We start from the raw sequence: 57,671 nt of genomic DNA on the forward strand, positions 1-57,671 counted from the left end.
CTTTCCGGAACCCCCAGCCTAGCTGGGGGTTTTCTGTGCACAACCAAAACCGGCTCTGTCTGGAGCCGGTTTTTACTGGATAACATATTTATTACCCGAGAATTTTGCTGGCTTCGCGCGCTACATTATCCATCTCGTCCAACAGTTCCAGCAGCTCCGGCTCCAAATCTTCTTCTTTAGTACCGCTACGTAGCTGTTGTTCGATCAGTTGGCAGAGATTCTTCATACGCGGCACACCGCTATAGCCGCAACTGCCATGCAGTTTATGAATCAAATCAACCAGGCCTTCCGGGTTTTCTCCAACCAGCTGTTCCTCAACTTTGTTGCGAACTTCAGGCAGGAAATCGAGTAACATTTGCAGCATATCGCGCGCTAAATCGGTTTTTCCTGCTGCCTGGCGTAGTGCCAGTTGCCAGTCGAGGGTCGCATTCGGGTTCACCACAATTTCATTGACTTCGGGGGTCACGACGCGAGAGGAAATACCGCTGCCAGGCTTGTAGCGCAACAGCAAATTATGCAATCGTTCTTCTTCAATCGGTTTCGCCAGATAATCGCTCATCCCTGCGCCAAGCAGCTTCTCTTTTTGCCCGGCCATTGCATGCGCCGTTACCGCGATAACTGGCGTTTGTTGCTGATGGGGGAGCTGGTGGATGAGTTCGCAGGCCCGAATACCGTCCATGTCCGGCATTTGAATATCCATTAAGATCAAATCGAACGGCATCTGTTTCGCCCGTTCAACCGCCTGATGCCCGCTATCGCAAAGTTCCACATGTTGCACCATATCTTCCAGCAATGCGCCGATAAGTTTCAGGTTAGCGGGGTTGTCATCAACCGCCATGACTGTCATTGCCAGCTTACTTTCATCGGTTACAGGCAAAAGCGTGTTTTGTTTGTGATGACAAAATTCCGTCAGGGCAGGGAACAGGCGCGTAGGTGTTAATGGTTTCAGCAGACACGCGCCGATACCATCTTGCTTAAGTTTTTCAGCATTGACTTGTGCATGGCAAGGTAGTGCCAGCATCAGAAAATCGGTCATCGATACCGCTTTCGCTAATCGCTCATGTTGCATTGTTAGCGGCTCGCGGAAGGTCACCGCAATGCCTAATAACATCATGTCGTAATGCGCGGGAGGCAGCGCGGAGAACGTTGGGCTATAAACCACTTCCAGCGGCGTTTCACTTAAAATATCCAGCGTGCATTGCGCTGCTGCGGAGTTTGGTTCGACATAGGCCAGGCGCTTGCCGGCGAGGCACTGGGTGGATGGCCCTTCGATAATAATGTTCGGATTCAGATCGAGATTAATGTGGAACCAGAAAGTTGAACCGCGATTCGGCTGGCTATGGAACGAAATATCGCCGCCCATTTCATTAACCAGTTTTTGTGTAATCACCAGCCCCAGCCCGGTGCCACCATGACGGCGGGAAATACTGGCATCAGCCTGTCGGAAGGCCTGGAATAAGCGCGATTGATCGCGTTCCGGAATACCAATGCCGGTATCCCGAATCTGCACTTCAATCTGCACTTTGGTATTACTCAGCGCACGTTTTTCTACCAGAATATCAATGTTGCCATTCTCGGTGAATTTAATTGCATTCCCCACCAGGTTAGTGATGATTTGCTGTAATCGCAGTGGGTCGCCAATTACGTTATCGGGCACGTCGCTCTTAATATTGAGCGTCAGTTCCAGCCCTTTATCGTGAGAAGAATGTGCCAGCAGGGTAACGACTTCATCCAGCGTGCTGCGTAGTGGGAATGGAATACTTTCCAGAATCAGCTTACCTGCTTCCAGTTTCGAAAAGTCGAGAACATCATTAATAATTGCCAGCAAATTATTTGCCGAACGTTCAATCGTATTCAGGTGATCGCGCTGCGTTGGTGTTAATTCTGTTTTCAGCGTCAGGCGGGTAAAGCCAATAACACCATTCAGTGGTGTACGCAGCTCGTGTGACATATTTGCCAGAAACTCGGATTTAATCCGCGCCGCTTCCTGGGCGCGCTTTTTCGCCAGATCCAACTCAACGTTCTGAATTTCCATCTGCTCCAGCGTTTCACGCAGATCGGACGTCGCCTGGTCGATATTGTGCTGCATCTCTTCGTGATAAGCTGCCAGCGACATTGCCATCGAGTTGATACCGTTTTTCAGCATATCCAGCTCGCCGAGCATAAATCCTTCCACCCGGCTGTCGAGTTGCCCGCGACGGATGCGGTCGACGGTATTCACCATGTTGCGAATCGGACCGGTTACATCGCGCATTAAGCGCCAGCCAAAAATAAGCGCAATACCGATACAAAACAGCATCATCACGCTGGAAATAAAGATCTCTTTATATTGCTGCAAGCGAACCGATTTAAGATCCAGCTCAAGCGCAATATATCCCAACATATTTTGACTATTTTTGGCATCGCTACTGGGCGATTCGTCGGGGGAGTAACTCTCAGAAATAATCGGCGTGCGGAGGATCATAATATCGCCGTCACGAGTGACAGTGAGCTGGCGAGGAAACGGCACGTTGCTGCCGAGCTGCATTGATGAGGGATCAAGATGAAAATTGGAGGTGACAAAGAGTCGGTTATTTTCATCATAAACCGAAATCGCGCGAACAATATCGGAATGGCGACGATGCAGTACGCTTATTAACTGACCGATAGATTCGCGATTTTGCAGACTCATGCCATATTCAGTAGAAACTGCAAGCGGCTCAATAATGCTGGCACCGGCATCTTCCAGTTGACGCTGCAAGTCGTTATAGCGATGCACGACGAAAAAGATACTCAGCAATAAACCAATAAGGACGGTCGGTGCCAGGATCAGAATCATCATGCGTGCGCGCAGGCTGTAGTTGGTCATGGAGTTCCGTTATGGGACAATTAAGGTCACACTGTTAAATTGAGAAAGTCTCGCCAATGGCGCAATTCTACTCTGCAAAACGACGCACGACGACGCGTCAGATCATAACTGTTTCAGTCAACGACCTCGACTCTTTTGGTCAGGGCGTGGCACGACATAACGGCAAAGCGTTATTTATTCCTGGATTATTGCCACAGGAAAACGCGGAAGTTACTGTTACTGAAGATAAAAAACAGTACGCCCGCGCTAAAGTCGTGCGCCGGTTAAGCGATAGCCCGGAACGCGAAACGCCACGCTGCCCTCATTTTGGCGTATGCGGTGGCTGTCAGCAACAACACGCCAGCGAGGATTTACAGCAGCGAAGCAAAAGTGCGGCACTCGCCCGATTAATGAAACACGAAGTCTCTGAAGTGATCGCCGATGTTCCCTGGGGCTATCGCCGTCGCGCGCGTTTAAGTTTGAACTACTTACCGAAAACACAGCAACTTCAGATGGGGTTTCGCAAAGCGGGTTCCAGTGACATTGTCGACGTTAAACAATGCCCCATTTTAGTGCCCCAACTTGAAGCATTGCTGCCCAAAGTCAGGGCATGCCTGGGCAGCTTACAAGCTATGCGCCATCTTGGTCATGTTGAACTGGTACAGGCAACCAGCGGCACGCTGATGATTTTGCGCCATACCGCACCGCTAAGTTCGGCAGATCGCGAAAAACTGGAACGCTTTTCGCATTCTGAAGGCCTGGATCTGTATCTCGCCCCCGATAGTGAGATACTCGAAACCGTCTCTGGTGAGATGCCCTGGTATGACTCAAACGGGTTGCGCTTAACTTTTAGCCCGCGCGATTTTATTCAGGTCAATGCGGGTGTGAACCAAAAAATGGTAGCGCGTGCGTTGGAATGGCTGGATGTACAACCTGAAGATCGCGTACTGGATCTGTTCTGCGGTATGGGCAACTTTACACTGCCATTGGCGACACAAGCTGCCAGTGTGGTGGGTGTAGAAGGCGTTCCGGCGCTGGTTGAAAAAGGCCAGCAGAATGCGCGTCTTAATGGCTTACACAATGTGACGTTTTATCACGAAAATCTTGAAGAAGATGTCACAAAGCAGCCGTGGGCGAAAAACGGCTTCGATAAAGTGTTGCTGGACCCGGCGCGAGCAGGTGCCGCAGGTGTTATGCAGCAAATTATAAAACTGGAACCTATTCGTATAGTTTATGTATCCTGTAATCCTGCAACGCTGGCTCGGGATAGCGAAGCGTTATTAAAAGCAGGATATACCATTGCGCGACTGGCGATGCTGGATATGTTCCCACACACGGGACATCTGGAATCGATGGTACTTTTCTCGCGCGTTAAATAGTTACGATTTGCCGATTTCGGCAGGTCTGGTCCCTAAAGGAGAGGACGATGGTTGCGGTAAGAAGTGCACATATCAATAAGGCTGGTGAATTTGATCCGGAAAAATGGATCGCAAGTCTGGGTATTACCAGCCAGAAGTCGTGTGAGTGCTTAGCCGAAACCTGGGCGTATTGTCTGCAACAGACGCAGGGGCATCCGGATGCCAGTCTGTTATTGTGGCGTGGTGTTGAGATGGTGGAGATCCTCTCGACATTAAGTATGGACATTGACACGCTGCGGGCGGCGCTGCTGTTCCCTCTGGCGGATGCCAACGTAGTTAGCGAAGATGTGCTGCGTGAGAGCGTCGGTAAGTCGGTCGTTAACCTTATTCACGGCGTGCGTGATATGGCGGCGATCCGCCAGCTGAAAGCGACGCATACTGATTCTGTTTCCTCCGAACAGGTCGATAACGTTCGCCGGATGTTATTGGCGATGGTCGATGATTTCCGCTGCGTGGTCATCAAACTGGCAGAGCGTATTGCTCATCTGCGCGAAGTAAAAGACGCGCCGGAAGATGAGCGCGTACTGGCGGCAAAAGAGTGCACCAATATCTACGCGCCGTTGGCGAACCGTCTTGGGATTGGACAACTGAAATGGGAGCTGGAAGATTACTGCTTCCGTTATCTCCACCCGACCGAATACAAACGCATCGCAAAACTGCTGCATGAACGCCGTCTCGACCGCGAACACTATATCGAAGAGTTTGTCGGTCATCTGCGCGCTGAGATGAAAGCTGAAGGCGTTAAAGCTGAAGTGTATGGTCGTCCGAAACACATCTACAGTATCTGGCGCAAAATGCAGAAAAAGAACCTCGCCTTCGATGAGCTGTTTGATGTGCGTGCGGTACGTATTGTCGCCGAGCGTTTACAGGATTGTTATGCCGCACTGGGGATAGTGCACACTCACTATCGCCACCTGCCGGATGAGTTTGACGATTACGTTGCTAACCCGAAACCAAACGGTTATCAGTCTATTCATACCGTGGTTCTGGGGCCGGGTGGCAAAACCGTTGAGATCCAAATCCGCACCAAACAGATGCATGAAGATGCAGAGTTGGGTGTTGCTGCGCACTGGAAATATAAAGAAGGCGCGGCAGCTGGCGGCGCACGTTCGGGACATGAAGACCGAATTGCCTGGCTGCGTAAACTGATTGCGTGGCAGGAAGAGATGGCTGATTCCGGCGAAATGCTCGACGAAGTACGCAGCCAGGTCTTTGACGACCGGGTGTATGTCTTTACGCCGAAAGGTGATGTCGTTGATTTGCCTGCGGGATCAACGCCGCTGGACTTCGCTTACCACATCCACAGTGATGTCGGACACCGCTGCATCGGGGCAAAAATAGGCGGGCGCATTGTGCCGTTCACCTACCAGTTGCAGATGGGCGACCAGATTGAAATTATCACCCAGAAACAGCCGAACCCCAGCCGTGACTGGTTAAACCCAAACCTCGGTTACGTCACAACCAGCCGTGGGCGTTCGAAAATTCACGCTTGGTTCCGTAAACAGGACCGTGACAAAAACATTCTGGCAGGGCGGCAAATCCTTGACGACGAGCTGGAACATCTGGGGATCAGCCTGAAAGAAGCAGAAAAACATCTGCTGCCGCGTTACAACTTCAATGATGTCGACGAGTTGTTGGCAGCGATTGGTGGCGGGGATATCCGTCTCAATCAGATGGTGAACTTCCTGCAATCGCAATTTAATAAGCCGAGTGCCGAAGAGCAGGATGCCGCCGCGCTGAAGCAACTTCAGCAAAAAAGCTATACGCCGCAAAACCGCAGTAAAGATAACGGTCGTGTGGTGGTAGAAGGTGTCGGCAACCTGATGCACCACATCGCGCGTTGCTGCCAGCCGATTCCTGGAGATGAGATTGTCGGCTTCATTACCCAGGGGCGCGGTATTTCAGTACACCGCGCCGATTGCGAACAACTGGCGGAACTGCGCTCCCATGCGCCGGAACGCATTGTTGACGCGGTATGGGGTGAGAGCTACTCCGCCGGATATTCGCTGGTGGTCCGCGTGGTGGCTAATGATCGTAGTGGGTTGTTACGTGATATCACGACCATTCTCGCCAACGAGAAAGTGAACGTGCTTGGCGTTGCCAGCCGTAGCGACACCAAACAGCAACTGGCAACCATCGACATGACTATTGAGATTTACAACCTGCAAGTGCTGGGCCGCGTGCTGGGTAAACTCAACCAGGTGCCGGATGTTATCGACGCACGTCGGTTGCATGGGAATTAATCTGCATAGCTGGATATGGCATCAGCTGTATCCAGCGGTATCTTTTACTCGAAGGTATTACACCTGACAGACCCGCAATTTTCAGGACATTCTAATGAATCAAATCGACCGTTTGCTCACTATTATGCAGCGTCTTCGCGACCCGGAAAACGGCTGCCCGTGGGATAAAGAGCAGACATTTGCCACCATTGCACCTTACACCCTTGAAGAAACCTACGAGGTGCTGGACGCCATTGCCCGTGAAGATTTTGACGATCTGCGCGGTGAACTCGGCGATCTGCTGTTCCAGGTGGTGTTTTACGCACAAATGGCCCAGGAAGAAGGGCGCTTTGACTTTAATGATATTTGCGCTGCGATTAGCGATAAATTAGAGCGTCGCCATCCGCATGTTTTTGCTGACAGTTCTGCCGAAAACAGTAGTGAAGTGCTTGCCCGTTGGGAGCAAATCAAAACCGAAGAGCGCGCGCAGAAAGCGCAGCATTCGGCGCTGGACGATATTCCTCGTAGTTTACCGGCTTTAATGCGTGCGCAAAAAATCCAGAAACGTTGCGCCAACGTTGGCTTCGATTGGACGACGCTTGGTCCGGTAGTCGATAAAGTCTACGAAGAGATCGACGAGGTGATGTACGAGGCGCGGCAGGCTGTTGTCGACCAGGCTAAACTGGAGGAGGAAATGGGTGACCTGCTGTTTGCCACGGTCAATCTGGCTCGTCATTTAGGGACAAAAGCGGAAATCGCATTGCAAAAAGCGAACGAAAAATTCGAGCGTCGTTTTCGCGAAGTGGAGCGTATTGTTGCCGCGCGTGGACTGGAAATGACAGGTGTTGACCTCGAAACAATGGAAGAAGTCTGGCAACAGGTAAAACGGCAGGAAATTGATCTCTAAGGGAATTACGTGGTCAAGCGCGATTTGTGTCATTTTTTAAATGACAAGCGCTTGATTTGCGTCAAAAACATTTACCCCAAAGGGGCTATTTTCTCACTCCTGATTTCAATGGTGCGCTGGCGAAGAGGAGGGATAATGAAAGTTTGTGGCACAGGTCATGTTCGGGTATACTGCTTTCCCGTCCTGGTTATTCCATCGTCTTTTCAACCTAACTTCTCAGGTTCAGCATGACAACGAACTATATTTTTGTGACCGGCGGGGTCGTATCCTCTCTGGGTAAAGGCATTGCCGCAGCCTCCCTCGCAGCCATTCTTGAAGCCCGTGGCCTCAATGTGACCATCATGAAACTGGATCCGTACATCAACGTCGATCCAGGTACTATGAGCCCAATCCAACACGGGGAAGTGTTCGTTACTGAAGACGGCGCTGAAACCGACCTGGACCTGGGGCACTACGAGCGTTTCATTCGTACCAAAATGAGCCGCCGCAACAACTTCACCACGGGTCGTATCTACTCTGACGTTCTGCGCAAAGAACGCCGCGGCGACTACCTCGGCGCAACCGTACAGGTTATTCCGCACATCACTAACGCTATCAAAGAGCGCGTGCTGGAAGGCGGCGAAGGTCATGACGTGGTACTGGTAGAAATCGGCGGTACTGTAGGTGATATCGAATCCCTGCCGTTCCTTGAAGCGATTCGCCAGATGGCTGTTGAAATTGGCCGTGAGCACACCCTGTTTATGCACCTGACGCTGGTGCCGTACATGGCGGCGTCTGGTGAAGTCAAAACCAAACCGACTCAGCACTCTGTAAAAGAACTGCTCTCCATCGGTATCCAGCCTGACATCCTGATTTGTCGTTCAGATCGCGCTGTTCCGGCGAACGAACGTGCGAAGATTGCATTGTTCTGTAATGTTCCGGAAAAAGCGGTTATTTCTCTGAAAGACGTCGATTCCATCTATAAAATTCCGGGCCTGTTGAAATCGCAGGGGCTGGACGATTATATTTGTAAACGATTCAGCTTAAACTGCCCGGAAGCGAATCTGTCCGAATGGGAACAGGTTATCTTCGAAGAAGCGAATCCGGTAAGTGAAGTCACCATTGGTATGGTCGGCAAGTACATTGAACTGCCGGACGCTTACAAATCCGTGATCGAAGCACTGAAACACGGTGGGCTGAAGAATCGTGTCAGCGTCAACATCAAACTGATCGATTCACAAGATGTTGAAACGCGCGGCGTTGAAATCCTTAAAGGTCTGGACGCAATCCTCGTACCTGGCGGTTTCGGCTATCGTGGCGTAGAAGGCATGATTACGACCGCGCGTTTTGCGCGTGAGAACAATATTCCTTATCTGGGCATTTGCCTGGGTATGCAGGTGGCGTTAATTGATTACGCTCGCCATGTTGCCAACATGGATAACGCCAACTCTACGGAATTTGTGCCAGACTGTAAGTACCCGGTTGTGGCGCTGATTACCGAGTGGCGCGATGAAAACGGCAACGTTGAAGTTCGTAGCGAGAAGAGCGATCTCGGCGGCACCATGCGTCTCGGCGCACAACAGTGCCAGTTGGTTGACGATAGCCTGGTTCGCCAGCTGTACAATGCGCCGACAATTGTTGAGCGTCATCGTCACCGTTACGAAGTCAACAACATGCTGTTGAAACAGATTGAAGATGCAGGTCTGCGCGTTGCGGGCCGTTCCGGGGATGATCAGTTGGTCGAGATCATCGAAGTTCCGAATCACCCGTGGTTCGTGGCTTGTCAGTTCCATCCGGAGTTTACTTCTACTCCACGTGATGGCCACCCGCTGTTTGCAGGCTTTGTGAAAGCCGCCAGTGAGTTCCAGAAACGTCAGGCGAAGTAAGTAAAAAAGTTAGAACGGCAACGCGTACCCAGGGTACGCGTTGTTTGTCTGGAGTTTCAGTTTAACTAGTGACTTGAGGAAAACCTAATGTCCAAAATCGTAAAAATCATCGGTCGTGAAATCATCGACTCCCGTGGTAACCCGACTGTTGAAGCCGAAGTACATCTGGAGGGTGGTTTCGTCGGTATGGCAGCTGCTCCGTCAGGTGCTTCTACTGGTTCCCGTGAAGCTCTGGAACTGCGCGATGGTGACAAATCCCGTTTCCTGGGCAAAGGCGTAACTAAAGCTGTTGCTGCAGTTAATGGCCCGATCGCTCAGGCGCTGATTGGCAAAGATGCCAAAGATCAGGCTGGCATTGACAAGATCATGATCGACCTGGACGGCACCGAAAACAAATCCAAATTTGGCGCTAACGCAATCCTGGCTGTATCTCTGGCTAACGCCAAAGCTGCTGCTGCCGCTAAAGGCATGCCGCTGTACGAGCACATCGCTGAACTGAACGGTACTCCGGGCAAATACTCCATGCCGGTTCCGATGATGAACATCATCAACGGTGGTGAGCACGCTGACAACAACGTTGATATCCAGGAATTCATGATTCAGCCGGTTGGCGCGAAAACTGTGAAAGAAGCCATCCGCATGGGTTCTGAAGTTTTCCATCACCTGGCAAAAGTTCTGAAAGCGAAAGGCATGAACACTGCTGTTGGTGACGAAGGTGGCTACGCGCCGAACCTGGGTTCCAACGCTGAAGCTCTGGCTGTTATCGCTGAAGCTGTTAAAGCTGCTGGTTATGAACTGGGCAAAGACATCACTCTGGCGATGGACTGCGCAGCTTCTGAATTCTACAAAGACGGTAAATACGTTCTGGCTGGCGAAGGCAACAAAGCGTTCACCTCTCAAGAATTTACTCACTTCCTGGAAGAACTGACCAAACAGTACCCGATCGTTTCTATCGAAGACGGTCTGGACGAATCTGACTGGGACGGTTTCGCATACCAGACCAAAGTTCTGGGCGACAAAATCCAGCTGGTTGGTGACGACCTGTTCGTAACCAACACCAAGATCCTGAAAGAAGGTATCGAAAAAGGCATCGCTAACTCCATCCTGATCAAATTCAACCAGATCGGTTCTCTGACCGAAACTCTGGCTGCAATCAAGATGGCGAAAGACGCTGGCTACACTGCTGTAATCTCTCACCGTTCTGGCGAAACTGAAGACGCTACCATCGCTGACCTGGCTGTTGGTACTGCTGCAGGCCAGATCAAAACGGGTTCTATGAGCCGTTCTGACCGTGTTGCTAAATACAACCAGCTGATTCGTATCGAAGAAGCTCTGGGCGAAAAAGCACCGTACAACGGTCGTAAAGAGATCAAAGGCCAGGCATAAGCCTGACTTTATTTGATTTAAAAATGCCAGCCTTCGGGCTGGCATTTTTTATGGTTGAGTTACCAGCGGCCAGACGCACCGCCACCGCCAGAAGAACCGCCGCCACCGCTGAAATTATCATTGTCAAAAGAGGATGAAGAGGAAGATGACGACGATGATGAAGAACGCCTGGAGGCCGAGTTACTTCTTTCGTAATGTGACGGTCGGTTGGCACTGCGCATCGAATCCCGAACCTTTTTGCCGAAGGGGGTAAAAGCGATGGCGACAGCCAGGAACGGTGTGGCGAAGCAGAGTAATGTTGCGAGTACTCCCCAGCTTCCGCTGAAACCTGCTATAGGTAAAACAAAGGCCAGTACAATAGCTGTGAAGCAAATTAGTCCCAGCGTTTTGAAATATCCTCTGGCGGAAATAAAGGTCAGTACTATTGCCCAGACTAACAAAGCCCACCAACCGCTAAAGGGCAAAGGGTGATCGGTCGGTGTTATCGTTGCTAAATTATTCCCCGTCAGACGATTATCAATATCGCTTATTCCCTTTTGCAAGCCGCCAGCAAGGTCGCCATTTTTAAATGCCGGAATAATACTGTTGCGAATAATTTTCCCGGACTGCGCATCCGTAATAACGCCTTCCAGTCCGTAACCGATTTCAATACGCACGGTATGATCCTGCCAGGCGACTAACAGTAGAACGCCATCATCGCGGTCTTTATCACCTGGTTTCCAGCTATCGAATACCCGCGTAGCGTACTGCTCGATGGTTTCATCGCCCGTTGTTTCAACCACTAACACGACCAGTTGTGCGTGGCTTTTTTGCGTCAGCTCTTTAATCTGATTGGTCAAAGTATTTACTTCATCGTTCGTCAATTTACCGGTTAAGTCATTCACATACCTGGGTGATTCAGGCACTGGAATTTGTATGGCAAACACAGATGAACAGAAGAAAGCCATAAGGAAGATAAAAATTCGCACAGGACTTCCCCGCTTAATGAGCATTAGTATTCTGGCTAAAATCTATTGTCGGGGCTTTACTCACAGCGGCGACATCATCCGGCAAATAATTTTTCTTTGGTGTGTAATCCATGACCTTTGCGGTTAACACTGCGGGGAATTTGCGGATAGTGACATTATATTGTTCAATAGCTTTAATATATCTTCCTCGCGCAACGGCAATTCTATTTTCACTTCCTTCGAGCTGTACCATCAAATTTTGATAGAGTTCCTGGGCCTTTAGCTCAGGGTAACGTTCACTAATTATCGTTAACTGACCGAGAGTGCGAGACACCTGCGCCTGAGCTTGTTGCCAGGTTTGTAATTTTTGTTCATCTCCCGGAGTTTGCTGAAGAGCGCTACTGCCGCGATTAGCCTGACTACGTGCCAATGTTACGGCTTCCAGTACCTCTTGTTCATGGCTGGAATAACCTTTAATACTGGCGACAAGATTAGGAATAAGATCGGCGCGACGTTGATATTGATTTAATACCTCAGACCAGGAAGCGTTAACCTGCTCATCATAGGTTTGAATATCGTTATATCCACAGCCTGATAAATTGAAAATAAATATAATTACGATGAATATTCTGAGCATGGTTAAATCCCTTTTAATTAATTCCTTAAAACATAATACGCCACTTCATTTTATTCTTTATGATCTAATCCATTTTTTGCCTTAAACCTGCCTGTAACAGAATGTTAATAAGACATGATTGTTGTGGCAGGATCTGCAATAATTAACAATTATCCACTTCACAGAGAATGCTATGCAGTACCCGATTAACGAGATGTTCCAGACCCTGCAAGGTGAGGGTTACTTTACCGGCGTCCCCGCCATTTTTATTCGTTTACAGGGATGCCCGGTCGGCTGTGCCTGGTGCGACACCAAACACACCTGGGAAAAGCTTGAGGATCGGGAAGTCTCCCTTTTCAGCATTCTGGCGAAGACCAAAGAGAGTGATAAGTGGGGGGCGGCGAGCAGTGAAGATTTGCTGGCTGTCATTGGTCGTCAGGGATACACCGCGCGGCATGTGGTGATTACGGGTGGTGAGCCTTGCATTCATGATTTGCTGCCACTGACTGACCTGCTCGAAAAGAACGGTTTTAGCTGCCAGATCGAAACCAGCGGTACTCATGAAGTACGCTGCACGCCGAATACCTGGGTTACCGTATCGCCAAAGCTGAACATGCGCGGCGGCTATGAAGTGTTGTCACAGGCACTGGAACGAGCCAACGAAATCAAGCATCCAGTGGGACGCGTACGTGATATTGAAGCACTGGATGAACTACTGGCAACGCTGACCGATGATAAACCACGAGTCATTGCACTGCAGCCAATTAGCCAGAAGGACGATGCCACACGTTTGTGCATTGAAACCTGTATTGCGCGTAACTGGCGTTTATCGATGCAAACACATAAATATTTAAATATTGCCTGATTAAACATTTATAAGCGTTATAAATGGGTGGAACCTGTAAAGACTTCCACTCATTTATATTCTTTGTCGCCTCTGAAAAACCTCCATTTTGCTCATCCTGGACTAATCATTATCATTCTCTACAAATTCTCTGGCGTTAATTTTTCGCTGGAGTGAAAATTATTGCGGTAAAGTTTGGTGGATTTTAGTCGGTATAGGATTACTTTAAATATTTAGCTTTTCAATCAATGAATTAAGTGCTCTTTAACATAATGGGTGTGTTGTTTGTGTGATCCTGTAAAGTTGGTAGATTGTGACTGGCTTAAAAAATCATTAATTAATAATAGGTTATGTTTAGAGAGTTCCCCACGTCAGCGGGGATAAACCGAATGTCTAAATGCACGTTATAGGTCGCTGTTAGAGTTCCCCACGTCAGCGGGGATAAACCGATAATTGCCCCGCCTGCGTTGTTGATCAGGCAGAGTTCCCCACGTCAGCGGGGATAAACCGGGAACACTAACAATCACTGATGATGTCGCCGTGAGTTCCCCACGTCAGCGGGGATAAACCGAAAGTAAGAAAGGTTGTAGGTTGTAAGTAGCTGAGTTCCCCACGTCAGCGGGGATAAACCGCTCACCGACTTCCTGAAATTGGTCAGTAATACGAGTTCCCCACGTCAGCGGGGATAAACCGTTGATTGCGTCGTGGAGGCGCGGTGTCCATGCGAGTTCCCCACGTCAGCGGGGATAAACCGCAGGGCTATTCACATCGGCCTGGTTTCAAATAGAGTTCCCCACGTCAGCGGGGATAAACCGTCCAGTAATAACAAGAAGTTATCTCTTGTCATGAGTTCCCCGCGCCAGCGGGGATAAACCGTAAGATGATCTCACGGAATTGAACGAACTACGGAGTTCCCCGCGCCAGCGGGGATAAACCGGACACAGAGCGCCGCTATAGCGCCTATGCCAAGAGTTCCCCGCACCAGCGGGAATAAACCACCATATAACCCGTTATCTCTTTCTCAAGTTTTTATATTAGCAGTACTCGTATTAAGCAACATATCCACGTAACACCTCATGTTCAAAATAGCTCTCCATATATGAGAAGTTCACAATTATCGATACAAAAAATCAAATTTAATTAAAGTGTTAGTTGTATGATACTTAAATCATTAAGAAATAATCATATATTATTTTTTTAATATTGAATTGATGTTTGTTAATTTTTTCTTTAGGATAACGGTTTGTTTTTTAAGCTTATTATTCATTGATTAAGTAATAAATCTCGAAATTTGTCTTTGTTTTGAGGCTAATGAGTGATTTTACATAATCGCCTCTATACGCTGTTGATGAATAGTTCTTATGAATAAAGATATCCAGTTCATACTTTAAGTGAAAATTGATAAAGTACGATTCGCGTAGTCTTTTATTCTAAGGACATCGATTGTAGTTAATATTCCTTGTAAAAACAGGGATAAACCGGACTTGTTATAATTCTTGATGTTGTCGAACTTATGTTCCCCGCGCCAGCGGGGATAACCATTCAGGTATGTTCAGGCCGGGCAGTTTCCCGCCCGGTCTTCCTCACTTACGCATTCGACCAGCTCTGGATCGAATCTGCATTCCCCAACTCACCATGCATCACTTCATACGATTTTTTCAGGATCACATCAGTGTGTTTGGTTAGGTCTTTGAAAATGCCTTTATTCATCGCGTCGTAGCGTTTGGCATTGCTCTCAATCGGCATAAAGATATCTTTCACGCGAACCATTTTGTCGACAGCCGTTGCGTAATCCGGGTATAGCCCCAGACCTACCGCTGTATTAATCGCGGCCCCCAGACTTGCGCAACCATTAATGGCGTTACGGCGTGCCGGAAGGTTGAACACGTCGGCAAAAATCTGCATAAACAGATCGCTGTTCGAACCACCGCCAGTAATGATCACATGTTTCGCAAAGTGATTCATTTCATGACACATATTGTCGTAATTGTTCTTCAGCGTCAGCGCCACGCTTTCCAGTATCGAACGATAAATCCATGCGTAATCCATGCTGGAATCAAAGCCGATCATAATCCCGCGTTTGTAGGGTTCCCACGGGTTGGTCAGCCAGTCCAGCACCGTCATCAGACCATTACAGCCAGGCGGCACACAACAAGCTTTTTTGTTGAGCAAATCTTCCGGTGAAAGATCCTGCGCCCTGGCATCCTGAATTAACGATTCGCCTAGCATGTCGCGCAGCCAGCTCACCGTCCACATACCTTTTCGAATACCGTAACCTTCATACAGCAAGGTTTGCGGAATAGAAGACATAATCGGCCAGTACGCTACCGGATCTTTCGGCAGTGCTTTGCCGTTCATCATCAGCGCGATGTAGGTACCAAGAGAAATTACCGCCGTTTCATCATCCAGTAACCCTGCTCCCAGTGCTTCTACCGGTTTATCACTGGTGGTACAAACAACGGGCAGTCCAACCGGGAAATGTGTCGCCAGCGCGGCTTGTGGTGTGATATGCCCAAGAACAGTGCCCGGCATTTGCACATCAAAAAGCATCTGTCGGGGAATATTAAACTTCTCCATTACCGCGGTATCTTCGCTCCATGCCCAGGTCTTATAATCCACCGGCCACTGACCAAAATAGTTGGCGATATTGTCTTTAAACTCGCCGGTTAAACGGTGTGTCAGATAACCTGAAAAAGAGGTGACATATGCCACATCAGGATTGGTGTGCTCGTAGGGACGTGTTACGCGTGCATCCTGCCAGCTAATCAACGGCGCAGCTGGCGTGCCATCGGCTTTCAATAACGCACGGCAGCAACGGATAGATCCCAGACCAATACCGACAATATCTTCTTTATTGCCGGCAAACTGACTCATCAAATCGTGACCAGCAAAACATAATGATGCCCATAAATCATCGTCAGGATGTTCTGCGGTATCGGCATCTGGCGTGCGCATCGGTTGTAATAAGCCTTTGCCTTCGCAAACCACGTTACCTTCCAGATCGTACATCACCACTTTTGTGCTCTGACTTCCGCCATCAATCCCTATGATGTATTTTTTCGACATGATTTTTCTCCTGTAATTTTCCTGGCTTACTTGCTGCTAGCCATTGCGGGGGCGCTATCAGCAGTACGAATTTTTTGGAACAGCAAAAAGGTAAAGACGATCACCATGGCAAGCGCCGCCATGCCCATCAGCCACATATTGCGGTAGGCTTCTGCCGCGGGCAGGGTGTCTTGCCAGTGGCCGATAATTGGGTAAACGAAGACATCCGGCAGAAATCCAATCACCGAACAAATACCTACCGTGGTGCCCATAATGTAAGACGGTGTTCTCGCTTCGCCGGGGCAGGCCCAGTACAGCCCGCGGGAGGCGTAGCAGGTGAATCCCAGTAGTAAAATCAGGCCAATCCCCATCGCGACCGATTGCGGGTTAGAGTTCGTGACGAGCAGGGCAGTTAACGCCAGCAAGCCGAGTACGGAAAGGATTTGGATCACGCGGGTAGGGGATTTCACTTTGCTGTAGGTGGTGATAATGCCACCAAGTGGGCCGCACAGCGCGCGGAAGATTTTGTTGATCACAATCCCCATGTAGCTCGCCGCCACCAGCGACATGCCGTACATTTCGGTCAGATAGTTGGTGGAGTAACTCAGAATGGCGTAGATGGTGAAGACACCAAAAATCACCATGCTGCAATACCAGGTGGTGCTGATGCGCAAAACGGCCACGATGTCGCTAAGCTGGAATGACTGTTTTTCTTCGTTATTGGTATTGCGCAGGTTGTTGTTATCGCTAACAAAAAACCAACACAAAATGCCCAGCAGAATGTAAACCACACTATAGATAATAATGACCGTTTTCAGGCTGGCGCTGTCATCCGGTGCAAAGCGAGAAAAGACCCACATAGTAAACACTGCCAGCGACATTACACCGACACCGCGCAACCCTTCCATCCAGCCCATAATTTTCCCCTGCTCGCTATGATCGCCAAGCAACGAGGCGGCTTTAATCGACACCGACCACAGCATTAAAATCGTCGTTATTGCAAACGCGACCTGAATACAGAGCATTACCCACAGCGGTGGATAAGTTGCCATTAACAGACCCAGCAATCCGGTAATGACCATTGCAGAAGTAATCATTTTGCGGTGTGAAAATTTATCGGCAATAACGCCGCTGGGGGCATAAAGAATAATAGCCGCAATACCAAAGGTACTCATTATTAAACCTATCTCGGTATTGCTGAATCCCATAAATTTCGCCATGGGAATTTGATAAATATAACGTAAATAAGCCAGGTCAAAACTAACGCCGCCGCTAAAACTAATTATCGCGAGGGTTATCCAACGGCGATATGAGTTGTGTTGCATATCGTATTCCCATTTGTAATAGACAAAAAAAAGAGAAAAGTAAGCCGCACTTTCAGGTGGATTACTTTTCTCAGGTCTCTAGTAATTGCAATAAGAAATAACATGGAAAGCAGGGGTGTTGTGTGAGAGTAGTCACGCTTCTGCTTTTTAAAATTATTTGATAATACGAATATCACACTGTGATTACGATCACATTAGCGCTTATGCCCTTATGCTAAAAATTATCTCCAGTTACCAGAGATAATGAGAAAGGTAACTTCCCTCTCGCGGGGGAAGTTACCTTTCTTTTTTTTTGCCTTACGGAAATTGGAGCTAACTATGTCAATCGAATCTCTCAATGCGTTCTCAATGGATTTTTTCTCCCTGAAAGGTAAAACCGCAATTGTTACCGGTGGGAATAGCGGTTTAGGCCAGGCATTTGCCATGGCACTGGCCAAAGCAGGCGCAAATATCTTTATTCCTAGTTTCGTTAAAGATAATGGAGAAACAAAGGAAATGATTGAAAAACAGGGGGTTGAGGTGGGCTTCATGCAGGTGGATATCACCGCAGAAGGCGCGCCGCAGAAGATAATTGCCGCCTGTTGTGAACGTTTCGGCACCGTCGATATTCTGGTTAACAATGCCGGTATATGTAAGCTGAATAAGGTGCTGGATTTCGGTCGTGCCGACTGGGACCCGATGATTGACGTGAACCTGACCGCCGCATTCGAGTTAAGCTACGAAGCGGCAAAAATTATGATCCCGCAGAAAAGCGGTAAAATCATTAATATCTGTTCACTGTTTTCCTACTTAGGTGGTCAATGGTCTCCTGCTTATTCTGCCACTAAACACGCCCTTGCCGGATTTACCAAAGCCTATTGTGATGAATTAGGTCAATATAATATTCAGGTAAATGGTATTGCCCCAGGATATTACGCTACCGATATCACCCTGGCGACACGCAGTAATCCAGAAACCAATCAGCGCGTTCTTGATCATATTCCAGCAAACCGTTGGGGCGATACTCAGGATTTAATGGGCGCAGCCATATTTCTCGCAAGTCCGGCATCGAATTATGTCAACGGGCATTTATTAGTGGTTGATGGCGGTTATTTAGTGCGCTAATCCATAACGGTGGTTTCTGATTTCTTTTATTAATGACTATTCCATTTTTATTATCAGGAAGGAATTACTATGGCTTTATCTCGCGCAGCGATTGTCGACCAGCTAAAGGAAATTGTTGGTGCAGATCGCGTAATTACCGATGAAACGGTATTGAAGAAAAACAGTATTGATCGTTTTCGTAAATTTCCGGATATTCATGGTATTTATACTTTGCCTATTCCGGCAGCGGTCGTAAAACTCGGTTCCACAGAGCAAGTGTCCCGTGTGCTGAATTTTATGAATGCACACAAAATTAACGGTGTGCCGCGTACCGGGGCTTCCGCTACCGAAGGTGGACTGGAAACCGTTGTGGAAAACTCGGTAGTGCTTGATGGCTCTGCAATGAATCAAATCATTAATATTGATATAGAGAATATGCAGGCGACGGCGCAATGTGGCGTTCCGCTGGAAGTGCTGGAAAACGCGTTGCGTGAAAAAGGTTACACCACGGGGCACTCTCCGCAGTCAAAACCGTTGGCGCAGATGGGTGGACTGGTGGCGACCCGTAGTATCGGGCAGTTCTCCACACTCTACGGCGCAATCGAGGATATGGTCGTTGGCCTGGAAGCAGTACTGGCAGATGGCACCGTGACACGCATTAAAAACGTGCCACGTCGTGCGGCGGGCCCGGACATTCGTCACATCATCATCGGCAACGAAGGTGCATTGTGCTATATCACAGAAATAACAGTGAAAATCTTTAAATTCACTCCCGAAAACAACCTCTTTTATGGCTATATCCTGGAAGACATGAAGACCGGCTTCAACATCCTGCGTGAAATCATGGTGGAAGGATATCGTCCGTCGATCGCTCGTTTGTATGACGCTGAAGATGGCACCCAACACTTCACCCATTTTGCCGACGGAAAATGCGTGCTGATCTTTATGGCTGAAGGTAACCCTCGCATTGCGAAGGCGACGGGCGAAGGGATTGCTGAAATCGTGGCACGTTACCCGCAATGCCAGCGCGTGGACAGCAAGCTGATCGAAACCTGGTTTAACAACCTGAACTGGGGACCGGATAAAGTGGCTGCCGAACGTGTACAGATCCTCAAAACCGGCAACATGGGCTTTACCACCGAAGTGTCCGGCTGCTGGAGTTGCATACACGAAATCTACGAAAGCGTTATTAACCGTATTCGTACCGAGTTCGCGCACGCCGACGACATCACCATGCTGGGCGGTCACTCCTCTCATAGCTATCAGAACGGCACCAACATGTACTTCGTCTACGACTACAACGTCGTTGACTGTAAGCCGGAAGAGGAAATCGACAAATACCACAATCCGCTCAACAAAATCATCTGCGAAGAAACCATTCGCCTCGGCGGTTCGATGGTACACCATCACGGTATCGGTAAACATCGTGTTCACTGGAGCAAACTGGAACACGGCAGCGCGTGGGCGTTGCTGGAAGGGCTGAAAAAGCAGTTCGATCCTAACGGCATTATGAATACGGGTACTATCTATCCGATTGAAAAATAATGTGTCAGGCAGCGTTTCGCGATGACGGGGCGTTGTCTTTTCGGCTTCTCAACCGGGAAGCCGTTCTTATTACCGGACAATGAAGGGGTAAAGATGAACACTTCACCGGTGCGAATGGATGATTTACCGCTTAACCGTTTTCACTGTCGAATTGCTGCGCTGACTTTCGGCGCACACCTGACCGACGGTTATGTTCTCGGCGTCATTGGTTACGCCATAATTCAGCTTACTCCAGCCATGCAACTGACGCCGTTTATGGCGGGAATGATTGGCGGCTCGGCGCTACTTGGCCTGTTTATCGGCAGCCTGGTTTTGGGGTGGATCTCCGACCATATCGGGCGGCAAAAAATCTTCACCTTCAGCTTTATGCTGATTACGCTCGCCTCGTTCCTGCAATTTTTTGCCACCACGCCAGAGCATCTTATTGGACTGCGCATTTTGATCGGCATTGGTCTGGGAGGCGACTATTCAGTAGGTCACACCTTGCTGGCTGAATTTTCCCCGCGCCGCCATCGCGGTATTTTGCTGGGCGCTTTCAGCGTGGTGTGGACCGTAGGCTATGTGTTGGCAAGCCTTGCCGGACATCTCTTTATTAGCGAAAGCCCCGAAGCCTGGCGATGGTTACTTGCATCGGCGGCATTTCCTGCCCTGTTGATTACGTTGTTACGTTGGGGAACGCCAGAATCGCCACGCTGGCTACTGCGCCAGGGGCGTTTTGCAGAAGCTCACGCTATCGTGCATCGCTATTTTGGTCCCCATGTTTTACTGGGCGATGAAGTGGCAACGGCGACCCATAAACACATCAAAACCTTGTTCTCTTCGCGCTACTGGCGGCGCACGGCGTTTAACAGCGTCTTCTTTGTCTGCCTCGTAATCCCATGGTTTGTGATTTATACCTGGCTGCCAACTATCGCCCAGACTATTGGACTGGAAGATGCGCTGACTGCCAGCCTGATGCTTAATGCGTTGTTAATTGTGGGCGCGCTGCTGGGATTATTTCTGACGCACCTGCTGGCACATCGCAAATTTTTACTTGGAAGTTTTTTGCTGCTGGCGGCAACGCTGGTAGTGATGGCCTGTTTGCCTTCTGGCAGTTCATTAACGCTGCTGCTTTTTGTTCTCTTCAGCACCACCATTTCGGCAGTCAGTAATCTGGTGGGCATTTTGCCTGCGGAAAGTTTTCCTACTGACATTCGCTCGCTGGGCGTCGGTTTTGCCACCGCCATGAGTCGGTTGGGCGCGGCGGTAAGTACTGGCCTGCTGCCGTGGGTCCTGGCACAGTGGGGAATGCAAGTCACCTTATTGCTCCTGGCGACGGTGTTGTTGGTTGGTTTTGTTGTGACCTGGCTATGGGCGCCAGAAACCAAAGCACTCCCGCTGGTGGCGGCGGGAAATGTAGGAGGTGCGAATGAACATTCTGTTAGCGTTTAAAGCCGAACCGGATGCCGGAATGCTGGCGGAAAAAGAGTGGCAGGTGGCGGCTCAGGGTAATTGCGGACCGGATGTTTCGCTGCTGCGAAGTTTACTCGGTGCTGATGAACAGGCCGCTGCCGCGCTTCTGTTAGCGCAGAGAAAAAACGGTACGCCGATGTCTTTAATCGCGTTGAGCATGGGGGATGAACGGGCGTTGCACTGGCTGCGCTATCTCATGGCTCTTGGGTTTGAGGAAGCTGTATTGCTGGAGACGGCGGCAGATCTGCGCTTTGCGCCGGAATTTGTCGCTCGCCATATTGCCGAATGGCAGCGCCAGAATCCGCTGGATCTGATCATTACCGGCTGCCAGAGCAGCGAAGGGCAGAACGGGCAAACGCCATTTTTGCTGGCGGAAATGCTGACCTGGCCCTGTTTTACCCAGGTGGAGCGTTTTACTCTCGACGCACCGTTTATCTCGCTCGAACAGCGTACTGAACATGGATTACGCTGTTGTCGGGTTCGCTTGCCTGCGGTGATTGCCGTGCGCCAGTGTGGCGAGGTGGCCTTGCCAGTACCGGGAATGCGCCAGCGAATGGCTGCGGGGAAAGCTGAAATTATCCGCAAAACTGTTACTGCTGAATCGTCAGCGATGCAGTGCCGGCAACTGGAAAGGCCAGAGCAACGACGCGGTGCAACGCTTCTTGATGGGCAAACGGTAGCAGAAAAAGCGCAAAAGCTATGGCAGGACTATTTACGCCAAAGGATGCAGCCATGAATATCGCCATTGTGACAATAAATCAGGAGAATGCCGCAATAGCGGGCTGGCTGGCGGAGCAGGATTTCAGCGGCAGCACATTAACGCACTGGCAAATCGAGCCGCAGCCGATGGTCGCGGAACAGGTGCTGGATGCGCTGGTAGAACAGTGGCAGCGAACGCCTGTGGACGTTGTTCTCTTTCCGCCGGGAACGTTTGGTGATGAACTGTCGACACGGCTGGCCTGGCGTTTACATGGTGCAAGCATTTGCCAGGTGACTTCATTAGATATTCCAACCGTAAACGTACGCAAATCCCACTGGGGAAATGCGCTAACGGCGACGCTGCAAACAGAAAAACGCCCGCTATGCCTCTCCCTGGCGCGTCAGGCGGGAGCAGATAAAAACGCCTCGTTGCCCTCTGGTAAGCAGCAACTGAACATTGTCCCAGATGCGCCTCCCGACTGGCTGGTTAGCATAGAAAACCTGAAAAATGCTACCCGCGACCCATTAGCTGAGGCCAGACGGGTGCTGGTGGTGGGGCAGGGCGGAGAGGCAGATAACCAGGAAATCGCTATGCTGGCAGAAAAGCTGGGAGCCGAAGTGGGCTACAGTCGGGCACGAGTGATGAACGGTGGCGTTGATGCTGAAAAAGTGATTGGTATTTCAGGACATCTGCTGGCACCTGAGGTGTGTATTGTTGTTGGTGCTTCCGGCGCAGCAGCGTTAATGGCGGGCGTCCGCAATAGCAAGTTTGTGGTGGCGATTAATCATGACGCCAGCGCGGCGGTATTTTCACAGGCAGATGTTGGCGTGGTTGATGACTGGAAAGCGGTGCTGGAGGCACTGGTGACAACCATTCACGCAGATTGCCAATAACGTGCTGCCGGATGATCCTGTCTACGGTTCTGGGCTGGTGACTTGTAGGCCTGATAAGACGCGTCAAGCATCGTATCAGGCGCTGAATGCCGGATTTGGCATGTGGCCTACAAATCACACAAATTCAATTCGTTACGATTATCTCGTCAAAGCAATTTTTTCGCTAACGTCCAGACCCCGGTATTCGTGGTAGAAAGCGCCACTACACCGGCGTTAATCGCATTACGCGCATCTTCTTCATCGCACACCAGCCCGCCAGCAATCAGCGGCTGGTGGATTTTCTCCGTTACCCAGCCCAGCACTTTAGGCATACAGCCTGGCAGAATTTCAATACAATCAGGATTCGATTGCGCAACCTGCTTATCAATGTTGTGAAAAGAAATCGAGTCGACAATAAACAAGCGATGAATACAGAAAAAGCCTTCCGCTCTCGCCGCTTTTAGCATTGACGCTTTGGTACTGATAATGCCGTCCGCCTCGGTCACCAGTTTCAGAAACTGAATTACTACTTCTTTATTTGACGCGCCTTCCAGCAAATCGACATGAATAAAGGCATATTTCCCGGCACTTTTAATCTTTTTGACGATATGACTGATGGTGCAGATATTGCCGTACAACACGGAAATAAACCGGCATTCAGAGTCGATTGCCAGTTGCAGGCTGGCATTGTCTTTAACGGCAGCAATCACCGGATTCTGGCGGAGCAGGTGTAAGAGGGGCATAAATTATCCTTATTATTTATCCAAAGCGGTAGGTGATGCCGAATCCGGAAGGCGGATAGCGCCACTGTTGTAGCGTTTTTTCATCGCACAGCAAACGGCAGGTGCCGCACTCCAGACAATTACGATAATCAACGTGCAAATCACCTTCCGGTGTGAGCAAAAAAAGACCAGCCGGACAAGCGTTAATCAACCGTTCTGCCGTCTGGCGCTCAACGGAGTCAGCCGGAACAATATGTGGCGCATCAGCAGCGCGCCAGAGATTACGGGCTACAGACATCGAATACTCCTGACAACATCGCCCGCCAGATGCCACAGGCCATGACGACGTAAATGACGCCAGAGCAACTGGCGCAGCGGCGGAACAGGTTTATCACCTTGATCCCATAAATCACGGGAAATATCCTGCATTAACGCAGGCCACGCCCGATACCAGCCAGGGCGTTGCAAAAGCGCCGGAACATGCTGATAACGCTGTAGAACATCCCACAACAGGCTGCGCTCTACATTGTGATGATAAAGCGGAAACAGATTTTGCGGCTCGCGGTGCTGGCAGGCGGTTATCAGCGTTTGTGCCGCCGCCTGTGCGCCAGCCAGCGCCATATCCATGCCGCGCACGGAAATTCCGGTATTGACGCAACTGCGCAACGTATCGCCCACCAGCAGCCAGCCGTTACCGGCGTATTGCACCGGCATACTGTGCAAGCCACCTTCTGGCACCAGATGCGCACCATACTCCAGTGATTCCGTGTTTTTGATAAGCGGGCGCACTGCCGGATGCGTTTTAAAGCGAGCCAGCAGCTCGCTTGCCGGAACACGACTTTGCGTAAGTGAAGAGAGCGGGCAAACAATCCCTAACGAGAGCGTTTGTTGATTAGTATAAAGAAATGCGCCGCCGGGTAAGTCATCACAGATTCCGCCGCTGAATAACAACGCTGCGCCTTCGTTATTCTCCAGATGAAAACGTTCTTCAATAGCGGATGTTTCCAGTGACAGAACTTCTTTAATCCCCAACGCCATCACTTCGCCAGCAGGACGAGTCACTAACCCGTGACGCTCAGACAAGACGCTGTTGGCACCTTCTGCCAGCACCACATAACGGGCGCGGAGAATATCGTCACCACAAATAACGCCGCAAACTCTGCCTTTTTCTTCATACAGTGCATCCACCGTCGTACCGGGGATGCATTCGACACCTTCTTTTTCGGCTTCGGCAACCAGCCACGGATCGAATCGCGCACGTAATACACTCCAGGATTCACCGCCGGGCTGTAAGCTGGAAAACGTCGTTGCGCCATCTGGCGTTAACAGAGAAAGACTTTCGTGAGTGATGCGTCGTTCAAGAGGCGCGGTCAGGTGAAACTGAGGGAGGAGTTCCGCGAGCGCATGGGTGTATAAACGCCCGCCGGAAAGGTTTTTACTGCCGGGAATTTCAGCGCGTTCCAGTAACAGAACGGATAAACCTGCCCGCGCGCAGCGTAAAGCACAAGCGGTGCCTGCTATACCCGCACCAATAATAATAATGTCGCAGTCGTCTTCCATGTCATGCCCCAGATATCCAGAGCGCAACACCCTAACATAGCGTTACTTAAGGGAAATTGACCGCCGACACACTCTTATCATTCGCCGCGATAGATGCAACCTGCGGTGCAGGTTTCTTTCACCATAACCGCACTTAACAGCGGAACAACCGGTTTAACCTGATCCCAAATCCATTTTGCTAAAACCTCGCTGGTCGGGTTTTCCAGACCTGGAATATCATTGAGATAATGGTGATCGAGGCGCTCATAAGTTGGCTTAAACGCTGCTTTCAGTTCAGCGAAATCGATAATCCAGCCCGTATGCGGATCGACTTCCCCGGTAATTTCCAGTCGCACCATAAAGGAATGCCCGTGCAGGCGACCACATTTATGTCCTTCCGGGACGTGTGGTAAGCGGTGAGCGGCTTCGAAGGTGAAATCTTTAAATAACGTGGTGGACATCATAATTTCTCTACAGGACGATAAAACCGCCGTAGAGTACCGGAAAGGCTGTTTTTTCGCATTATCTAAAACGACTTTGTTGCGCAAAATCGCTGATTTATCTTAATGATTGGCTAAATTCATTTGTTTTTCATTGGGTTGATTAATCTATTTTGTTGTTAAAGACTATTGCTAAAACAGGTTAGTCGATTTGGTTATTAGTTATCGCTATCCCGTCTTTAATCCACACCGTTCACCCCGTTAACCTTACCTTCTCTTCTGTTTTATGGGCGCTGACAGGGCGCAGAAACAGCTTTGCTTACTGGAACATAACGACGCATGACGACACAGGTCCCACCTTCCGCGTTGCTTCCGTTGAACCCGGAGCAACTGGCACGCCTTCAGGCGGCCACGACCGATTTAACTCCCACCCAGCTTGCCTGGGTTTCTGGCTATTTCTGGGGCGTGCTCAATCAGCAGCCTGCTGCGCTTGCAGCGACGCCAGCGCCCGCCGCAGAAATGCCGGGTATAACTATTATCTCCGCTTCGCAAACCGGCAATGCGCGCCGGGTTGCTGAAGCATTACGCGATGATTTATTAGCGGCAAAACTGAACGTTAAGCTGATGAACGCGGGCGACTATAAATTCAAACAAATCGCCAGCGAAAAACTGCTCATCGTGGTGACGTCAACGCAAGGTGAAGGGGAACCGCCGGAAGAGGCCGTCGCGCTGCATAAGTTCCTGTTCTCCAAAAAAGCGCCGAAGCTGGAAAACACCGCGTTTGCCGTGTTTAGTCTCGGCGATAGCTCTTATGAATTTTTCTGCCAGTCCGGGAAAGATTTTGACAGCAAGCTGGCGGAACTGGGCGGTGAACGCCTGCTCGACCGTGTCGATGCCGACGTTGAATACCAGGCTGCTGCCATCGAGTGGCGCGCCCGCGTGGTTGATGTTCTGAAGTCCCGTACGCCTGTCGCGGCACCTTCGCAATCCGTCGCTACTGGCGCGGTAAATGAAATCCACACCAGCCCGTACAGCAAAGACGCGCCGCTGGTGGCGAGCCTCTCTGTTAACCAGAAAATTACCGGGCGTAACTCTGAAAAAGACGTTCGCCATATCGAAATTGACTTAGGTGACTCGGGCCTGCGTTACCAGCCGGGTGACGCGCTGGGCGTCTGGTATCAGAACGATCCGGCACTGGTGAAAGAACTTGTCGAACTGCTGTGGCTGAAAGGCGATGAACCTGTCACCGTCGAGGGCAAAACGTTACCTCTGAACGAGGCCCTACAGTGGCACTTCGAACTGACCGTCAACACCGCCAACATCGTTGAGAACTACGCCACGCTTACCCGCAGTGAAACGCTGCTGCCGCTGGTGGGCGATAAAGCGAAGTTACAGCATTACGCCGCGACGACGCCGATTGTCGATATGGTGCGTTTCTCTCCGGCACAGCTTGACGCTGAAGCCCTCATTAACTTGCTGCGCCCGCTGACGCCGCGCCTGTATTCCATCGCCTCCTCGCAGGCGGAAGTCGAGAACGAAGTACACGTCACCGTTGGTGTCGTTCGTTATGACATTGAAGGCCGCGCCCGTGCCGGTGGTGCCTCTAGTTTCCTCGCGGATCGTGTGGAAGAAGAGGGCGAAGTCCGCGTCTTTATCGAACATAACGACAACTTCCGTCTGCCAGCCAACCCGGAAACGCCGGTGATTATGATTGGTCCAGGCACCGGCATCGCGCCGTTCCGCGCCTTTATGCAGCAACGTGCTGCTGACGAAGCGCCGGGTAAAAACTGGCTGTTCTTTGGCAACCCACACTTTACGGAAGATTTCCTCTACCAGGTGGAGTGGCAGCGCTACGTCAAAGAGGGCGTGCTGACACGTATTGATCTTGCCTGGTCGCGCGATCAAAAAGAAAAAGTTTACGTACAAGACAAACTGCGCGAACAGGGCGCAGAGCTGTGGCGCTGGATCAATGACGGTGCCCACATTTATGTCTGCGGCGACGCTAATCGCATGGCGAAAGACGTTGAACAGGCACTTCTGGAAGTGATTGCCGAATTTGGTGGCATGGACACCGAAGCGGCGGATGAATTTTTAAGTGAGCTGCGCGTAGAGCGCCGTTATCAGCGAGATGTCTACTAATGAACGAAAAACATCCAGGGCCTTTAGTGGTCGAAGGAAAACTGACAGACGCGGAGCGCATGAAGCTTGAGAGCAACTACCTGCGCGGGACCATTGCGGAAGATTTAAACGACGGTCTGACCGGCGGCTTTAAGGGCGACAACTTCCTGCTGATCCGTTTCCACGGTATGTATCAGCAGGATGACCGCGATATCCGCGCGGAACGTGCTGAACAGAAGCTGGAACCGCGTCATGCGATGCTGCTGCGCTGCCGTCTGCCGGGTGGGGTGATCACCACTAAACAGTGGCAGGCGATCGATAAATTTGCCGGTGAAAACACCATTTATGGCAGCATTCGCCTGACCAACCGCCAGACGTTCCAGTTCCACGGCATTCTGAAAAAGAACGTCAAACCGGTGCACCAGATGCTGCATTCGGTCGGTCTTGATGCGCTGGCGACCGCCAACGACATGAACCGTAATGTACTCTGCACCTCGAACCCATTTGAATCTCAGTTGCACGCGGAAGCGTATGAGTGGGCGAAGAAAATCTCTGAACATCTGCTGCCGCGTACCCGCGCCTACGCGGAGATCTGGCTCGATCAGGAGAAAGTCGCCACCACCGATGAAGAACCGATCCTCGGTCAGACCTACCTGCCGCGTAAATTCAAAACCACGGTAGTGATCCCACCGCAGAACGATATCGATCTGCACGCCAACGACATGAACTTTGTGGCGATCGCGGAAAACGGCAAGCTGGTGGGCTTCAACCTGCTGGTGGGCGGTGGGCTTTCTATCGAACACGGCAACAAGAAAACCTACGCCCGCACGGCGAGCGAGTTTGGCTATCTGCCACTGGAGCATACGCTGGCGGTGGCGGAAGCGGTCATTACCACTCAGCGTGACTGGGGTAATCGTACTGACCGTAAAAACGCCAAAACCAAATACACGCTGGAGCGCGTGGGGGTCGAGACGTTTAAAGCAGAAGTGGAACGTCGCGCGGGGATCAAGTTCGAACCGATCCGTCCGTATGAATTTACCGGGCGCGGCGATCGTATCGGCTGGGTAAAAGGGATCGACGACAAATGGCACTTGACGCTGTTTATCGAAAATGGCCGAATTCTTGATTATCCGGGACGTCCGCTGAAAACCGGCCTGCTGGAGATCGCAAAGATCCACAAAGGTGATTTCCGCATTACGGCGAACCAGAATCTGATCATCGCCGGTGTACCGGAAAGCGAGAAAGCGAAGATTGAGAAGATCGCCAAAGAGAGCGGATTGATGAATGCCGTCACGCCGCAGCGCGAAAACTCAATGGCCTGCGTGTCATTCCCGACTTGCCCGCTGGCGATGGCGGAAGCGGAGCGTTTCCTGCCGTCGTTTATCGATAACATCGATAATTTAATGGCGAAACATGGTGTCAGCGATGAGCACATCGTGATGCGTGTAACAGGCTGCCCGAACGGTTGTGGTCGCGCGATGCTGGCGGAAGTTGGCCTGGTGGGTAAAGCGCCGGGTCGCTACAACCTGCATCTTGGTGGCAACCGCATTGGGACACGTATCCCACGGATGCATAAAGAAAACATCACCGAGCCGGAAATCCTGGCGACGCTTGATGAACTGATAGGGCGCTGGGCGAAAGAACGTGAAGCGGGTGAAGGCTTCGGCGACTTTACGGTGCGTGCGGGCATAATTCGCCCGGTGCTCGATCCGGCGCGTGATTTGTGGGATTAACCATCAGTCCAGTCTTGTAGGCCTGATAAGACGCGTAAGCGTCGCATTAGGCAAGGCAAACAGTGAGGAATCTATGTCCAAACTCGATCTAAATGCCCTGAACGAACTGCCGAAGGTAGATCGCATTCTGGCGCTGGCGGAAACTAACGCCGAGCTTGAAAAACTGGATGCTGAAGGCCGCGTTGCCTGGGCGCTGGATAATCTGCCCGGTGAATATGTGCTTTCTTCCAGCTTCGGTATCCAGGCGGCGGTTAGCCTGCATCTGGTGAATCAGATTCGCCCGGATATTCCGGTGATCCTCACCGATACCGGTTATCTGTTTCCGGAAACCTACCGCTTTATTGACGAGTTAACGGACAAACTCAAGCTCAACCTGAAAGTGTACCGCGCTACCGAAAGCGCCGCCTGGCAGGAAGCACGCTACGGCAAACTGTGGGAACAGGGCGTTGAAGGCATTGAAAAGTACAACGATATCAACAAAGTCGAACCGATGAACCGGGCGCTGAAAGAACTAAACGCGCAAACGTGGTTTGCTGGCCTGCGCCGTGAACAATCCGGCAGCCGCGCTAATTTACCGGTGTTGGCAATTCAGCGTGGCGTATTTAAAGTGCTGCCGATTATCGACTGGGATAACCGAACTATTTATCAGTACCTGCAAAAACATGGCCTGAAATATCACCCATTATGGGACGAAGGATATTTATCGGTTGGTGATACCCATACAACTCGAAAATGGGAACCCGGTATGGCGGAAGAAGAAACGCGTTTCTTTGGCTTAAAAAGGGAATGTGGGCTGCACGAAGGGTAAATATTGCCGGATAAAATAAACGCCTCTGTCAGAAATGATGGGGGCGTTTTTATTTTGCGAGCAGCATTCCGGCATTTAAACTTGAATATAGCAAGGGAAATCAACAGTTATAGAATGGCGTCGGGTGCTTGAGGCTGTCTGGCGTTGAGCATTCGCGAGGTTCCAGATGGACAAAAGCCCCAGGCGATATTTCTATCAACCTGAGGCTCGCGTTCGAACGTAGCAATTCGGATGTTAGTCTCTTCTTTGCAGGGAGGCAAGACATGCTGACAAAATATGCCCTTGTGGCAATCATCGTACTGTGTTGTACAGTACTGGGATTCACGCTGATGGTAGGCGACTCGTTGTGTGAGTTGAGTATCAGAGAACGTGGTATGGAGTTTAAGGCAGTTCTCGCTTACGAACCGAAGAAGTAGCCACCACGCGGGGGTAAAACCCCGCGTATTGAATTGTGATGGTTTGGTCTCCTGCACCCTTTTTCATTTATATTGTTTTTGTGAATATTATGCCTGTGTTTATTATTTATATATATCACAGATGAAAATCATTGAATTATTCATAATGTAAATACTTTATTGAACGATATATATCACAGATAATTTTTAATATATGCGTAAATATCCTTTAAGTTTTACTGAAGGATAAAAACATTGTGACTTTCTTTGATTTCTGGGGAAAAACCCGACGTGGCGAGAAAGAGGGTGGCGACGATTATCACCTTCTTTGCTGGCATTCGCTGGATGTAGCCGCGATAGGCTATTTAATGGTCAAAAACAACTGTTTCGGGCTGGCTGACTATTTTCGTCAATTAGGTTTCGCTGACACGGATCAGGCAGCACAATTTTTCGCCTGGTTGTTGTGCTGGCACGATACTGGAAAATTTGCCCGCTCATTTCAGCAACTTTACCTGCACCCACAACTCAAGGTTCCGGAAGGCGCAAGAAAGAATTACGAAAAGATCTCTCATTCAACGCTGGGTTACTGGTTGTGGAATCATTATTTAATTGAATGTGAAGAGTTGCTTCCCTCATCTTCACTCTCTCCCCGCAAACTTAAACGGGTAATAGAGATGTGGATGCCCATGACAACCGGGCATCATGGTCGGCCTCCTGATCGTATCGATGAACTGGACAACTTTCAGCCTGAAGACAAAGCTGCCGCACGAGATTTTCTCCTTGAAATCAAGGTACTGTTTCCGCTCATCGAGATCCCTACATTCTGGGATGATGACGAGGGCGTTGAACTTATAAAACATCTTTCCTGGTATATCTCTGCAACCGTCGTACTCGCAGACTGGACGGGATCGTCAACGCGATTTTTTCCACGTGTCGCACACGTAATGGATATTAAAGATTACTGGCAGAAGGCTTTAGTTCAGGCTCAAAACGCATTAACCGTCTTTCCCCCAAAAGCAGAAAGCGCGCCTTTCACTGGAATTAATACGCTGTTTCCTTTTATTGAGAACCCAACACCGTTACAGCAAAAGGTGTTGGATCTGGATATCAGCCAGCCAGGACCACAGTTGTTTATTCTGGAAGATGTGACTGGCGCAGGTAAAACAGAAGCGGCGCTTATCCTGGCGCACAGGTTGATGTCTGCGGGGAAAGCACAGGGTTTGTTTTTTGGTTTGCCAACAATGGCAACGGCCAATGCCATGTACGATAGGCTGGTAAAAACCTGGCTTGCTTTCTATTCGCCACAATCCCGCCCCAGCCTGGTGCTGGCACACAGCGCTCGTTCGCTAATGGATCGCTTTAACGCATCGCTGTGGTCTGGTGATTTTGTGGGGTCAGAAGAACCGGATGAACAAGCGTTCAGTCAGGGATGTGCGGCCTGGTTTGCTGACAGTAACAAGAAGGCGTTGCTGGCTGAAATTGGCGTCGGCACGCTGGATCAGGCGATGATGGCGGTGATGCCGTTCAAACATAATAATCTGCGGCTTCTGGGGCTGAGTAACAAAATCCTGCTAGCCGATGAGATCCACGCCTGTGACGCTTATATGTCGTGCATTCTTGAAGGGCTGATCGAGCGGCAGGCGCGTGGCGGAAACAGCGTTATTTTGCTTTCTGCTACGTTGTCTCAACAGCAGCGTGACAAACTCGTCGCCGCCTTTGCGCGTGGTGCAGAGGGCCAGCAAGAAGCTCCGTTGCTGGAAAAAGATGATTATCCCTGGCTGACGCATGTCACGAAATCCGATGTGCATTCGCACCGGGTAGCGACGCGCAAAGACGTTGAGCGCAGCGTGAGTGTGGGTTGGCTTCATAGCGAACAAGAGTGTATTGCGCGTATCGAATCGGCGGTAAGTCAGGGGAAATGCATCGCCTGGATTCGGAATTCTGTCGATGACGCCATCCAGGTTCATCGTCAGCTGCTTGCCCGCGGCGTCATTCCTGCTTCCAGCCTTTCACTTTTTCATAGCCGCTTTGCTTTCAGCGATCGCCAGCGAATTGAAACGGAGACGCTGGCACGCTTTGGTAAAGAAGACTGTTCACAGCGTGCCGGAAAAGTCCTCATTTGTACTCAGGTCCTGGAGCAGAGCGTCGACTGCGACCTGGACGAAATGATTTCCGACCTTGCCCCTGTTGATTTGCTGATCCAGCGAGCAGGGCGATTACAGCGACATATCCGCGATATTAATGGTCAGTTAAAGCGTGACGGTAAAGACGAGCGTCACCCTCCTGTATTGCTGATTCTGGCCCCCGTCTGGGACGACTCTCCGGGTGAAGAATGGTTTGCCAGTGCCATGCGTAACAGTGCATTTGTCTATCCCGATCATGGGCGAATCTGGTTGACGCAGCGTGTGCTGCGTGAACAAGGCGCGATTCAGATGCCACACTCAGCCCGGCTTCTGATTGAATCAGTCTACGGTGAGGACGTGGTAATGCCGGAAGGGTTTGCCCGCAGCGAGCAGGAGCAAGTGGGCAAATACTACTGCGATCGTTCAATGGCTAATAAGTTTGTGCTGAACTTCAGGCCCGGCTATGCCGCCAATATCAACGATTACCTCCCGGAAAAACTGTCGACACGTCTGGCTGAAGAGTCTGTTTCCCTGTGGCTGGCTAGCTGTATTGACGGTGTAGTGAAGCCTTATGCCACCGGTGCACACGCATGGGAAATGAGCGTTGTCAGAGTGCGCCGAAGCTGGTGGAAAAAACATCGGGATGAGTTTTCTTTACTGGAAGGGGATGCGTTCAGGCAGTGGTGCGTTGAACAGCGGCAAGATCCGGAGATGGCAAACGTGATTTTAGTCACCGATGACGAAAGTTGTGGATATTCGGCTACGGAGGGATTGATTGGCAAGGTTGGTTGAGATGCCTGCGACAGGATTCTCTGAATAGTTGATACACAAAAAAGGATGGAAGGATGGATAACCGACCAGGGATGGTCTTTTTTACGAGAGGATGCGTATGAACTCGTTTTCACTTCTGACAACCCCGTGGTTGCCCGTTCGTTATAAAGACGGAACGACAGGCAAACTGGCGCCAGTCGATCTGGCGGATGAAAATGTTGTCGATATCGCTGCGCCGCGGGCAGATCTCCAGGGGGCGGCATGGCAGTTTTTGCTGGGACTACTACAAACCAGCTTCGCGCCCAAAAATCACGGTCGTTGGGATGATATCTGGGAAGACGGGCTGGAGGTTGAAAAGCTACGGGAAGCATTGCTGTCTTTAGAACACGCTTTCCAGTTTGGCCCAGATTCCCCTTCATTTATGCAGGATTTCGAGGCGCTTACGGGAGATAAAGTTCCGGTAGCTTCATTACTGCCTGAAATTCCCGGCTCTCAAACGACGAAGTTTAATAAAGACCACTTTATCAAGCGTGGTGTAACGGAACACCTGTGCCCCCATTGCTTAGCATTGGCCTTGTTCTCTTTACAGTTGAATGCACCAGCGGGCGGCAAAGGCTATCGCACCGGTTTGCGCGGCGGTGGGCCGATGACGACGCTGATTGAATTACAGGAATATCAGGGCAATCAACAAACACCCTTGTGGCGCAAACTGTGGCTCAACGTGATGCCGCAGGATGAATCTGACTTACCGCTACCCAAAAAATTTGACGATCTGGTTTTCCCCTGGCTTGGCCCGACGCATACCAGTGAACTGGCCGGTGCGGTGGTAACTGATGATCAGGTCAACAAACTCCAGGCGTACTGGGGAATGCCTCGGCGCATACGTGTTGATTTTAATACCACGACAGTCGGCAACTGCGATATTTGCGGTGAGCAGAGCGACGCGCTCCTGAGCCTGATGACGACCAAAAATTACGGTGCGAATTATGCCATGTGGCAGCATCCCTTAACGCCCTACCGTGTACCACTTAAAGAGGGCGGCGAGCTTTACTCGGTCAAGCCACAACCGGGCGGTTTAATCTGGCGCGACTGGTTAGGTCTTATCGAAACGGGTAAGTCAGAAAACAATACGGAATTTCCCGCGCTGGTGGTGAAACTCTTTAATGCCAGCAGTCTGAAACAGGCAAAAGTGGGCCTGTGGGGATTTGGCTATGATTTCGACAACATGAAAGCGCGCTGTTGGTACGAACACCATTTCCCGCTACTGCTCAATAAAAAAGAAGGCCAGATACCAAAGCTGCGGCTGGCTGCGCAAACGGCTTCACGGATTCTAAGTCTGTTACGGAGTGCATTGAAAGAAGCATGGTTCTCCGATCCAAAAGGTGCACGGGGTGATTTCAGTTTTGTGGATATCGACTTCTGGAACAAAACTCAGCATCGCTTCCTGAGGTTAGTGCGTCAAATTGAAGAAGGTCAGGAGCCGGATGAATTACTCAGCAAATGGCAAAAGGAAATGTGGTTATTCGCGCGTCAGGATTTTGACGAGCGGGTATTCACTAATCCTTATGAGCCCGTTGATTTGAAACGCGTCATGACCGCGCGCAAGAAATATTTTACAACATCGGCGGAGAAGCAAAGTGCTAAAGCCGCCAGGGAGAAAAAGCAGGAGGCTGCTGAATGAGTATTGTAAAAGAGGAGCACAAAGCCACGCTGCGCAAATGGCACGAGGAATTGCAGGAAAAACGCGGCAATCGTGCCAGTCTGCGGCGTAGTACGACGGTTAATGATGTTTGTTTGTCAGAAGGGTTTCGTTCTCTGCTAATGCAGACCCACACGTTGTGGAAAGTTGAAGCGCAAGAGTGGCGTTTTACCGCACTGGCACTGGTCGCTGCAGTTAGCGCCAATGTAAAAGCCATTGATGAACGGCAGCCTTTTGCCGCGCAGCTGGCGGCAGTAATGTCAGAAGGGCGGTTTTCGCGCCTGTCGGCAGTAAAAACGCCGGATGATTTACTGCGCCAGTTACGTCGCGCGGTCAAATTATTAAACGGTTCCGTCAATCTTATCTCTTTGGCAGACGATATTTTCCGCTGGTGCCAGGAGAGTGACGACCTGCTCAACCATCACCGCCGTCAGCAGCGGCCAACAGAATTTATCCGTATCCGCTGGGCGCTGGAATATTACCAGGCTGGCGACGCCGATAACGAACAAAATTAATAAAGGACTATCTCATGACGACATTTATTCAGCTCCATTTGTTAACCGCTTACCCTGCAGCCAACCTTAACCGTGATGACACCGGTGCGCCGAAAACCGTGGTGCTGGGTGGAGCAACGCGTCTGCGCGTTTCCTCGCAAAGTCTGAAACGTGCGTGGCGCACTTCTGCACTTTTTGAACAGTCGCTGGCGGGCCATATTGGTATTCGTAGTGGGCGTATCGCGCGCGAGGCAGCAACTATCATGATTGAGAAAGGAATCGAAGAAAAAAAAGCCATCGAATGGGCGGCAGATATTGCCGATTATCTTGGTAAAGCCAAAAAAGACAAAAAACCAAAAGATCCGCTCACTAACGCTGAAACTGAACAGCTCGTCCATATCAGCCCGGCAGAATTTGACGCCGTAAAAGCGCTGGCCCATCAACTGGCAGAAGAAAAGCGCGCGCCAAAAGAGGACGATCTCGCTTTGTTACGTAAAGACCGCATGGCGGTAGATATCGCCATGTTTGGTCGTATGCTGGCGAATAAACCTGAGTTTAATGTTGAAGCCGCCTGTCAGGTCGCGCACGCGTTTGGTGTCAGTGAAACGATTGTCGAAGATGATTTTTTCACCGCCGTTGATGATTTGCGCCAGGCCTCTGAAGATGCTGGTGCAGGGCATCTTGGTGAAACTGGATTTGGTTCTGCGCTGTTCTACACCTATATCTGCATTGATAAAGATCTGCTGGTCGAAAACCTCGGCGGTGACGAAGCGTTGGCTAATCAGACTATACGCGCCTTTACGGAAGCCGCGCTTAAAGTCTCCCCAACCGGCAAACAGAACAGCTTTGCCAGCCGTGCCTACGCCTCCTGGGCGCTGGCAGAAAAAGGCACCGAACAACCGCGTTCTCTGGCGGCGGCTTTCTATGAACCCATTAATGGCACACGTCAGTTAGATGTGGCGGTGCAGCGTATTACAACGCTTCGCGAAAACATGAATACGGTTTACGAACAGAAGACCGAATGCGCAAGTTTTGACGTGATGAACAAACAGGGAAGCATGAAGGACGTGCTGGACTTTATCTGCGCGTAAGGGGCGGCTTATGAGCCAATATCTGATTTTTCAGCTTCATGGGCCAATGGCATCCTGGGGCGTTGATGCACCCGGTGAGGTGCGTCATACCCATGAACTGCCTTCGCGTTCAGCATTGCTGGGGCTGCTGGCTGCCGGGGTAGGGATACGGCGTGATGACACCGAATGCTTAAACGCGTTTAATCGCCACTATTCACTGGTGGTTTGCGCCAGCCGTAACCCGCGCTGGGCACGGGATTATCACACGGTCCAGATGCCAAAAGAGGTGCGTAAAGCGCGTTATTTCAGCCGTCGCGAAGAGTTGAGCGACCCTGATCTTCTAAGCGCGATTATCTCCCGGCGCGACTACTACACCGATGCCTGGTGGATGGTGGCCGTGGCAACAACAGCTGATGCGCCTTACAGCCTCGAACAGTTGCAGGAAGGTTTACGCCATCCGGTTTTTCCGCTTTATCTGGGGCGAAAAAGCCATCCGCTGGCATTACCCCTTGCGCCGTTACTGCTTGAAGGTAACGCGTCTGATGCCTTACGTAACGCATACCAACAGTATCAGGATCGTTTCCACGAACTGAAAGTCTCACTCCCGAAACTTCAGGATGAATGCTGGTGGGAAGGGGAGCACGATGGCCTGGTCTCGAGCAAAATATTACGCCGCCGGGATGTTCCTTTAAATCGTCAGCAGTGGCTGTTTGGGGAACGCACCGTCAATCAGGGGCCGTGGCTCAGCAAGGAGGAACCATGTACCTCTCAAGAATAACCTTACATACCGGCCAGCTTTCGCCTGCGCAGTTACTGCATCTGGTGGATCGCGGTGAATATGTGATGCATCAGTGGCTGTGGGATCTTTTTCCTGGCGGCAAAGAAAGGCAATTTCTTTATCGTCGGGAAGAACTCCAGGGCGCGTTTCGCTTTTTTGTCCTGTCGCAGGAACGCCCGGCGGAAAGTGAAACGTTCACCATCGAATGCCGGTCATTTGCGCCGGAGCTGCGTACCGGACAATCCCTTTTTTTCAACCTGCGAGCGAATCCAACAGTCTGTAAAGCGGGTAAGCGCCACGATCTGCTGATGGAGGCGAAACGGCAGGTGAGGGGGCAGGCGGAAGGAAGAAATGTCTGGTTGCATCAACAACAGGCGGCGCTGGACTGGCTGGCAGCGCAGGGGGAGAGAAGCGGTTTTACACTGCTGGATACCTCGGTCGATGCCTACCGACAACAGCAACTGCGGCGGGAAAACTCCCGGCAACTGATCCAGTTCAGTAGCGTGGATTATACAGGGATGCTTACAGTCACTGATCTAGGGTTATTTCTGCAACGTCTCTGCCTGGGGTATGGCAAAAGCCGGGCGTTCGGCTGTGGTCTGATGTTAATCAAACCCGGAGCAGAGGCGTGACGTTTGTACCACTGAGTCCGATCCCGTTAAAAGATCGCACCTCCATGATCTTCCTCCAGTACGGTCAAATCGACGTACTGGACGGGGCTTTCGTGCTGATCGACAAAACAGGGATCCGCACGCATATTCCGGTGGGATCGGTCGCTTGCATAATGCTCGAACCAGGAACGAGAGTTTCCCACGCGGCGGTGCATCTGGCCGCCACGGTGGGGACACTGCTGGTCTGGGTCGGTGAAGCGGGCGTTCGCGTTTACTCCTCCGGACAACCCGGAGGGGCGCGGGCAGATAAATTACTCTACCAGGCAAAGCTGGCTTTAACGGAAGATCTACGGTTGAAGGTGGTGCGCAAAATGTATGAATTACGTTTTCGTGAACCACCGCCAGCTCGCCGTTCAGTGGAGCAGCTACGGGGAATTGAGGGAGCCCGAGTACGCCAGACCTATGCATTACTGGCGAAGCAATATGGTGTGAAATGGAATGGTCGCAACTACGATCCTAAAGACTGGGAAAAAGGCGATGTTGTGAATCGCTGCATCAGTGCTGCCACATCATGCCTGTACGGTATATCTGAAGCGGCGGTATTAGCCGCGGGATATGCGCCCGCTATTGGTTTTATCCATGGTGGCAAACCGCTTTCATTTGTTTATGACATAGCCGATATCATTAAATTTGATACGGTTGTGCCAAAGGCATTTGAAATAGCGGCAAGACACCCGGCAGAACCTGATAAAGAAGTGAGACTGGCCTGCCGTGATATTTTCCGTAGTAGTAAATTAACGGGCAAATTAATTCCGTTAATTGAGGAAGTCCTTGCCGCCGGTGAAATTGAACCACCACAACCTGCGCCGGATATGTTACCGCCAGCTATCCCGGAACCTGAAACGCTGGGTGATAGTGGTCACCGGGGGCGCAGCGGATGAGCATGGTCGTGGTTGTTACAGAAAATGTCCCGCCGCGCTTACGTGGACGGCTCGCGATCTGGCTACTGGAAGTGCGTGCTGGTGTTTATGTTGGTGATACATCCAAACGTATTCGGGAGATGATCTGGCAGCAAATCTCCCAACTGGCAGGTTGCGGAAATGTGGTCATGGCCTGGGCGACCAATACCGAGTCGGGTTTTGAATTTCAGACCTGGGGTGAAAACAGACGTATTCCGGTGGATTTGGATGGGTTACGGTTGGTTTCGTTTCTTCCTGTTGAGAATCAATAAGTTACCCGTTCTTTAAAAATAAGGAAATGTTTGAATTTAGTTGGTAGATTGTTGATGTGGAATAAAATTGTTTAAAAACAGATACGTATGCTTAGTGTGTTCCCCGCGCCAGCGGGGATAAACCGTCCGCGTGTCGCGCTGTCGCGCAGCCGGACGAGTGTTCCCCGCGCCAGCGGGGATAAACCGATCCCGCAGACTCAAACCGCGTTGATTTAATTGTGTTCCCCGCGCCAGCGGGGATAAACCGGTCGCCAGCACGTCACAAACGGCAACGCGCTGGTGTTCCCCGCGCCAGCGGGGATAAACCGCCACTTAACCGAACTTCATCGCAAAACACGCGGTGTTCCCCGCGCCAGCGGGGATAAACCGAAATCGGCGCGGAGCATTTACGCCCGGAGTTGGTGTTCCCCGCGCCAGCGGGGATAAACCGTGGATAATCCCCCCCATCCCAGTGGCTACCGTGTGTTCCCCGCGCCAGCGGGGATAAACCGAGAGGGTTAATTGTCCGCGTTCGTCGGCCAGCGTGTTCCCCGCGCCAGCGGGGATAAACCGACATAAACGCCGCGAGAGAGCCAAGGGCCGTTGTGTTCCCCGCGCCAGCGGGGATAAACCGGTAACCACATGACACGTATCGCCTCTCCATTTGTGTTCCCCGCGCCAGCGGGGATAAACCGTCGATCTCGCAACCACCGTTGATCTCGCAGATGTGTTCCCCGCGCCAGCGGGGATAAACCGCCGACGTACAACTACGGCGGTGTGTCGATTCCGTGTTCCCCGCGCCAGCGGGGATAAACCGCAGCCGACGCGCAGAAACCTGCCGGGGCGACAGTGTTCCCCGCGCCAGCGGGGATAAACCGTACGGCACAGTAACAAACGGTTATCAAAGTTGGTGTTCCCCGCGCCAGCGGGGATAAACCGTTTTTTATTGAGACGCTCCCGGATGAGGTTATGTGTTCCCCGCGCCAGCGGGGATAAACCGGGTTGCCTTTAACATACCCTCGCTCATACCCCGTGTTCCCCGCGCCAGCGGGGATAAACCGTACGCAAACGGCTAGCGATATCGCCTGCTGCGGTGTTCCCCGCGCCAGCGGGGATAAACCGCCTGAGCAACGCTGGCGGGAAGTAATGGCGGCGTGTTCCCCGCGCCAGCGGGGATAAACCGACCGTATTCAGCTATCGCGGCAGGTTTACGAGGTGTTCCCCGCGCCAGCGGGGATAAACCGAATGCAAATGAAAGTTTTGCTCGCGCGTGTTTGTGTTCCCCGCGCCAGCGGGGATAAACCGGATGCCGCTGTCGGCAAATGGGGCGGCACTGAGTGTTCCCCGCGCCAGCGGGGATAAACCGTCCCAGCCCTGTTAGTATTTCTGCCGCCGCATGTGTTCCCCGCGCCAGCGGGGATAAACCGTGGAAAGGGCGAACGGTTTGCAGTTCATGCCAGTGTTCCCCGCGCCAGCGGGGATAAACCGGTAACAGGGCTATTTCCCGAACCTATCGCCTCGTGTTCCCCGCGCCAGCGGGGATAAACCGGGTTCAACCTGCATTCACCGACGGCCATAAGGGTGTTCCCCGCGCCAGCGGGGATAAACCGACACATTATCAATGCTGACCTTCGGGCCTAATGTGTTCCCCGCGCCAGCGGGGATAAACCGCATTCGCGCACGCCAGGTTATGACCGGCGAAGGTGTTCCCCGCGCCAGCGGGGATAAACCTCTGTCTCAACGCTGTAGTGCAGGTTATTTGTCGTGTTCCCCGCGCCAGCGGGGATAAACCTCTGTCTCAACGCTGTAGTGCAGGTTATTTGTCGTGTTCCCCGCGCCAGCGGGGATAAACCCTGCGCTGCTTTTTCTTCCGGTGGCACGTCCTCGTGTTCCCCGCGCCAGCGGGGATAAACCGTCAGCGACAACGTCGCCAGGACGACTACTGCTGTGTTCCCCGCGCCAGCGGGGATAAACCGTCGACAATGGATAAGTTGACTTCAGGTCTGGGGAGTTCCCCGCGCTAGCGGGAATAAACCGTGCAGTACGCCTGATGACAAACCAAGCATCGGGAGTTCCCCCGCGTCAGCGGGGGAACTCCCAGCTCCCATTTTCAAGCTCATCAAGACGCCTTCGCCAGTTCCTTCACCAGCGGTAGCATTATCCGCATAACGTCACGGCAGCGACGTTCTATTCTTCCAGGAAGCGCCTTATCAATATGCTGTTGATTATCAAGCCTTACATCATGCCAGCTATTTCCCGCCGGGAAGGCCGGTGTTTTTGCGCGTTGCTGATAACCATCCTTATTTCCAAGATTCCAGTTGGTCGCCTCCACCGAAAGTACCGCAATACCGGCTTTGTCGAAAACTTCTGCATCGTTACAACACCCGGTGCCTTTCGGATAGTTTTTATTCAAACCTGGATTTATTGTCGCTGCAATCCCATGATTACGCGCAATTGCCAGCGCTCGATCACGGGTTAATTTCCTGACAGCCTCTGGTGTATTTACACCACTATTAAAATACAATTTATCGCCAACAATTAAGTTATCGAGATTAATCACCAGCAGCGTATTTTTCTTTTCGGTGTCACTCATCCGTTTGAGTAAATTCTCAGCGCCTAATTTTCCTTCCTCTTCGCCGCTGGTCGCCACAAATCGAATACCATACTCGGTAGGCGTATTTTTCAGGCGTTCAGCCAGTTCCAGCATGACACCTAAACCTGCGGCGTTATCATCCATTCCTTGTAACGTTAGCCCGCCGAGATTGGCATCGGCGTCAGCATCGCTCAGCGGGGCGTAAGTATCCAGATGCGCCATAATGATGATCTGCTGCGGCGCTTTGCCTTCATGAGCGGCAATCACCGTACTTCCCGTCACGTTATGCCAGCTCTTGCGATTATCGCGGGCGGTGTAAATATATCGGCTATTAAATGTCCGAATATCACTGCGATAACCCATCTGTTGAAACTGTTGGCGAATATAATCGGCAGATAACATTTCTGCAGGAGTTCCGGTCATGCGTCCCGGAAAGAAAGTAGCAATATGTCGTGCCTGTGTATTAGCAAAATCACCAGGTTTAGGTGACGAGGCGTGTACGGGGAGAATAAAGCATACGCCGAGCGCCAGGGCAGCGGTACGGTGGCGCAATGCGGAAAACATAGTGAGTCCTTAAATACCATGCAAATTTTTTTACCGCCATAGTATGAAACTGCCGCTGCGCTAAAACAATTTCAAATCTTCCTAAACGCCCGAAATCCGGTGCCTTAAGCACTTTTTGATATTAGCTTTGCCAAATCGTTATTCCGTTAAGGAACTACTCATTCTAATTGGTAATTTCATTCGTTCTCTTACGCTCCCTATAGTCGAAACATCTGATGGCAAGAAAATAGCGGTATTGCAAAGGAACGGTTATGGATCAAAAACGACTTACTCACCTGCGGCAACTGGAGGCGGAAAGCATCCACATTATTCGCGAGGTGGCGGCAGAATTCTCAAATCCGGTGATGCTCTACTCTATCGGTAAAGATTCCAGCGTCATGCTGCATCTGGCGCGCAAGGCGTTTTATCCGGGTACGCTGCCTTTCCCTCTGCTGCATGTTGATACTGGCTGGAAATTCCGCGAGATGTATGAGTTTCGCGATCGTACGGCTAAAGCCTATGGCTGCGAGTTGCTGGTGCATAAAAACCCGGAAGGCGTGGCGATGGGGATTAATCCATTCGTACACGGCAGCGCAAAACATACCGATATTATGAAAACCGAAGGTTTGAAACAGGCGTTGAACAAGTACGGTTTTGATGCCGCCTTCGGTGGCGCACGTCGTGACGAAGAGAAATCCCGCGCTAAGGAGCGAATCTACTCTTTCCGTGACCGCTTCCATCGCTGGGATCCGAAAAATCAGCGCCCGGAGCTGTGGCACAACTACAACGGGCAAATTAACAAAGGCGAAAGCATCCGCGTTTTCCCGCTCTCTAACTGGACCGAGCAGGATATCTGGCAATACATCTGGCTGGAAAATATCGACATTGTCCCGCTGTATCTCGCTGCTGAACGTCCGGTTCTGGAACGCGACGGTATGTTGATGATGATTGATGACAACCGTATCGACCTGCAACCGGGCGAAGTGATTAAAAAACGGATGGTGCGTTTCCGTACGCTGGGCTGCTGGCCGCTGACCGGCGCGGTGGAGTCAAATGCGCAAACACTGCCGGAAATCATCGAAGAGATGCTGGTTTCCACCACCAGTGAACGTCAGGGGCGCGTGATTGACCGCGACCAGGCAGGTTCTATGGAGCTGAAAAAACGTCAGGGGTATTTTTAAGATGAACACTGCACTTGCACAACAAATTGCCAATGAAGGCGGCGTTGAAGCCTGGATGATTGCGCAACAACATAAAAGCCTGCTGCGTTTTCTGACCTGTGGTAGCGTCGATGACGGCAAAAGTACCCTGATTGGTCGCCTGCTGCACGATACCCGCCAAATCTACGAAGATCAGCTCTCATCGCTGCATAACGACAGTAAACGTCACGGCACCCAGGGTGAAAAACTGGATCTGGCCCTGCTGGTGGACGGCCTGCAAGCTGAGCGTGAACAGGGCATCACTATTGATGTGGCCTACCGCTATTTCTCTACCGAGAAGCGTAAATTTATTATCGCCGACACCCCAGGGCACGAGCAGTACACCCGCAATATGGCGACTGGCGCATCGACATGTGAACTGGCGATCTTACTGATCGATGCCCGTAAAGGCGTGCTCGATCAAACCCGTCGTCACAGTTTTATCTCCACACTGTTGGGGATCAAACATCTGGTCGTGGCGATCAACAAAATGGATCTGGTGGATTACAGTGAAGAGACGTTCACCCGTATTCGTGAAGATTATCTGACTTTTGCCGAGCAGTTGCCGGGTAATCTGGATATTCGCTTTGTGCCGCTCTCCGCGCTGGAAGGCGACAACGTGGCTGCGCAAAGTGAAAGCATGCCGTGGTACAGCGGTCCGACACTACTCGAAGTACTGGAAACCGTGGAGATACAGCGAGTGGTGGATGCCCAGCCAATGCGCTTTCCGGTGCAGTACGTTAACCGCCCGAATCTTGATTTTCGTGGCTACGCCGGAACGCTGGCATCCGGTCGCGTGGAAGTCGGGCAACGAGTCAAAGTGTTGCCTTCGGGAGTGGAGTCAAACATTGCGCGGATCGTGACCTTTGATGGCGATCGCGAAGAAGCCTTTGCCGGAGAAGTGATCACCCTGGTGCTGACGGATGAGATCGACATCAGCCGTGGCGATCTGCTGCTGGCGGCAGACGAAGCGTTACCGGCTGTGCAGAGCGCGTCGGTGGATGTGGTATGGATGGCGGAACAGCCGCTTTCCCCGGGCCAGAGTTACGACATCAAAATTGCCGGTAAGAAGACGCGTGCTCGTGTTGATGGCATTCGTTATCAGGTTGATATCAATAACCTTACCCAACGCGAAGTTGAAAACCTGCCGCTGAACGGCATCGGCCTGGTAGATCTCACCTTTGACGAGCCACTGGTGTTAGATCGTTATCAGCAAAACCCGGTTACCGGTGGGCTGATTTTTATCGATCGCCTGAGTAATGTGACCGTAGGTGCCGGTATGGTGCACGAACCAGTTAGCCAGGCAACTGCTGCGCCATCTGAATTCAGTGCATTCGAACTGGAATTGAATGCCCTGGTTCGCCGCCATTTCCCGCACTGGGGTGCGCGCGATTTACTGGGAGATAAATAATGGCGCTGCATGACGAAAACGTCGTCTGGCATAGCCACCCAGTAACTCCGCAACAACGCGAACAGCACCACGGTCATCGTGGTGTTGTGCTGTGGTTTACCGGCTTCTCTGGTTCCGGTAAATCAACCGTCGCGGGGGCGCTGGAGGAGGCGTTACATAACCTTGGTGTCAGTACGTATTTGCTGGATGGCGACAACGTCCGCCACGGCTTATGCAGCGATCTCGGTTTTAGCGATGCCGATCGTAAAGAGAATATCCGTCGCGTCGGTGAAGTGGCGAATTTAATGGTTGAAGCTGGACTGGTGGTGCTGACCGCTTTTATCTCGCCACACCGCGCCGAACGCCAGATGGTTCGCGAACGCGTAGGAGAAGGGCGTTTTATCGAAGTGTTTGTCGATACGCCGCTGGCGATTTGCGAGGCCCGCGATCCAAAAGGCTTATATAAGAAAGCACGTGCCGGTGAACTGCGTAACTTTACGGGAATAGATTCCGTTTACGAAGCACCTGAATCGGCAGAAATTCATCTCAATGGTGAACAATTAGTAACAAATTTGGTACAGCAATTATTAGATCTGTTGAGACAGAACGATATTATCAGATCCTGAGACACCACCGGGTTTCCATGCCCGGTCCGTCAAAGTTACAGGATCAAATATGCGTAATAGCCATAACATTACACTAACAAATAACGACAGCCTTACTGAGGATGAAGAAACCACATGGTCACTGCCAGGTGCTGTTGTCGGTTTTGTCTCCTGGTTATTTGCGCTGGCGATGCCGATGTTGATTTATGGCTCTAACACGCTGTTCTTCTTTATCTACACCTGGCCTTTCTTTCTGGCACTGATGCCTGTCGCGGTGGTGGTGGGGATTGCACTGCATTCATTGATGGACGGAAAGCTACGCTACAGTATTGTTTTCACCCTGGTAACAGTCGGCATTATGTTTGGCGCACTGTTTATGTGGCTACTGGGCTAATTTGTACTTTCCCGTCTCCTCTGTTCATAATTCAAACCGTAACGAATAATGAGATTATGTTCTGCACGCCCTGGGTATACGTAACAATGGACAAATGTGGTACATTTGCCCGCGTTGTCGCGGTATCCCCAACAGAGGATGTAGAGTCGTCTTCGGATGCATGGGATGATGATGCCGTTTTTCAGGGGGCAGGATGGGTAAACTAACGCTGCTGTTGCTGGCTATTCTGGTCTGGCTACAGTATTCGCTGTGGTTCGGTAAGAACGGTATACATGACTATACCCGCGTCAATGATGATGTGGCGGCACAGCAAGCTACAAACGCGAAACTTAAAGCGCGAAACGATCAACTTTTTGCCGAAATTGACGATCTCAATGGCGGCCAGGAGGCGCTCGAAGAGCGTGCGCGTAATGAACTCAGCATGACCAGGCCGGGCGAAACTTTTTATCGTCTGGTGCCTGACGCGTCGAAACGCGCACAGTCTGCGGGGCAAAACACTCGATAAATCAGCCCGGGAATTAACATGGCAACCACTCATTTGGATGTTTGCGCCGTGGTTCCGGCGGCCGGATTTGGCCGTCGAATGCAAACGGAATGTCCTAAGCAATATCTCTCAATCGGTAATCAAACCATTCTTGAACACTCGGTGCATGCGCTGCTGGCGCATCCCCGGGTGACTCGTGTCGTCATTGCCATAAGTCCTGGCGATAGCCGCTTTGCACAACTTCCTCTGGCGAATCATCCGCAAATCACCGTTGTAGATGGCGGTAATGAGCGTGCCGATTCCGTGCTGGCAGGTCTGAAAGCCGCTGACGGCGCGCAGTGGGTATTGGTGCATGACGCCGCTCGTCCTTGTCTGCATCAGGATGACCTTGCGCGATTGTTGGCGTTGAGCGAAACCAGTCGCACAGGGGGGATCCTCGCCGTACCGGTGCGCGATACCATGAAACGTGCCGAACCTGGCAAAAATGCCATTGCTCATACCGTTGATCGCAACGGCTTATGGCACGCGCTGACGCCGCAATTTTTCCCTCGTGAGCTGTTACATGACTGTCTGACGCGCGCTTTAAATGAAGGTGCGACTATTACCGACGAAGCCTCGGCGCTGGAATATTGCGGATTCCATCCGCAGTTGGTCGAAGGCCGCGCGGATAACATTAAAGTCACGCGTCCGGAAGATTTGGCACTGGCCGAGTTTTACCTCACCCGAACCATCCATCAGGAGAATACATAATGCGAATTGGACACGGTTTTGACGTACACGCCTTTGGCGGTGAAGGCCCAATTATCATTGGTGGCGTACGCATTCCTTACGAAAAAGGGTTGCTGGCGCATTCTGATGGCGACGTGGCGTTACATGCACTGACCGATGCATTGCTTGGTGCAGCGGCGTTGGGGGATATCGGCAAGCTGTTCCCGGATACCGATCCATCATTTAAAGGGGCCGACAGCCGCGAATTGCTGCGCGAAGCCTGGCGTCGTATTCAGGCGAAGGGGTATACCCTCGGTAACGTCGATGTCACTATCATCGCTCAGGCACCGAAGATGTTGCCGCATATTCCACAAATGCGCGTGTTTATTGCCGAAGATCTCGGCTGCCATATGGATGATGTTAACGTGAAAGCCACTACTACGGAAAAATTAGGATTTACCGGGCGTGGGGAAGGGATTGCCTGTGAAGCGGTGGCGCTACTCATTAAGGCAACAAAATGATTGAGTTTGATAATCTCACTTACCTCCACGGTAAACCGCAAGGTACCGGGCTGCTGAAAGCCAATCCGGAAGACTTTGTGGTGGTGGAAGATTTGGGCTTTGAGCCTGATGGTGAAGGTGAGCATATTCTGGTTAGAATCCTCAAAAACGGCTGTAATACCCGTTTTGTGGCGGATGCACTGGCGAAATTCCTGAAAATTCATGCCCGTGAAGTCAGCTTCGCTGGGCAAAAAGACAAACATGCTGTTACGGAACAGTGGTTATGCGCTCGCGTGCCAGGCAAAGAGATGCCCGATCTCAGTGCTTTTCAACTGGAAGGTTGTCAGGTGCTGGAGTATGCGCGGCACAAGCGTAAGCTGCGTTTAGGGGCGCTGAAAGGTAACGCTTTTACCCTGGTTCTGCGCGAAGTGAGTAATCGTGATGACGTTGAACAACGTCTGATCGATATTTGCGTAAAAGGTGTACCGAACTACTTTGGTGCCCAACGTTTTGGTATTAGCGGCAGCAACTTGCAGGGTGCGCTGCGCTGGGCGCAAACCAATACTCCGGTGCGCGATCGCAATAAACGGAGTTTTTGGTTGTCGGCAGCCCGCAGTGCGTTGTTTAATCAGATTGTTGCTGAGCGCCTCAAAAAAGCAGACGTTAATCAAGTTGTTGACGGCGATGCGCTACAATTAGCCGGACGTGGCAGCTGGTTTGTTGCCTCCAATGAAGAACTGGCGGAATTACAGCGTCGCGTCAACGATAAAGAGCTGATGATTACTGCTGCATTGCCGGGCAGTGGCGAATGGGGAACTCAGCGTGAAGCGCTGGCATTCGAACAAGCAGCTGTCGCCGAAGAAACTGAATTGCAAGCCTTACTGGTGCGCGAAAAAGTTGAAGCCGCGCGCAGAGCGATGCTGCTGTATCCGCAACAATTAAGCTGGAACTGGTGGGATGACGTCACCGTAGAAATCCGTTTCTGGCTTCCGGCAGGCAGTTTTGCGACCAGCGTTGTCAGGGAACTTATCAACACAACAGGTGATTATGCGCATATTGCTGAGTAATGATGACGGGGTACATGCACCCGGTATACAAACGCTGGCGAAAGCCTTGCGTGAGTTTGCTGACGTTCAGGTGGTCGCCCCCGATCGTAACCGCAGCGGCGCTTCAAATTCTCTGACACTGGAATCCTCCTTGCGCACGTTTACCTTTGAAAATGGTGATATTGCTGTGCAAATGGGAACCCCGACCGATTGCGTCTATCTTGGCGTGAATGCTCTGATGCGTCCGCGCCCGGACATTGTTGTGTCGGGGATTAACGCCGGGCCGAATCTGGGGGATGATGTTATTTATTCCGGTACGGTAGCCGCCGCGATGGAGGGCCGTCATTTAGGCTTTCCGGCGCTTGCTGTCTCGCTTGACGGGCATAAACATTACGACACTGCCGCGGCGGTAACCTGTTCCATTTTGCGCGCACTGTGTAAAGAGCCGCTGCGCACCGGGCGTATTCTCAATATTAACGTACCGGATTTACCGTTGGATCAAATCAAAGGTATTCGCGTGACGCGCTGCGGTACCCGACATCCGGCAGATCAGGTGATCCCGCAGCAAGATCCGCGCGGCAATACGCTGTACTGGATTGGCCCGCCGGGTGGTAAGTGCGATGCCGGTCCGGGGACCGATTTTGCTGCGGTCGATGAGGGCTATGTCTCTATCACGCCGCTGCATGTGGATTTAACTGCGCATAGCGCGCAAGATGTGGTTTCAGACTGGTTAAACAGCGTGGGAGTTGGCACGCAATGGTAAGCAGACGCGTACAAGCACTTCTGGATCAATTACGTGCGCAAGGTATTCAGGATGAGCAGGTGCTGAATGCACTTGCCGCCGTGCCGCGTGAAAAATTCGTTGATGAAGCGTTTGAACAAAAAGCCTGGGACAATATCGCCTTGCCGATAGGTCAGGGGCAGACAATTTCGCAGCCGTATATGGTGGCGCGAATGACCGAATTACTCGAGCTGACGCCGCAGTCGCGGGTGCTGGAAATTGGCACCGGTTCGGGATATCAAACGGCAATTCTAGCGCATCTTGTTCAGCATGTTTGCTCGGTTGAACGGATTAAAGGCTTGCAGTGGCAGGCGCGTCGCCGCTTGAAAAACCTTGATTTACATAATGTTTCAACCCGTCATGGCGATGGATGGCAAGGTTGGCAGGCACGTGCGCCGTTTGACGCTATCATTGTTACGGCGGCACCGCCGGAAATTCCAACTGCGCTAATGACGCAGCTGGACGAAGGCGGGATTCTCGTCTTACCCGTAGGGGAGGAGCACCAGTATTTGAAACGGGTGCGTCGTCGGGGAGGCGAATTTATTATTGATACCGTGGAGGCCGTGCGCTTTGTCCCTTTAGTGAAGGGTGAGCTGGCTTAAAACGTGAGGAAATACCTGGATTTTTCCTGGTTATTTTGCCGCAGGTCAGCGTATCGTGAACATCTTTTCCAGTGTTCAGTATGGTGCCTTGCACGGTAATTATGTCACTGGTTATTAACCAATTTTTCTTGGGGGATAAATGAGCGCGGGAAGCCCAAAATTCACCGTTCGCCGCATTGCGGCTTTGTCACTGGTTTCGCTATGGCTGGCAGGCTGTTCTGACACTTCAAATCCACCGGCACCGGTCAGCTCCGTTAATGGCAATGCGTCTGCAAACACCAATTCTGGTATGTTGATTACGCCGCCGCCGAAAATGGGGACGACGTCTACAGCGCAGCAACCGCAAATTCAGCCGGTACAGCAGCCACAAATTCAATCTGCACAACAACCGCAAATCCAGCCTGTGCAGCCAGTAGCTCAGCAGCCGGTACAGATGGAAAACGGACGCATCGTCTACAACCGTCAGTATGGGAACATTCCGAAAGGCAGTTATAGCGGCAGTACATACACCGTGAAAAAAGGCGACACGCTTTTCTATATCGCCTGGATTACTGGCAACGATTTCCGTGACCTTGCTCAGCGCAACAATATTCAGGCACCATACGCGCTGAATGTAGGTCAGACCTTACAGGTGGGTAATGCTTCCGGTACGCCAATCACTGGTGGAAATGCCATTACCCAGGCCGATGCAGCAGAGCAAGGAGTTGTGATCAAGCCTGCACAAAATTCCACCGTTGCTGTTGCGTCGCAACCGACAATTACGTATTCTGAGTCTTCGGGTGAACAGAGTGCTAACAAAATGTTGCCGAACAACAAGCCAACTGCGACCACGGTCACAGCGCCTGTAACGGTACCAACAGCAAGCACAACCGAGCCGACTGTCAGCAGTACATCAACCAGTACGCCTATCTCCACCTGGCGCTGGCCGACTGAGGGCAAAGTGATCGAAACCTTTGGCGCTTCTGAGGGGGGCAACAAGGGGATTGATATCGCAGGCAGCAAAGGACAGGCAATTATCGCGACCGCAGATGGCCGCGTTGTTTATGCCGGTAACGCGCTGCGCGGCTACGGTAATCTGATTATCATCAAACATAATGATGATTACCTGAGTGCCTACGCCCATAACGACACAATGCTGGTCCGGGAACAACAAGAAGTGAAGGCGGGGCAAAAAATAGCAACCATGGGTAGCACCGGAACCAGTTCAACACGCTTGCATTTTGAAATTCGTTACAAGGGGAAATCCGTAAACCCGCTGCGTTATTTGCCGCAGCGATAAATCGGCGGAACCAGGCTTTTGCTTGAATGTTCCGTCAAGGGATCACGGGTAGGAGCCACCTTATGAGTCAGAATACGCTGAAAGTTCATGATTTAAATGAAGATGCGGAATTTGATGAGAACGGAGTTGAGGTTTTTGACGAAAAGGCCTTAGTAGAAGAGGAACCCAGTGATAACGATTTGGCCGAAGAGGAACTGTTATCGCAAGGGGCCACACAGCGTGTGTTGGACGCGACTCAGCTTTACCTTGGTGAGATTGGTTATTCACCACTGTTAACGGCCGAAGAAGAAGTTTATTTTGCGCGTCGCGCACTGCGAGGAGATGTTGCCTCCCGCCGCCGGATGATCGAGAGTAACTTGCGTCTGGTGGTAAAAATTGCCCGCCGTTATGGCAATCGTGGTCTGGCTTTGCTGGATCTTATCGAAGAGGGCAACCTGGGGCTGATCCGCGCGGTAGAGAAGTTTGACCCGGAACGTGGTTTCCGCTTCTCAACATACGCAACCTGGTGGATTCGCCAGACGATCGAACGGGCGATTATGAACCAAACCCGTACTATTCGTTTGCCGATTCACATCGTAAAGGAGCTGAACGTTTACCTGCGAACCGCACGTGAGTTGTCCCATAAGCTGGACCACGAACCAAGTGCGGAAGAGATCGCAGAGCAGCTGGATAAGCCAGTTGATGACGTCAGCCGTATGCTTCGTCTTAACGAGCGCATTACCTCGGTAGACACCCCGCTGGGTGGAGATTCCGAAAAAGCGTTGCTGGACATCCTGGCCGATGAAAAAGAAAACGGCCCGGAAGATACCACGCAAGATGACGATATGAAACAAAGCATCGTCAAATGGCTGTTCGAACTGAACGCCAAACAGCGTGAAGTGCTGGCACGTCGATTCGGTTTGCTGGGGTACGAAGCGGCAACACTGGAAGATGTAGGTCGTGAAATTGGCCTCACCCGTGAACGTGTTCGCCAGATTCAGGTTGAAGGCCTGCGCCGTTTGCGCGAAATCCTGCAAACGCAGGGGCTGAATATCGAAGCGCTGTTCCGCGAATAAGTAAGCATCTGTCAGAAAGGCCAGTCTCAAGCGAGGCTGGCCTTTTTCTTTTGTCAGCTTAATCTACACGTTGATGGTAACGTCCATCTCTGACGGTAAATTTTTCCCGGCATAGATGACTACTATCGTATTGTCCCGCGTCCATTGGCGTGACACATCGTACAGTCTGATGTAGTCCGTAGTTTTTAATAAACATCACCATATTGCGATTTGGTTTTTTGTGAGTGGTTTCCGTTGTTCTCCAGAGATGGCAGTGAGTTTCGCCTGGTGCAATAAGTTTTACCGGCCATGGCGTTGTGCCACTGCGCCATATTATCCCCGCATCATCAACATCCAATATCGGGCCGAAGAATCCCCAGGGAAGAATTTCATGCAAATTAACGTAACGAAAACAGTCTTCTTTTCCGCAATAGTGATGTGTCACAACCTCATCTGGTGTGCGAAACCAGGTATTTTCATGAAGAAATTCATGGCCAATATTGGCAATTACGGCAATATCGGGTTTGAACCAGAGCTGATCCTTGCCCTGGTCTACTGTTAAGGTGGAAATTACGGGGCGTTCATCAATAAAAGAGAGTAAGCGCGGTATTGATGTCAGGTGTTTTTTTTGCCAACGGTTGATACCCATTTGCTGTGCAGCATGACTGTTTTGCTGCCAATAAAGATAAGACGTTGCTTTTGATTCGCCAGTATAGAAAAACGCATCAGCGGGCAGTGTTGTACGAACAGTTCCTTTGCCTTGAAAACTGACTTCCCGAACAAAAAAATCAAGAAATAACACAGGGCGAGGAAGTTGAATAGGAGTCATTAAATATACCAAACCAATGTCGTAAGGTTGAAAATGATTTCGTTTTTATTCTATTAGTTTGGTAAGTATAAATATGCACCTCAATGTTTACCATGGTTATTCCTGGTGTTGGCTGGAAAAGGTCACAAGTTTGATTAATTACCAGAGCCAGAAGGGATAGTGCCCTTATGGCGTGGGGAACGTCGTCAAGCCCATCCAGGCTTCGTAATCCGGCTCTGTGCTGATAGGTGGGGAATCCTCGGTATTTACTGCGGGAACTTTCACACCATCATCTTGCGCACCAGCTGCATAAACAGCTCCTGCTCTTCTGCACTCAAACGCCCCAAAAATTCCTCATCCACACTGTCGCCAATCGGTATCGCCGCAGCAAGTACCTTTTCTCCTTCGGCAGTCAGCCAGACAAAGCGTCGCCGCTTATCAGCGGTGTCATGTTCACGTCTGACTAAGCCACGATTTTCCATTCTTGCCAACATTTCTGCCAGCGTTGCTTTGGTGCTGACGGCTGCTTCCATCAGTGCCACCTGTTCGATACCAGGTTTATCAGCAATGGCGCGCATCACCGCGTACTGTGGTTTGGTCAGGTCAGGTAACTCGTGCTGCCAGCGGGCCGTATGCTGCTGAAAAAGCTGTCGTAACTGATGGAACGCTTTATTTCGTAACGCCATGTAAACTCCGGGCTAATTCTCTGTCGCTATCATAGCGGTTTTTCAGTGACGAAGAAGATGTTGTTACTTTTCAATCCTTGCCGCTGTGGAAATGAAGGAGTATGTTAATAATAACGTTCGTATACGAACAATTAAGAGAGTAAGCAATGAAACTGATCGTCGGGATGACAGGGGCTACCGGTGCGCCTCTTGGTGTGGCATTACTGCAAGCGCTGCGGGAGATGCCGAATGTCGAGACTCATCTGGTGATGTCGAAGTGGGCGAAAACCACTATTGAACTGGAAACGCCTTACAGCGCTCGCGATGTTGCCGCCCTCGCTGACTTCAGCCATAACCCGGCGGATCAGGCCGCAACCATCTCCTCAGGCTCCTTTCGTACCGACGGCATGATCGTTATTCCATGCAGTATGAAAACGCTCGCCGGTATCCGCGCTGGTTACGCCGATGGTCTCGTAGGGCGCGCGGCGGACGTCGTGCTCAAAGAAGGCCGCAAACTGGTGCTGGTGCCGCGTGAAATGCCGCTTAGCACCATCCATCTCGAAAATATGCTCGCACTTTCGCGCATGGGCGTGGCGATGGTGCCGCCGATGCCTGCCTTTTATAACCATCCCGAAACGGTAGATGACATTGTCCACCACGTGGTAGCCCGCGTGCTGGATCAATTTGGCCTCGAACATCCTCACGCCAGGCGCTGGCAAGGGTTGCCGCAGGCCCGGAATTTTTCTCAGGAGAATGAATAATGGCATTTGATGATTTACGCAGCTTCTTACAGGCGCTTGATGACCACGGCCAGTTACTGAAAATCAGCGAAGAGGTGAACGCGGAACCGGATCTGGCAGCCGCTGCCAACGCCACCGGGCGTATCGGCGACGGCGCGCCCGCGCTGTGGTTTGATAATATTCGCGGCTTTACCGATGCGCGCGTGGCGATGAACACCATCGGCTCCTGGCAGAACCACGCGATTTCCCTCGGGCTGCCACCGAACACACCGGTTAAAAAACAGATTGATGAGTTTATCCGCCGCTGGGATAACTTTCCCATTGCCCCGGAACGCCGCGCCAATCCTGCCTGGGCGCAGAACACCGTCGATGGCGACGAGATCAACCTGTTCGATATTCTGCCACTGTTTCGTTTAAACGATGGCGATGGCGGTTTCTATCTCGACAAAGCGTGCGTGGTTTCCCGCGATCCGCTTGATCCGGATAACTTCGGCAAGCAGAACGTCGGCATCTACCGTATGGAAGTGAAGGGTAAGCGTAAGCTCGGCCTGCAACCGGTGCCGATGCACGATATCGCCCTGCATCTGCATAAAGCGGAAGAACGTGGTGAAGATTTGCCAATTGCCATCACGCTGGGTAACGATCCGATCATCACCCTGATGGGCGCCACCCCGCTGAAATATGATCAATCGGAGTACGAAATGGCGGGCGCGCTACGCGAAAGCCCGTACCCGATCGCCACCGCCCCGCTGACCGGTTTTGATGTGCCGTGGGGCTCGGAGGTGATCCTCGAAGGGGTAATCGAAAGCCGTAAACGCGAGATCGAAGGGCCGTTCGGTGAATTTACCGGCCACTACTCCGGCGGGCGCAACATGACCGTAGTGCGCATCGATAAAGTCTCTTACCGCACCAAACCGATTTTTGAATCGCTCTATCTCGGCATGCCGTGGACCGAAATCGACTACCTGATGGGGCCTGCCACCTGCGTGCCGCTTTACCAGCAGTTGAAAGCCGAGTTCCCGGAAGTGCAGGCGGTGAACGCTATGTACACCCACGGCCTGCTGGCGATTATCTCCACCAAAAAACGCTATGGCGGCTTTGCCCGCGCAGTGGGCCTGCGTGCGATGACCACGCCGCACGGTCTGGGTTATGTGAAGATGGTGATTATGGTCGATGAAGACGTTGACCCATTCAACCTGCCGCAGGTGATGTGGGCGCTCTCGTCGAAAGTGAACCCGGCAGGCGATCTGGTGCAACTGCCAAATATGTCCGTGCTGGAACTCGACCCAGGCTCAAGCCCGGCGGGGATCACCGATAAGCTGATTATCGACGCCACCACGCCTGTCGCCCCGGACAACCGTGGTCACTACAGCCAGCCGGTGGTGGACTTACCGGAAACCAAAGCCTGGGCTGAAAAACTGACCGCTATGCTGGCCGCACGTAAATAAGGAGAACAAGATGATTTGTCCACGTTGTGCCGATGAACAGATTGAAGTGATGGCGAAATCGCCGGTAAAAGATGCCTGGACGGTCTACCAGTGCCAGCATTGCCTCTATACCTGGCGCGATACCGAACCGCTGCGCCGCACCAGCCGCGAACATTATCCCGAAGCGTTCCGCATGACGCAGAAAGATATTGATGACGCGCCGCTGGTGCCGAGCATCCCGCCGCTGCTGGCGGAAGGTAAGCGCTAAATAAAAAAGGGCCGGGTAGAGGCTTTGCTTTACCCGGCCACGTTATTTGATTTTATAAAACGACAGCCGCCCGCTTTCCGGCGATCCGGTATCAATATATACCTGGCTGGCGAACGTCTGGATGTTATCAAACATCATATGACCGAAGATAAAGCAGTCGGCACCGTTTATTTCCTGTAACTCGCCTTTGAGCGATTTCAGTACGCGATCAACAGGCCAGAGTAATTCGCTTTCTGCTATTTCTTTGCCAAACTGATATTCATCACCTGGATAATCCGCATGTGCGATGACATATTTTATTATGTCGTTAGTGATTTCAATAATATGTGGGAGGTGATGAAATTTCAGCAACAGATCTATAGCTTCTTTTTGCTCTGAATCATTTAAATCGAAAAACCAGTTACCACCGCTGGCTAACCACATATTACCATCGCCAGTCGCGAATGCATCAAGCGCCATCGCTTCGTGGTTGCCTTTGACGGAGATAAACCAGGGCTGGTTTAACAGGCGTAGCACGTTAAGACTCTCCGGCCCCCGATCAATGTTATCGCCGACAGAAATAAGCAAGTCAGTTTCGGGACAAAAAGATAATTGGTGGAGGCGGGATTGTAATAATTGATAGTCACCATGAATATCACCAACGGCCCATATATGTCGATAGTTATGAGCATCAATTATTTGATAGCGAGTGGTAGACATTTGCATAGACTCAAATTTATATGAATGTATTATTATACCAAACCAGGGTGTTGAAGTCTCTGGAGTAATAAATTACAAAAGGATGTTTTAAGATGCTGAGATATTTCTATGCTTTCCTGTTAGTTTTCTGTTTTTTTACCTCTAATATACAAGCTGCTTCTATAGAAGAAATAAAACGTTTAGAAAAACTTATAACCGAAGGTGATGTAATTGAGTGTACAGCGAATTTCAGTCAGACGGAGAATAACGAAACATACCAACTTAACCTTTTGGGAATACTGAAAGTTACTTACTCTGGGGAAAGTGAAAAACGCTACCACTCGACACAATATTATCGTTTA

General features: G+C 51.1%; 50 protein-coding genes, 2 pseudogenes and 2 CRISPR repeat arrays (1 of these 54 running past the window's edge). Of the genes and pseudogenes, 39 read left to right on the plus strand and 13 right to left on the minus strand.

Going from position 1 to position 57,671, the window contains the following annotated elements:
• Positions 1 to 91 precede the first annotated feature (91 nt).
• Positions 92 to 2,848: a two-component sensor histidine kinase BarA gene (barA, locus tag AACU19_RS19390; RefSeq protein ID WP_000186438.1), complete on the minus strand. Its 2,757-nt coding sequence runs from the start codon at positions 2,846 to 2,848 to the stop codon at positions 92 to 94.
• A gap of 56 nt (positions 2,849 to 2,904) precedes the next feature.
• On the opposite strand from barA, the gene rlmD reads away from it, so the two are divergent.
• The 5 genes from rlmD to eno all read left to right on the plus strand — a co-directional run bounded on the left by rlmD (position 2,905) and on the right by eno (position 10,625).
• Positions 2,905 to 4,206 (plus strand): 23S rRNA (uracil(1939)-C(5))-methyltransferase RlmD, encoded by a 1,302-nt coding sequence (gene rlmD / locus AACU19_RS19395; RefSeq protein WP_000046780.1) that lies wholly within the window; start codon positions 2,905 to 2,907, stop codon positions 4,204 to 4,206.
• 47 nt (positions 4,207 to 4,253) lie between these two features.
• A complete protein-coding gene (gene relA / locus AACU19_RS19400) occupies positions 4,254 to 6,488 on the plus strand; it encodes a GTP diphosphokinase (RefSeq protein ID WP_000226814.1) in 2,235 nt (744 codons plus the stop codon).
• Between the two features lie 94 nt (positions 6,489 to 6,582).
• The gene (gene mazG / locus AACU19_RS19405) at positions 6,583 to 7,374 is read left to right on the plus strand and encodes a nucleoside triphosphate pyrophosphohydrolase (RefSeq protein WP_001071648.1); all 792 of its coding nucleotides are present in this window, start codon (positions 6,583 to 6,585) and stop codon (positions 7,372 to 7,374) included.
• Between the two features lie 227 nt (positions 7,375 to 7,601).
• On the plus strand, positions 7,602 to 9,239 hold the full coding sequence (pyrG, locus tag AACU19_RS19410) for a glutamine hydrolyzing CTP synthase (RefSeq protein WP_000210873.1): 1,638 nt from the start codon (positions 7,602 to 7,604) through the stop codon (positions 9,237 to 9,239).
• 87 nt (positions 9,240 to 9,326) lie between these two features.
• Positions 9,327 to 10,625, plus strand: coding sequence for a phosphopyruvate hydratase (eno, locus tag AACU19_RS19415; protein WP_105278393.1), 1,299 nt, complete (start codon positions 9,327 to 9,329; stop codon positions 10,623 to 10,625).
• 296 nt (positions 10,626 to 10,921) lie between these two features.
• Here eno and AACU19_RS19420 read toward each other — a convergent pair.
• A pseudogene (locus AACU19_RS19420) lies at positions 10,922 to 11,593 on the minus strand (TPM domain-containing protein); the annotation flags it as partial.
• Positions 11,594 to 11,606: 13 nt separating this feature from the next.
• Positions 11,607 to 12,209 carry a LemA family protein gene (locus tag AACU19_RS19425; RefSeq protein WP_105278394.1) on the minus strand — a complete coding sequence of 201 codons (603 nt, stop codon included), beginning with the start codon at positions 12,207 to 12,209 and terminating at the stop codon, positions 11,607 to 11,609.
• 172 nt (positions 12,210 to 12,381) lie between these two features.
• Between AACU19_RS19425 and queE the strand changes: the two genes are divergently transcribed.
• Positions 12,382 to 13,053 carry a 7-carboxy-7-deazaguanine synthase QueE gene (gene queE / locus AACU19_RS19430; RefSeq protein ID WP_001199973.1) on the plus strand — a complete coding sequence of 224 codons (672 nt, stop codon included), beginning with the start codon at positions 12,382 to 12,384 and terminating at the stop codon, positions 13,051 to 13,053.
• A 338-nt stretch (positions 13,054 to 13,391) separates the two neighbouring features.
• Positions 13,392 to 14,030: a CRISPR direct-repeat array (repeat unit 29 nt; unit sequence GAGTTCCCCACGTCAGCGGGGATAAACCG).
• Positions 14,031 to 14,619: 589 nt separating this feature from the next.
• Here the strand turns inward: queE and AACU19_RS19435 are convergent.
• Both AACU19_RS19435 and AACU19_RS19440 read right to left on the minus strand, forming a co-directional pair.
• The gene (locus tag AACU19_RS19435; RefSeq protein ID WP_105278395.1) at positions 14,620 to 16,098 is read right to left on the minus strand and encodes an FGGY-family carbohydrate kinase; all 1,479 of its coding nucleotides are present in this window, start codon (positions 16,096 to 16,098) and stop codon (positions 14,620 to 14,622) included.
• A 26-nt stretch (positions 16,099 to 16,124) separates the two neighbouring features.
• On the minus strand, positions 16,125 to 17,402 hold the full coding sequence (locus AACU19_RS19440) for an MFS transporter (RefSeq protein ID WP_088542148.1): 1,278 nt from the start codon (positions 17,400 to 17,402) through the stop codon (positions 16,125 to 16,127).
• Positions 17,403 to 17,720: 318 nt separating this feature from the next.
• Between AACU19_RS19440 and AACU19_RS19445 the strand changes: the two genes are divergently transcribed.
• The 5 genes from AACU19_RS19445 (at position 17,721) to AACU19_RS19465 (ending at position 23,075) form a co-directional block, all read left to right on the plus strand.
• Positions 17,721 to 18,506 (plus strand): SDR family oxidoreductase, encoded by a 786-nt coding sequence (locus tag AACU19_RS19445; protein WP_000021336.1) that lies wholly within the window; start codon positions 17,721 to 17,723, stop codon positions 18,504 to 18,506.
• Between the two features lie 69 nt (positions 18,507 to 18,575).
• The gene (locus tag AACU19_RS19450) at positions 18,576 to 20,030 is read left to right on the plus strand and encodes an FAD-binding oxidoreductase (RefSeq protein WP_105278396.1); all 1,455 of its coding nucleotides are present in this window, start codon (positions 18,576 to 18,578) and stop codon (positions 20,028 to 20,030) included.
• Between the two features lie 21 nt (positions 20,031 to 20,051).
• Complete coding sequence (locus AACU19_RS19455) at positions 20,052 to 21,461, plus strand: MFS transporter (protein WP_198599079.1); 1,410 nt, start codon at positions 20,052 to 20,054, stop codon at positions 21,459 to 21,461.
• On the plus strand, positions 21,439 to 22,218 hold the full coding sequence (locus tag AACU19_RS19460) for an electron transfer flavoprotein subunit beta/FixA family protein (RefSeq protein WP_105278398.1): 780 nt from the start codon (positions 21,439 to 21,441) through the stop codon (positions 22,216 to 22,218). The genes AACU19_RS19455 and AACU19_RS19460 overlap by 23 nt, the downstream gene beginning before the upstream one ends.
• Complete coding sequence (locus tag AACU19_RS19465; RefSeq protein ID WP_105278399.1) at positions 22,215 to 23,075, plus strand: electron transfer flavoprotein subunit alpha/FixB family protein; 861 nt, start codon at positions 22,215 to 22,217, stop codon at positions 23,073 to 23,075. Before AACU19_RS19460 ends, AACU19_RS19465 begins: the two co-directional genes overlap by 4 nt.
• Before the next feature lie 146 nt (positions 23,076 to 23,221).
• On the opposite strand, the gene AACU19_RS19470 is transcribed toward AACU19_RS19465, so the two are convergent.
• The 4 genes from AACU19_RS19470 to queD all read right to left on the minus strand — a co-directional run bounded on the left by AACU19_RS19470 (position 23,222) and on the right by queD (position 25,776).
• Positions 23,222 to 23,797 (minus strand): glycerol-3-phosphate responsive antiterminator, encoded by a 576-nt coding sequence (locus AACU19_RS19470; RefSeq protein WP_039021107.1) that lies wholly within the window; start codon positions 23,795 to 23,797, stop codon positions 23,222 to 23,224.
• Positions 23,798 to 23,813: 16 nt separating this feature from the next.
• Complete coding sequence (locus AACU19_RS19475) at positions 23,814 to 24,074, minus strand: ferredoxin family protein (RefSeq protein WP_105278400.1); 261 nt, start codon at positions 24,072 to 24,074, stop codon at positions 23,814 to 23,816.
• Positions 24,065 to 25,336: an FAD-dependent oxidoreductase gene (locus AACU19_RS19480; RefSeq protein ID WP_105278401.1), complete on the minus strand. Its 1,272-nt coding sequence runs from the start codon at positions 25,334 to 25,336 to the stop codon at positions 24,065 to 24,067. Before AACU19_RS19480 ends, AACU19_RS19475 begins: the two co-directional genes overlap by 10 nt.
• 77 nt (positions 25,337 to 25,413) lie before the next feature.
• Complete coding sequence (gene queD, locus AACU19_RS19485; RefSeq protein ID WP_000108294.1) at positions 25,414 to 25,776, minus strand: 6-carboxytetrahydropterin synthase QueD; 363 nt, start codon at positions 25,774 to 25,776, stop codon at positions 25,414 to 25,416.
• 318 nt (positions 25,777 to 26,094) lie between these two features.
• Between queD and cysJ the strand changes: the two genes are divergently transcribed.
• The 12 genes and pseudogenes from cysJ to cas2e all read left to right on the plus strand — a co-directional run bounded on the left by cysJ (position 26,095) and on the right by cas2e (position 39,586).
• Positions 26,095 to 27,894: an NADPH-dependent assimilatory sulfite reductase flavoprotein subunit gene (gene cysJ, locus AACU19_RS19490; RefSeq protein WP_105278402.1), complete on the plus strand. Its 1,800-nt coding sequence runs from the start codon at positions 26,095 to 26,097 to the stop codon at positions 27,892 to 27,894.
• Positions 27,894 to 29,606, plus strand: a complete 1,713-nt coding sequence (cysI, locus tag AACU19_RS19495; RefSeq protein WP_105278403.1) for an assimilatory sulfite reductase (NADPH) hemoprotein subunit — start codon at positions 27,894 to 27,896, stop codon at positions 29,604 to 29,606. Before cysJ ends, cysI begins: the two co-directional genes overlap by 1 nt.
• A 73-nt stretch (positions 29,607 to 29,679) precedes the next feature.
• A complete protein-coding gene (gene cysH, locus AACU19_RS19500) occupies positions 29,680 to 30,414 on the plus strand; it encodes a phosphoadenosine phosphosulfate reductase (protein ID WP_000039850.1) in 735 nt (244 codons plus the stop codon).
• Positions 30,415 to 30,677: 263 nt separating this feature from the next.
• Positions 30,678 to 30,830 (plus strand): Hok/Gef family protein, encoded by a 153-nt coding sequence (locus AACU19_RS19505; RefSeq protein WP_000956457.1) that lies wholly within the window; start codon positions 30,678 to 30,680, stop codon positions 30,828 to 30,830.
• A 193-nt stretch (positions 30,831 to 31,023) separates the two neighbouring features.
• A pseudogene (gene cas3, locus AACU19_RS19510) lies at positions 31,024 to 33,724 on the plus strand (CRISPR-associated helicase Cas3').
• Positions 33,725 to 33,821: 97 nt separating this feature from the next.
• The gene (gene casA, locus AACU19_RS19515; RefSeq protein WP_105278437.1) at positions 33,822 to 35,384 is read left to right on the plus strand and encodes a type I-E CRISPR-associated protein Cse1/CasA; all 1,563 of its coding nucleotides are present in this window, start codon (positions 33,822 to 33,824) and stop codon (positions 35,382 to 35,384) included.
• On the plus strand, positions 35,381 to 35,917 hold the full coding sequence (casB, locus tag AACU19_RS19520) for a type I-E CRISPR-associated protein Cse2/CasB (RefSeq protein WP_000029337.1): 537 nt from the start codon (positions 35,381 to 35,383) through the stop codon (positions 35,915 to 35,917). The genes casA and casB overlap by 4 nt, the downstream gene beginning before the upstream one ends.
• 14 nt (positions 35,918 to 35,931) lie before the next feature.
• Positions 35,932 to 36,987 carry a type I-E CRISPR-associated protein Cas7/Cse4/CasC gene (gene cas7e / locus AACU19_RS19525; RefSeq protein ID WP_039021112.1) on the plus strand — a complete coding sequence of 352 codons (1,056 nt, stop codon included), beginning with the start codon at positions 35,932 to 35,934 and terminating at the stop codon, positions 36,985 to 36,987.
• Between the two features lie 10 nt (positions 36,988 to 36,997).
• Positions 36,998 to 37,744, plus strand: coding sequence for a type I-E CRISPR-associated protein Cas5/CasD (cas5e, locus tag AACU19_RS19530; protein ID WP_105278405.1), 747 nt, complete (start codon positions 36,998 to 37,000; stop codon positions 37,742 to 37,744).
• Positions 37,726 to 38,376 carry a type I-E CRISPR-associated protein Cas6/Cse3/CasE gene (cas6e, locus tag AACU19_RS19535; protein ID WP_105278406.1) on the plus strand — a complete coding sequence of 217 codons (651 nt, stop codon included), beginning with the start codon at positions 37,726 to 37,728 and terminating at the stop codon, positions 38,374 to 38,376. Before cas5e ends, cas6e begins: the two co-directional genes overlap by 19 nt.
• Positions 38,373 to 39,296, plus strand: coding sequence for a type I-E CRISPR-associated endonuclease Cas1e (gene cas1e, locus AACU19_RS19540; protein ID WP_105278407.1), 924 nt, complete (start codon positions 38,373 to 38,375; stop codon positions 39,294 to 39,296). The genes cas6e and cas1e overlap by 4 nt, the downstream gene beginning before the upstream one ends.
• A complete protein-coding gene (gene cas2e, locus AACU19_RS19545; protein ID WP_000063171.1) occupies positions 39,293 to 39,586 on the plus strand; it encodes a type I-E CRISPR-associated endoribonuclease Cas2e in 294 nt (97 codons plus the stop codon). Before cas1e ends, cas2e begins: the two co-directional genes overlap by 4 nt.
• Before the next feature lie 96 nt (positions 39,587 to 39,682).
• Positions 39,683 to 41,602: a CRISPR direct-repeat array (repeat unit 29 nt; unit sequence GTGTTCCCCGCGCCAGCGGGGATAAACCG).
• A gap of 82 nt (positions 41,603 to 41,684) precedes the next feature.
• On the opposite strand, the gene iap is transcribed toward cas2e, so the two are convergent.
• On the minus strand, positions 41,685 to 42,722 hold the full coding sequence (gene iap / locus AACU19_RS19550) for an alkaline phosphatase isozyme conversion aminopeptidase (protein WP_105278408.1): 1,038 nt from the start codon (positions 42,720 to 42,722) through the stop codon (positions 41,685 to 41,687).
• Positions 42,723 to 42,973: 251 nt separating this feature from the next.
• Here iap and cysD point away from each other — a divergent pair, with 251 nt between their 5' ends.
• The 12 genes from cysD to rpoS all read left to right on the plus strand — a co-directional run bounded on the left by cysD (position 42,974) and on the right by rpoS (position 52,744).
• On the plus strand, positions 42,974 to 43,882 hold the full coding sequence (cysD, locus tag AACU19_RS19555; RefSeq protein ID WP_000372392.1) for a sulfate adenylyltransferase subunit CysD: 909 nt from the start codon (positions 42,974 to 42,976) through the stop codon (positions 43,880 to 43,882).
• Between the two features lies 1 nt (position 43,883).
• Positions 43,884 to 45,311 carry a sulfate adenylyltransferase subunit CysN gene (cysN, locus tag AACU19_RS19560; RefSeq protein ID WP_105278409.1) on the plus strand — a complete coding sequence of 476 codons (1,428 nt, stop codon included), beginning with the start codon at positions 43,884 to 43,886 and terminating at the stop codon, positions 45,309 to 45,311.
• On the plus strand, positions 45,311 to 45,916 hold the full coding sequence (gene cysC, locus AACU19_RS19565; RefSeq protein ID WP_105278410.1) for an adenylyl-sulfate kinase: 606 nt from the start codon (positions 45,311 to 45,313) through the stop codon (positions 45,914 to 45,916). The genes cysN and cysC overlap by 1 nt, the downstream gene beginning before the upstream one ends.
• Before the next feature lie 49 nt (positions 45,917 to 45,965).
• Entirely contained in the window at positions 45,966 to 46,289 is a 324-nt protein-coding gene (locus AACU19_RS19570; protein WP_001246111.1) for a DUF3561 family protein, read from the plus strand.
• Positions 46,290 to 46,482: 193 nt separating this feature from the next.
• A complete protein-coding gene (gene ftsB, locus AACU19_RS19575; protein WP_000517477.1) occupies positions 46,483 to 46,794 on the plus strand; it encodes a cell division protein FtsB in 312 nt (103 codons plus the stop codon).
• A gap of 18 nt (positions 46,795 to 46,812) precedes the next feature.
• Positions 46,813 to 47,523, plus strand: a complete 711-nt coding sequence (gene ispD / locus AACU19_RS19580) for a 2-C-methyl-D-erythritol 4-phosphate cytidylyltransferase (RefSeq protein WP_000246156.1) — start codon at positions 46,813 to 46,815, stop codon at positions 47,521 to 47,523.
• Positions 47,523 to 48,002 carry a 2-C-methyl-D-erythritol 2,4-cyclodiphosphate synthase gene (gene ispF / locus AACU19_RS19585; RefSeq protein ID WP_001219246.1) on the plus strand — a complete coding sequence of 160 codons (480 nt, stop codon included), beginning with the start codon at positions 47,523 to 47,525 and terminating at the stop codon, positions 48,000 to 48,002. Before ispD ends, ispF begins: the two co-directional genes overlap by 1 nt.
• Entirely contained in the window at positions 47,999 to 49,048 is a 1,050-nt protein-coding gene (truD, locus tag AACU19_RS19590) for a tRNA pseudouridine(13) synthase TruD (protein WP_000568944.1), read from the plus strand. Before ispF ends, truD begins: the two co-directional genes overlap by 4 nt.
• Complete coding sequence (surE, locus tag AACU19_RS19595; RefSeq protein ID WP_001295182.1) at positions 49,029 to 49,790, plus strand: 5'/3'-nucleotidase SurE; 762 nt, start codon at positions 49,029 to 49,031, stop codon at positions 49,788 to 49,790. The genes truD and surE overlap by 20 nt, the downstream gene beginning before the upstream one ends.
• Complete coding sequence (gene pcm, locus AACU19_RS19600) at positions 49,784 to 50,410, plus strand: protein-L-isoaspartate O-methyltransferase (protein ID WP_000254708.1); 627 nt, start codon at positions 49,784 to 49,786, stop codon at positions 50,408 to 50,410. Before surE ends, pcm begins: the two co-directional genes overlap by 7 nt.
• Positions 50,411 to 50,594: 184 nt before the next feature.
• Positions 50,595 to 51,689, plus strand: coding sequence for a murein hydrolase activator NlpD (gene nlpD / locus AACU19_RS19605; RefSeq protein WP_339379749.1), 1,095 nt, complete (start codon positions 50,595 to 50,597; stop codon positions 51,687 to 51,689).
• A 62-nt stretch (positions 51,690 to 51,751) separates the two neighbouring features.
• The gene (gene rpoS / locus AACU19_RS19610) at positions 51,752 to 52,744 is read left to right on the plus strand and encodes an RNA polymerase sigma factor RpoS (protein WP_000081550.1); all 993 of its coding nucleotides are present in this window, start codon (positions 51,752 to 51,754) and stop codon (positions 52,742 to 52,744) included.
• A gap of 58 nt (positions 52,745 to 52,802) precedes the next feature.
• Here the strand turns inward: rpoS and AACU19_RS19615 are convergent, their stop codons facing one another.
• Positions 52,803 to 53,552 (minus strand): hypothetical protein, encoded by a 750-nt coding sequence (locus tag AACU19_RS19615; RefSeq protein WP_157945111.1) that lies wholly within the window; start codon positions 53,550 to 53,552, stop codon positions 52,803 to 52,805.
• Positions 53,553 to 53,812: 260 nt separating this feature from the next.
• Positions 53,813 to 54,217: a MarR family winged helix-turn-helix transcriptional regulator gene (locus AACU19_RS19620; protein WP_105278412.1), complete on the minus strand. Its 405-nt coding sequence runs from the start codon at positions 54,215 to 54,217 to the stop codon at positions 53,813 to 53,815.
• A gap of 146 nt (positions 54,218 to 54,363) precedes the next feature.
• On the opposite strand from AACU19_RS19620, the gene AACU19_RS19625 reads away from it, so the two are divergent.
• The 3 genes from AACU19_RS19625 to AACU19_RS19635 are packed head-to-tail and all read left to right on the plus strand — an operon-like array spanning position 54,364 to position 56,631.
• On the plus strand, positions 54,364 to 54,957 hold the full coding sequence (locus tag AACU19_RS19625) for a non-oxidative hydroxyarylic acid decarboxylases subunit B (RefSeq protein ID WP_000767723.1): 594 nt from the start codon (positions 54,364 to 54,366) through the stop codon (positions 54,955 to 54,957).
• Entirely contained in the window at positions 54,957 to 56,384 is a 1,428-nt protein-coding gene (locus tag AACU19_RS19630) for a non-oxidative hydroxyarylic acid decarboxylases subunit C (RefSeq protein WP_088542241.1), read from the plus strand. Before AACU19_RS19625 ends, AACU19_RS19630 begins: the two co-directional genes overlap by 1 nt.
• A 10-nt stretch (positions 56,385 to 56,394) precedes the next feature.
• Complete coding sequence (locus AACU19_RS19635) at positions 56,395 to 56,631, plus strand: non-oxidative hydroxyarylic acid decarboxylases subunit D (protein WP_105278413.1); 237 nt, start codon at positions 56,395 to 56,397, stop codon at positions 56,629 to 56,631.
• Positions 56,632 to 56,673: 42 nt separating this feature from the next.
• Here AACU19_RS19635 and pphB read toward each other — a convergent pair whose 3' ends face one another.
• Positions 56,674 to 57,330, minus strand: coding sequence for a protein-serine/threonine phosphatase (gene pphB, locus AACU19_RS19640; protein ID WP_105278438.1), 657 nt, complete (start codon positions 57,328 to 57,330; stop codon positions 56,674 to 56,676).
• A 92-nt stretch (positions 57,331 to 57,422) separates the two neighbouring features.
• Here pphB and AACU19_RS19645 point away from each other — a divergent pair, with 92 nt between their 5' ends.
• Positions 57,423 to 57,671 carry the start of a hypothetical protein gene (locus tag AACU19_RS19645; RefSeq protein WP_105278414.1) on the plus strand. The gene runs 285 nt beyond the window's last position, so only the first 249 of its 534 coding nucleotides appear in the window; its start codon is at positions 57,423 to 57,425; the stop codon falls past the right edge of the window.

It is taken from the genome of Escherichia sp. MOD1-EC4550, assembly GCF_963876935.1.
Classification (GTDB): domain Bacteria; phylum Pseudomonadota; class Gammaproteobacteria; order Enterobacterales; family Enterobacteriaceae; genus Escherichia; species Escherichia coli_F.

What these genes read in the sequence shown, in the direction of transcription:
- AACU19_RS19455 (WP_198599079.1), top strand. Translation starts at nt 20,052, where the DNA reads ATGACGGGGCGTTGTCTTTTCGGCTTCTCAACCGGGAAGCCGTTCTTA.
- barA (WP_000186438.1), bottom strand. Translation starts at nt 2,848, where the DNA reads ATGACCAACTACAGCCTGCGCGCACGCATGATGATTCTGATCCTGGCA.
- eno (WP_105278393.1), top strand. Translation starts at nt 9,327, where the DNA reads ATGTCCAAAATCGTAAAAATCATCGGTCGTGAAATCATCGACTCCCGT.
- AACU19_RS19475 (WP_105278400.1), bottom strand. Translation starts at nt 24,074, where the DNA reads ATGTCTGTAGCCCGTAATCTCTGGCGCGCTGCTGATGCGCCACATATT.
- rpoS (WP_000081550.1), top strand. Translation starts at nt 51,752, where the DNA reads ATGAGTCAGAATACGCTGAAAGTTCATGATTTAAATGAAGATGCGGAA.
- relA (WP_000226814.1), top strand. Translation starts at nt 4,254, where the DNA reads ATGGTTGCGGTAAGAAGTGCACATATCAATAAGGCTGGTGAATTTGAT.
- cas2e (WP_000063171.1), top strand. Translation starts at nt 39,293, where the DNA reads ATGAGCATGGTCGTGGTTGTTACAGAAAATGTCCCGCCGCGCTTACGT.
- casB (WP_000029337.1), top strand. Translation starts at nt 35,381, where the DNA reads ATGAGTATTGTAAAAGAGGAGCACAAAGCCACGCTGCGCAAATGGCAC.
- cysC (WP_105278410.1), top strand. Translation starts at nt 45,311, where the DNA reads ATGGCGCTGCATGACGAAAACGTCGTCTGGCATAGCCACCCAGTAACT.
- pyrG (WP_000210873.1), top strand. Translation starts at nt 7,602, where the DNA reads ATGACAACGAACTATATTTTTGTGACCGGCGGGGTCGTATCCTCTCTG.
- AACU19_RS19460 (WP_105278398.1), top strand. Translation starts at nt 21,439, where the DNA reads ATGAACATTCTGTTAGCGTTTAAAGCCGAACCGGATGCCGGAATGCTG.
- ftsB (WP_000517477.1), top strand. Translation starts at nt 46,483, where the DNA reads ATGGGTAAACTAACGCTGCTGTTGCTGGCTATTCTGGTCTGGCTACAG.
- ispF (WP_001219246.1), top strand. Translation starts at nt 47,523, where the DNA reads ATGCGAATTGGACACGGTTTTGACGTACACGCCTTTGGCGGTGAAGGC.
- AACU19_RS19465 (WP_105278399.1), top strand. Translation starts at nt 22,215, where the DNA reads ATGAATATCGCCATTGTGACAATAAATCAGGAGAATGCCGCAATAGCG.
- AACU19_RS19625 (WP_000767723.1), top strand. Translation starts at nt 54,364, where the DNA reads ATGAAACTGATCGTCGGGATGACAGGGGCTACCGGTGCGCCTCTTGGT.
- AACU19_RS19635 (WP_105278413.1), top strand. Translation starts at nt 56,395, where the DNA reads ATGATTTGTCCACGTTGTGCCGATGAACAGATTGAAGTGATGGCGAAA.
- queD (WP_000108294.1), bottom strand. Translation starts at nt 25,776, where the DNA reads ATGTCCACCACGTTATTTAAAGATTTCACCTTCGAAGCCGCTCACCGC.
- cysI (WP_105278403.1), top strand. Translation starts at nt 27,894, where the DNA reads ATGAACGAAAAACATCCAGGGCCTTTAGTGGTCGAAGGAAAACTGACA.
- casA (WP_105278437.1), top strand. Translation starts at nt 33,822, where the DNA reads ATGAACTCGTTTTCACTTCTGACAACCCCGTGGTTGCCCGTTCGTTAT.
- cysD (WP_000372392.1), top strand. Translation starts at nt 42,974, where the DNA reads ATGGATCAAAAACGACTTACTCACCTGCGGCAACTGGAGGCGGAAAGC.
- queE (WP_001199973.1), top strand. Translation starts at nt 12,382, where the DNA reads ATGCAGTACCCGATTAACGAGATGTTCCAGACCCTGCAAGGTGAGGGT.
- cas5e (WP_105278405.1), top strand. Translation starts at nt 36,998, where the DNA reads ATGAGCCAATATCTGATTTTTCAGCTTCATGGGCCAATGGCATCCTGG.
- pphB (WP_105278438.1), bottom strand. Translation starts at nt 57,330, where the DNA reads ATGTCTACCACTCGCTATCAAATAATTGATGCTCATAACTATCGACAT.
- AACU19_RS19445 (WP_000021336.1), top strand. Translation starts at nt 17,721, where the DNA reads ATGTCAATCGAATCTCTCAATGCGTTCTCAATGGATTTTTTCTCCCTG.
- iap (WP_105278408.1), bottom strand. Translation starts at nt 42,722, where the DNA reads ATGTTTTCCGCATTGCGCCACCGTACCGCTGCCCTGGCGCTCGGCGTA.
- AACU19_RS19615 (WP_157945111.1), bottom strand. Translation starts at nt 53,552, where the DNA reads ATGACTCCTATTCAACTTCCTCGCCCTGTGTTATTTCTTGATTTTTTT.
- AACU19_RS19440 (WP_088542148.1), bottom strand. Translation starts at nt 17,402, where the DNA reads ATGCAACACAACTCATATCGCCGTTGGATAACCCTCGCGATAATTAGT.
- cysJ (WP_105278402.1), top strand. Translation starts at nt 26,095, where the DNA reads ATGACGACACAGGTCCCACCTTCCGCGTTGCTTCCGTTGAACCCGGAG.
- pcm (WP_000254708.1), top strand. Translation starts at nt 49,784, where the DNA reads ATGGTAAGCAGACGCGTACAAGCACTTCTGGATCAATTACGTGCGCAA.
- cysH (WP_000039850.1), top strand. Translation starts at nt 29,680, where the DNA reads ATGTCCAAACTCGATCTAAATGCCCTGAACGAACTGCCGAAGGTAGAT.
- AACU19_RS19435 (WP_105278395.1), bottom strand. Translation starts at nt 16,098, where the DNA reads ATGTCGAAAAAATACATCATAGGGATTGATGGCGGAAGTCAGAGCACA.
- mazG (WP_001071648.1), top strand. Translation starts at nt 6,583, where the DNA reads ATGAATCAAATCGACCGTTTGCTCACTATTATGCAGCGTCTTCGCGAC.
- truD (WP_000568944.1), top strand. Translation starts at nt 47,999, where the DNA reads ATGATTGAGTTTGATAATCTCACTTACCTCCACGGTAAACCGCAAGGT.
- AACU19_RS19480 (WP_105278401.1), bottom strand. Translation starts at nt 25,336, where the DNA reads ATGGAAGACGACTGCGACATTATTATTATTGGTGCGGGTATAGCAGGC.
- AACU19_RS19450 (WP_105278396.1), top strand. Translation starts at nt 18,576, where the DNA reads ATGGCTTTATCTCGCGCAGCGATTGTCGACCAGCTAAAGGAAATTGTT.
- cas6e (WP_105278406.1), top strand. Translation starts at nt 37,726, where the DNA reads ATGTACCTCTCAAGAATAACCTTACATACCGGCCAGCTTTCGCCTGCG.
- AACU19_RS19620 (WP_105278412.1), bottom strand. Translation starts at nt 54,217, where the DNA reads ATGGCGTTACGAAATAAAGCGTTCCATCAGTTACGACAGCTTTTTCAG.
- AACU19_RS19425 (WP_105278394.1), bottom strand. Translation starts at nt 12,209, where the DNA reads ATGCTCAGAATATTCATCGTAATTATATTTATTTTCAATTTATCAGGC.
- AACU19_RS19505 (WP_000956457.1), top strand. Translation starts at nt 30,678, where the DNA reads ATGCTGACAAAATATGCCCTTGTGGCAATCATCGTACTGTGTTGTACA.
- rlmD (WP_000046780.1), top strand. Translation starts at nt 2,905, where the DNA reads ATGGCGCAATTCTACTCTGCAAAACGACGCACGACGACGCGTCAGATC.
- surE (WP_001295182.1), top strand. Translation starts at nt 49,029, where the DNA reads ATGCGCATATTGCTGAGTAATGATGACGGGGTACATGCACCCGGTATA.
- cas7e (WP_039021112.1), top strand. Translation starts at nt 35,932, where the DNA reads ATGACGACATTTATTCAGCTCCATTTGTTAACCGCTTACCCTGCAGCC.
- AACU19_RS19570 (WP_001246111.1), top strand. Translation starts at nt 45,966, where the DNA reads ATGCGTAATAGCCATAACATTACACTAACAAATAACGACAGCCTTACT.
- cysN (WP_105278409.1), top strand. Translation starts at nt 43,884, where the DNA reads ATGAACACTGCACTTGCACAACAAATTGCCAATGAAGGCGGCGTTGAA.
- AACU19_RS19630 (WP_088542241.1), top strand. Translation starts at nt 54,957, where the DNA reads ATGGCATTTGATGATTTACGCAGCTTCTTACAGGCGCTTGATGACCAC.
- AACU19_RS19470 (WP_039021107.1), bottom strand. Translation starts at nt 23,797, where the DNA reads ATGCCCCTCTTACACCTGCTCCGCCAGAATCCGGTGATTGCTGCCGTT.
- ispD (WP_000246156.1), top strand. Translation starts at nt 46,813, where the DNA reads ATGGCAACCACTCATTTGGATGTTTGCGCCGTGGTTCCGGCGGCCGGA.